Consider the following 57,671-nt stretch of genomic DNA (forward strand, 5'->3'; position numbering starts at 1 on the left):
TGGGAGGAAATATAATCTATCAACCTCAACTGATATTGCGGATGAAGGTGTGCCTCCAGTTCTTCTACTATCGCCAGCTTCAATCCTTTCTTCTGGTTGTTGAACAGAAGCATCTCAGCTGCTATACACAATAAGTTAAGCGTTCCGAGTCCCGACTTGTTACCCTCCATGATAAGATCAAGCAACCTCAATATATCTGTTAGTTCTCCACCAGTCAGCTTAATCTGGGCATTTCGCGGGTCTCCGTTAAGCAGGAAATGCTTTTTTAAGAACTTATTAATGTCTCCTGTGATAATAGAGCCATTACCCCCATCTTTGAAATAGTTCTCTATTTCTCTCTTTAAATTCTCATAGTCGGTCTCCAGTTTGTGCTTAGTGCTGTTTCCTTCAGCATCTTTTTGAGTCTTGAATAGTTCGTGTGCACCGAGGATTTGTGCCAACCTTGACTTATAACCATGAGTCATATCTGTAAGGGCATCCCTGAGAGGTTTGAAATATACCACCTTTAACAATTCTCGCGCTTCAGAGTCTATTCTGTCTGCTTGTCCTTCAATACCAGCTGTGAACGATGGCATAATGACGTTATCTTTCCTCTTAGCATAAAGCCATACCTTCAACAAATATCTTGTTTTATCATCGTTCCATGACAACCACTCCCAGAATAAGCCTGAGTCCTGTTCATTCAATCCGTCAAACACGCACTCTATTTTAAACTCTTCCTTTCTATTTCCGTTGACATCTTGATAAAAATCTTTATCATCAAACTGGATAAACTCTCCGCTTTGTGTCTTCAGAGCATATCGAATAGCATCAACGATGGCCGTCTTACCTGAGTCATTTTCTCCAATAAGCACGTTCACGCCTTCATGGAAATTCACCATTAGCCCTGGCTCACCATTAGGACCTTCGCAGTATTTCCTAAAATTCCATAGTTTGAGAGCAGACAGATACATTTTGACTTATATTTATATTACTCTAATACTACCCATACCCCATCATTATCCTTGCCTTCATGCTTCAGAATTCCATTCTTTTGCAAAGCGGAAAGGTCTCGTTCTATTGTGCGTTGGCTCACCGACAGCTTCTCCGACATTTGGCGACCACTAATTGTCGGAGACTCTTTGATGAGATTCAGTATTTTCTGTTGACGCTCAGTAATTTTCGTCTCCGACACGTCTCCGTCATTATCTCCGACATTTGTCATGTCGGTGGAGGCAAATATGATAGTCTGAAATTGAGTTGGAGTGGATTTGAAAATAGGTTTCAGTTCATCCCTATACCCATCCAATACTTTGGTCTCGTTGCAGATGCGTGTGAGTCCACTACCTCTTTTCTCCATATAGTCCAGTTGGGCCATGACATTTGCAAGTATTGGGTTACGTCTTTCAGAAGAAACGTCAGCGATGTCTAAGTCCTGAATCAGCATACCATTGTACATTCCACCAGGGGACGTGATTGTGAGACGGTCATCGTAGATATCAAGATGCACCTCGCCACCCATAACAGTATAGTCACGATGGATGAAGTGGTTAACCATAGCTTCGAGAATAGCACGTTCTGCATACTCAGGTTTGTTCTTTCGCCCATCAGGTAACTTCTCCCAGCCTTTTTTTGTGTTGGATTTCACAAAGTTCATGGATTCACGAAGTAACATGAGTACGTTTCCAGTAAACTCTGCATCATTGATAGTATCACCCTTTTCCTTTCCATCCCAACGTGTGCAGTATAGGCGAGATTGCCACAATGGGCAGTCATCGGCAAACAAGGCACCAGCATTTGTAAGGTTCTTTGCACCAGTTACCAATCCAAACGACAAAAGATATTTCTTGTCCCATTCTTGTTTGGTGCGGTCTTTGAAAGCATTTGCCAATATCGTAAAGGAGTAGTCCTCCGCATTATAATCTGTATGTAGAGAATCGAAAGTTTTGTTCGAGCCTTTAAGCATCAATCGTACCATTTGTTCTGCTGTTGCTGGTAAGCTCTCATCACCAATGCGAACAAAGGCGATACGCTGACCATCGCCAACATAGTAATATGGGGTATAATGTCCTGTATTGACTTTGAGCTGCAAGATATGTAAACCATCTGCAACATGAGGAATCAAATCCACCTCTGGTAAAGGATCCATATAGTCACGAATCTTACTACTGATAGCTTCACACACATGCTGTACATCATCAAGACCTCTGACAATACCATCATTATCAATGCCAAAGAAAAGGGAACCGCCCAAACCATTGGCAAAAGCACTTATGCTTTTCAACCAACTCCTAGGTTTCTTTTCTTCCAGCATCAACTTAAAATCGTATGCGGTACATTCTGCTATCAGAGTATTCAAATCCATTGTTATGATGACTACTGTATTATCAATCAGTAAAAACATTTCTATTCATAAGTACAAAATTACAACTAATTATCCGAAAACCAGCATAAAAGTCTTTGTTTCGTATAGTTCTAAGCATCATTGGTACACTTTTAATAGAAAATAGAACAAAAGAACTCAATTCCATCGCTATATATTCGTCATTTTCAAATATTATAGGTAATATTGCATTTGGATTTGGGCGACCATTTCCAGACATTTGAAATAAAAGGAGCGTTATGCTACTCTTGTAAGTGCGAAGCCTGAGAAACTGAAACACGAAATCAACAAGAATTGGCATGGCAGTTCCCACGTTATAGCGTGGGCTGCTTAACCATATCTGTTGATTAAGGTTTTCTCAGGGCCTGCACTTTAAGACATGGTTATTGGCAGTGCCACGCTTCTCGTTTTACCGAGTGAAGTATTCTGTATAAAACAATGTAGAGTGATTTATGAACAAAAAGCAAGAGGATAGAACAATCATTTTGGACAACGGAGAGATTACCAAAGTGACTTTCCCTGTTGTCGTTTCTGCAAGTCGGAGCACAGACATACATCTTCAAAAGTTCTGCAGCTGGATAGACCAACATCGTAGAGCCTACTACAATAAAAACATTTGCTTGCTTTGTTGCCTCTACAGACGCTTTCCACAGCCGTAGTTCGATATCTTCGTTGAAGAATATTACATAAGGTTGCAACTGTGAACCATCGGGTGCCTTATCACCGATATGAATATCAGGATTGTTATGGTCAATCTCATACGATTCATATGGATGTAATGTAGAAGCATTCTTCAACGCTTCACCGTGGAGGTGAATTACATTCGTTGAGCCTGCCCGTTCGTGAAAGTCATCGCCATTCTGGGTAATCACTGTCACCTCGTACTCGTCTTCCAACTCTGCAATAATGTAATGTCCTTCGTTAGGCCCTTTCTTCATAATCAAGCTGCGAATGAGATTGAAAAAATCGAGCATCCGCTGCCTCCGTTCGTTGCAGTCACTTCGTCTTCCACAATACCACGAACTGCGTGCGGCTACAGCCTCGATGTTGAGCGTATCCCACAAACCGCCTTTGCCACGAAAAGTGGGTAATCCACTCTCGCGGCTCATACCGGCTCCGGTATAGAAGACAAGTTTACACATACTATTTCTGTGGTTTATGCAACGACATTGTGTAGCCACATCTGATACATTTTGTGCCGGACAGAGGTCTTGCCCCAGGGTAAGTTTCCTCATACATAAAATGGTGGTTGTCTCTCACGTAATCGTGGTTGGGACATTTCAGTCCACGTACTTCTTTTACCTTCTTCATATGGATATTATTTATTGTTACTATACAGAAACTTTTCGCTCGAATTACTAACCCTTTTCTTTTATAGAGTAGTAATCCGAGCGAAATATATCTCTGTAAGAAAATAAATCTTACGATTTATGGAATAAGTGTAAACCATTGATTCAATATATCTTCCACTTGTGTTCTAATTTCAGGTGTCACACGATGCTTAACGCGGTTGTAGGCAATTGCTAAAGTCGCAACATTATCTGCCAAACCTAATATTCCGAACTTGTTTCGGCTCAACAAATCCTTTGGCAAAAGCTGATATGCCAACGCCCCAATGATAATTACTTTGTCTACAACCGGTGTCGTGGGAGCTTTAACCACATAATATAATTCCAAAACAGTACGCGTGGTCTCTCTTCCAGCCTTGACAGCGTATTGTTTAATATATTGCCAGAGTTGTTCTGGACTTCCAAAGACGTTGCTTAATATATCCATATATTCAATGTTTAAATTTCAGTTTACTATATAGATAAAAGAACACTCGGATTTCTATCTTCAGAAATCAAATCCAAGTTTACGACCTTTTCTGCGCCACTCCTCATCATCCTTTTCAAACTGATCAAGCATTTTCTCTGTATTGGAGATAAAATCATCTGTTTGATTGAGTAAAGCAGCAGTACGCAGACGAAGTTCTATACGCTGCCTCACAAACGATGACTCTGATGCACTTGCCCCGATAGCATTCATCACTCTGCGAAAGCAGGCGTCAGAGTTATCCAACTTAACTCCACACTGCTCAATAGCACGGTCTAATGACTTTTGTCTATCTGTCAAAATATTCCAACTCATATCATTTTATCTTTTTATTGTTAATCTAACAATCTTATATAGGCAGTACATCAAATATACCGGGGTTATAAAGAACCCTAAAAATATTGATATTGCAAGTTTAATCAAGAAATGCCCAAATATGGCTTCAAATGTAAACCATACGAATGTCATCGGTGCAAATTATGACAATCTACACATTGGGCTACAGCGGGTCGTGTTGGATGGTAATAACAATTCATTTAATCTATATTTCTTGAAACAACCGGATACCTGGCCAATCTATTAAATTCATTTTGAATCTTATCCATAACCAGTTTATCCAATTTGTTTTGTTGTATCATTCCCCAAAGCTGTGGTATCGCAAAAGGCCACCATACACATACTGTCAATGCCGTAGGGATAGCTTGCTGACCAAATATACCGACACTCGCTTTCACATATACATGTGGGACAGCTGGTGATATTCTGATTTTCAAAGCCGTCTGCAAGCCTAAAACCGCCTTAAACAGATTTCCTTTCTTAATTGAAATATCCCAATCTCCTGAAGGTAATTTAATCCCATCAACTTCATATCCATCATAACGCAAAGAAGACATTAAACTATTTGCAACCGTATCCGAATAAGGTGCTACATCACAGAATAACTTTGTCGATCTAAAAAGTCCCATACTTCGTTTTTTTTCTATTGATGATGTAAAGGAGTGAAATCTATCATTGGCCGGATTGTATCATTCTTTTTAAGAATACTTTATTTTTATCTGAACCGATAATTTCAAAATTCGCTGATTGCAAAAGCTTAATAGATATAACGTTGTCTTTGTAGACTTCACTCTGTATAAAATCACAACTCAAATTTTTCAAAATAAAGCTTACTGTTTCTAAGATGCACTCTTTCATTATGCCTTGTGAACGGTAAGCCGGATGCATAGCATAAAATAACGTCGGTTTGTCAGGTATATCCATTATGGCTATAAACCCCACAAGTTTAGCATTTAAATAAATCCCCCAAAGAAAGCCTTCATTACGAGTCACATAACAACTAAAAGAATATAAGAACTGTTTTATGCCATCTTCTGAAGAAACAAGATCATTCAATTCTCTGAGATAACGTTTGGTCGCATCGTCATCAAATATCTGCCGCAATATTGGAATGTCAGTATTATTGATACAACTCAATACGCATCTATGCGTTTGTATTTTAGGATATGCATTCATTTTATCAGGCCTCTTTCTGCCATCTCGCAATATAAAAACATGAAAATCTGTGCATATACCCGTTCATTATGACACAAGATATCCCATTGTTCATCCGAATATTCAACTGCTGTCAAACACATGTCGCACATTCGAATGGCTGGACAATATTTACAACGTTCAACACGCTTATGATAATATTCCTCTACAATCTCATTTGCACGTTTCCAATCTATACCATTCTTGACATTCCCAATTCGATATTTATCGGCTACTTTTTCACATATCCCAATCTGCATTTGAGAGTCAATATATATCTTTGAATTGATGGGCATACAAGTTGCCATTGGTACTGATTGTCCTGCGTCTATAATTGGACGATCTTTCCAATAAGCGAGGCATTCATCCAAAAAGATTTTAAGAACAACCCAATCTTGATGTTTCTCATATGCGTCTAATATATGTAGATAAAGTTGTTTTGTCTCTTCGTAGTCAACAGTTTTTACCCCATTGATAAAATTAGGGGATAATCCATGAATATTTGAAAGAACGAAACTTTTCAGCAATCCATCGCTATTCCATTCTCGTGCAATTTGGATAATGTCACTAAATGCCACCAATGTCATTTGCAATAACACACATGGAATATATTCAGGATAAGTCTCTTTTATATGGCTCAATGCACTATAAACTCTTTCATATGATCCATTCCCCATGATGTCAACGCGATGTTTATTATGAAAAACTTTAGTCCCATCGATTGAGATTGCCAACTCTACACTATTTATTGAAAGCCATTCAATTTTTTCATTATTTAGCAACACACCATTTGTTGAGATAGAAAAATCCACATTGTTTCCCCAACGCTCGCGCCCTCTTATTATTGCATATTGAATAAGTTGGTATTGCAACAGCGGCTCACCTCCATAAAACGCAATACGTAAACGTCTATTCCCAGCTATCTGTTGGATAAAATCATATATAACATCAATGTCTCTACCTGTTAATGTATGACTACCGTGAATACGATTGTTTACATAGTCTCCGGAATAGCAACAATATGTACATCTGAGATTACATTGTTCTGTTATACCGATAATAAACATTTCTATTTCAGACATAGTATTGAACTGATTCAGAGGATTGAAACGCCAGGTATAATCACTTTCATCCGCAACTCCTCCTACTATTTCATTCGTTCTACGCAAATAGGAATAGATGTTTCCTCGAATGGTCTGAATATGCATATGAATTAATCTTAACTCCTTCTTCCACATTTATTTGCCGAGCAATGTCCGCATCTTAAACACTTTGCCTGACAGGCAGCCATGCCCATAGCCTGGATAGCTGCTTTTTTCTTATCCTCCTTTATTACATTATTATTAAGAATAGGAAGAATGCCACCATAACTTACTTGATTATTTACTTGTGTGTACATAACTTAATATTTAGTGGTTATACTCGTTTGATGATTCTATCATATTCTCCTGAACTATACCAATTCCATAATTCTCCTGCTCGGACAACTAACCACGGCATAGCTGCCGCATTAATGGATAGATATTTAATTATACTATCCATCATTCCCGAATGATTGTTGTTGAAATCCATTGCCTGCTGAATAAAAGACTTTATATGAATCCGGCCATAGCATTTCTTCGGCAGACCTGCCATTTTTATCATTGTAGTAAGAGCTACATTTATGTCTTGGCAACATAATAGACCTATACGATCCGCCGAAAAATCAGAGATACGATACCAATTTAATAATGGCATTTTTACTAAACTCATCCATATATTCAGATCAGAGTTCGCTATAGGCATATACATTGCTTCTGTAAACATATGGTATGATTTATGACCGCATTTTATATGTCCGAGTTCGTGTCCAATCATAAAATACAGTTCTTCAGGAGAAAGCAAATCCACAGTTCCTGATTGTAATATTATTCTCGGCTTTTGCTCTCCTACGGAAAATGAGCAAATATCATAATCCCAGTCAGTTGAACAGGCCGGTACATTTTTTATCTCAAGTAACCGACAAGCCTCCACAACATGTCTATGTATATTCGGTAAACTTTTATCTGTTACATTTATACCTTCCGCAGAATATTCAATTGCAGCATACTTTTCCATTATGCTACCGACCGTCTTATCAACTATTGATTTAAATCCTGGAATTTTTCTCAATTTATCCAATGTTGATTTGTCCTTAGGATGTAGAATGGCCGAAATATCTAATCCTTTTATTGTAGTTCTAAGTTTCATATCCTGGTGCTTCTATGATTATCAACCTCCACCCATAGAATAGTCTCCTTCAGCATACAATATACGCTTACGACATCGTGAACAACTGATTAAAGTGCGTGTTTCATTGGGCATTTCTGAAAGAGGATTGAGGGTACCACATTCCGGACACACAATGTAGTAAGACTTACAATGCTCACAATAGTGCAAATCTAATGTCCTAAAATCTGCTTTTTGTTTATTAGAGCGCGATTCACCAGACCAAAAATGGTCAACACCATTTATAATCGAACCGCAAATAGCAAGACCAAGTCCCTCTTTTGATTTCAAATCCTTGAACTTTGACCAAGGACGAAGTTCCCGCAAACACTTTTTACATTTGTGTGGCATATTATCTATTTATTTTTTGAATATCATATATAGTATTGTTCTGCCAATTTTGCGTTCCATACCATTCTTGGTTATAGGTACGCTTGTTTGACGGCTAATTTTCTGTTTAAGTTTGGTTATCCCCAATGCTCGTTTCCACGAGAATGAGGCTCTTGGTATTTTTATTTTGTTCATACTTCTTCAGTTTCAGGTGTAATCGGTTTCACCTTTGACATCTCACTATCTTTCCATTTGACAATGGTAGCATCAGCAACCTCAATTTGAGCGTTCTTAACTTTTTCAAGAATATCACTCTTCAATTCGAGTTCTATCTGATGCTGTTTTTGAAGTTGTTCTTCACGTGTTTTCAACTCAATATCATGCATGTTACGAATGCGTTCCATATACTCATCAGATTCAAGGTATGCCATCACCTGTTTTTCTTCTGCTTGAATCATTCTATCATAAGAGCCGACAGGTGTAACAATCTTTACTACGGTAGGAAGAATTTCAATAATAAAAAACAGCAGGCGAATCATCCACAAAAAGAATAACTCAGTAGGCAAATTTCCATTCGCATCTCTTTTCCAAACTGCATATTCGAGAATACGATAGTTCTGTATGAAGTGATTTCCTTTATTTGATGTCTGCCGAAAATCCTGAATAATCTTTCCTCTCTCAGTAGCCAAAGAATCACGTGTATCCCGATTATGAGCCAAACGTTCAGATTCCCTTACATAGTCCGTGGTATTTTGAGCAATCTGTCCCTCTGCAATAGAGCGTTCCCCTTCAAGTTCTTTAATCCTTTTATTGATTTTATCATTCCATGCTTTCTTCTCATTTTCCATTGTGCGCCAATGTGGGCGTCTTAAATCTTTTAGACGAGTTATTTCACTAGTATATATAGCAGAGTCTATAGCGTTCTTTGCATTCGCCAGATTCCTTTGTGTGGCATTGATCTGATTATTATAATTGTTGTACTGGTTCTGGGCAGTTGTAAACGTATTTGTTGTTGGTTTATTCAATTTGTTTCGCTCTGCCTGAATCTGTGCATTCAATGAACTGACATTGCCCCTTAAACCTATATTTAGGCTATCCAGTCTGCTCATCGTCGAAGTAGACAAATCAATCTCGCCACTCAAAACTCCTTCTTCTCTATGAGCACGTGTACTTTCTGATAGTTCCTTAGCCGAACTTTCATCAAAAAAGAATTTTTGTTCTGCGATGAAGTCCTCGAAAATAACCAACTCTAATGGAATCGATACCATAAAAGCAATGATGCATGCCAATGCAGAACGAGAGAGCAGGGGTACCCAGAACTTCTGTTTCTTGGCTGATGGATCTTTCTTTAATGTAATGACAAGACTCCGGTCGATACAGAAAATCAACAAAGACCATATTAAACCAAACAGCATTGCCCAGCCTAAACTTCCGGAAGATTCGTCGCCGCTCTGTGTAAAATACCACGCTGCAGATGTTCCCGCACAAAAAGCAATAAACGCAGTCATCAGAATTGTCGCACCAATGGCAGAAAACTTTTTATGGTCTGTTCTGCATTTTTCAAAAATATCCAATTCTGCTCCGGCAACAGTCCACAGAAATCTTTGAAATTTATTTCCCATATATCTCTTCCTTTTTATTTATACACAAGTATGTAGTATAACTTTTCTTATATAATTGTATCGTTAATGTCCAATATATCAGACTTACCAATATGCCAAAAGCCAAAGGCAAAATCATATTTTCAATTGACCAATAAATGTCAATTGCCTTCTTACCGTAGTTGGATAAGAGTGTCCAATCTAAATTTAGATAGATATATAGCATTGCAGGCAATAGCCCAATTAAAAGACATAGAAATGCTCCAATCCATTTTATGATTACGAGACGGTCTCTATAATCAATAAAATGTTTAATTGCCGTATAAAGCAGCCATACAGATCCTACGCTCATTATCAAACCAATCGAAACAAATAATCTTATTGTCCAACTAGGTGCTATTATCGCAAGAATGGCATTTATACCTATGATAGCAAATAGAACGATGCTCAAAATCACCGTTGCATTGTGCAACAAGGCTTTGTACTCATTCGTAATATACTTATCAGCACTATTCATTATAGTTTTATCTTTAGGGATAAAATATTCTTCAATCTATTCCAAAGCCCCTTTTCAAACATCTTTTTTGTAATACCCTGTTCCGTTGGGGAGAGCATCCATCTATCCAAATCAGTTTCTTTAATAGATGTTATGAGTGGGGTTAAATCTATTTCGCAGTTTGGAATTTGCAATCTTGATAAACTGTCTGATACTTTGACATCAAGTTTCGGAAGTGAACGTACTCCAACGCTTAACATTTGCTCCTTAATTGATATCGCATTGCTTGCTACCAAACGATATGTTATGGCCCTATTGGGGAATACTTTGATGGAAGTTTGTTGGGTAACATCAATATCATTAGGATAGAGCATTATATTATCTGCGTTTGCAACGTTCCATCTTAACTCCACGGGCTGGGACTCTAAGGTGTGTGGCATATCTGACGAGAAATCATTGATAGCAACCTCTCTTAATACTCTAATTGTTATCTCCTTAGAAATTGATATTTGTTCATCAACTGCAAATACAATAAGAGTATATGTTGTATCTTTTGTAGGAGTTACTTCTAATTCGGTAAATATTGATACATCTATCTCATCGACATCAGACTTAAGCAAAATCTTTTTAGCATAATCCACACTCCAAGATAGTCTTGTCGTTTTGCCCGCCTTTATATTAGAGTGAGAAGAAGAAAAACGACGGATGCTTGGAGATGAGTATGGTACAACCTTCACTGATTGTTTTACCAAATCATAATCGTTATATACAATTAGGTAAAGTTCTAATGCCTTCTCAACAACCAGCTCTACATCTTTATACAATGTTACATCTTTGCCAGCCAGTTCAATCTTGGTATAATTTTCGGCATCCCACTCAATGTAGATTTTACTACCTATAACATATTGTAGTTCCTTAATCCGAAAATATTTGATCTCAGGCTTAAGAGATAAACCATTCTTAGTCGCCTCTGAAAACTCGTATCGACATTTGCGACAAAAGTTTGCAGCTATCGGATTTTCGGCATTACATTCGGGACATTTTTTCATTTCGCTCATAATGCCTTTAGTTATTGGTTAGAGTAAAGGAATAATATTGAGATTCTGCGACAGAAATTGCCGATGATGTAGAATATTCCCATATTTTACAATAGAATTTCAAATTGTGCTTACCAGTCCCAACTTCCAACTCATTATATGGCATGAATATTTCGACATCTGTATACGAACTGCTATCATAGTTAGGTTTTATTGTTTTGTGAGTTGCCGCTTGATTATCTGATGTAGCATAACTTCCATTAGTATCTTTGACCCTATTGCCATTCTCATAGTAGAAATATACGGCACAAGAACCATCTATACCCTTCATGTTTTGCACCGAGAAGTCTACAAGAATTTTCATTCCCTTCACACCATTTTTAAATACATTATGCTCAACTGTTACATCCTTAATTTGGCCTGTGATTTTTTGAGCAACCTGAATAAGATTGATTTTGACTTCCATTCCTTCAGATTTGACCTTAAACCAATCTGTACGCTCTGTTCGTTTAGGGTTCTCTTCATATGAAATAGTAAATGACTCCGTGCCTTGAGTAATAACCCTGAACCAAGATGACAAAGAGTTAATTTCGTAACTATCCGCATCTGTATTTACTTGATAAGTGATTTGTCCTGATGAAGCACTGAGGTTGCTATCAACAACTTTCTTATCATTAACCAATAATCGTTGAGGTTTATATACTGCTTGATCCAAGCACATTGTCACCTCGTCATTCCTGGTTTTGATACGAATGTTTGCAGTTCTATTGCTCTGTCTATTTTTAGTTGCCTTAATTATAAAATACGAGTCATTCTTTTCTAATGTGCACCATTTAGGCAAATCCAAGACTTCATATTCTGATGCATTTGTCTTGACATCATACATAAGAGAGGCTCCATGAGTTGGAATATTAACTGTTCGTCCCTCGTTGGAACCATTTATCAATAGATATGACTTATACCCGAAGATATTAGACAAGAATCTTTCTCCACTATAGTTGCGGTCCTCCAATCGATATGCATAATGGAGAGAAAAGGCTGAAATTATTATGAATACTATAAGGAGAATAATAGTAACTACATTTGTTGCTGATGTTACCGTTCTTTCTACGACCTTATCCTTGTAGATGGTTTGAGAATCATATACAACATTGACTTCTTTAACATCGAATGATGTAGTATTATCTACACGCAATAATATCATTTGGCTATCTTTTACAGTCGCGATAAACCTATTTTGTCCTGTTACATCTCGCCCATTAATAGTTACCTTATCCGCGTTTATTGCATTCCATTCAACAAGGAACTTTCCATTAGATTGTTTCTTTATAGCAAAGTTTTCAATATGACACATATGACTTTTCCCGGGCTTGGTATGCTCGGGAAACCGTGTACCACATTTTCTGCAATAACTTGCAGATTCTGGATTGGACGTTTTACATGAAGGACATTCCTTTGATGTCATGTTACTTTAAACTTGATGCAATAGTTTCACAATCCCAGAAGCCATAATTACACTTACGGCAAAAATTGGCATCTATTGGATTTTCCGCACTGCAATTAGGGCATTCTTTAGTGCCATTCTTATCGTTAATCTTGACCTTTTTATGAACTCGCCTCCATTGAGTTAACTCATAACGGAGCTGCTGATTCTTTTTAACAATCTCATCCAATGTTTTAAGTACCTCGGTCAATTTTTCACTATTCTGTTCTGAAGCAGACACACTGTCTTCAGAATGTTTAATGTGCTCTTGCAAAACAGGGATAAGCTTATTCAACTGCTCAACCATTGCTTCATAGTCACCGATAGACTTATTGACTGCCGATACAAGGTTATTTATATCAGCACTCAACGTTGCTGATACCCTTTCCATTGAATTGGATTGTGACTTAAGGCTGCTTTCAAGTAAAGTAATAATTCTTTGTATTTCAGATTGTGTCGTATTAAGAGTGTCTGAGCAATTCTGGCTTGTAGCAGCAGCCAACCTACTTTCAAAAGTACAAACTCTTTCAAGAAGTTGGTTAGTAAATGCATCATTACCCTCCAGTAATTGGTTATACTTCTCAATAATTGCTTTCCGCAATACTTCTATCATTTCAATTTTCATCTCATCTACGCTCTCTGGAACGTTATTCAGAAATGATTTTATATCATTAGCAACTTCATCAAGTTTCTCTTTCTCTGTTTTTAAATATGCTTGCACTGATTCAGAGTGAGAGAGCAATAACGTATTTATACGTCTGTTTATCTCCTCGTTCGTTTCTGCTAACACCTGTGTGACATTATGTACATACTCATCGGATAATATTTTTACCTGCTCTTTGTTTGATTCATATATCCTACTATAAAATGCGTCTAATTGGTGTATATAGTTGTTCAAAAACGATTTTATATTCGCTTCTTGATTTTGGGAAACCTTTATCAACTGTAACAATGATACTTTTATATCGTTCAAAACCAGTTCGGGAGATTTCTCATTGCCTACTGTTCTTCGATAAAACTCATCCTCTTCCTTTTCCTCATATGCGTAGATAATCTTTATAGCGACAGAACAAACTACCGCACCAATAATACCTATTATAGATGTGGTAAATGCTGGTATTATATTTTTCACTAAAGTATCAACATCACTCAGTGAGTTTGTGCCGCTACTATCCAAGCTGACCACAATCGCAATAAAGGTTCCTAATATACCCAACGATGTCCACACGTTAGGCACATAGTTAAGCAGTTGTTTTGACCTTAACTTTGTAAAATACAATGCAAAGAAAACTGCTGTGATTGATAGTCCTGTTAATGTAACTATAAGATTCAACTCATCATTGATGGTAGAGATGTTTTCTGTTACTGAGTTTGACACTTCTTGTATGTTAATGGTTTCATCCATAGGTCATTACTTTGAGATTATTCTAAATTCAATTCTTCGTGACATTGGGTCTAAAGAGACATCATATATATTATTCTTCTGTACTCGATCTGAGAATGAGTAACCAACACTAATCACTTGCTTCTGGACAAACTCTTTTTGTTCGGAGCTTAAGTTGCAGTTATTAAATATATAACTATATACAAGGTTTGCACGTCCCGATGATAATTCGAGGTTTCGTATGTATCCGTAATCCGTTCCTCTCTCTCCATCCCATAAGGGGTCAGTATGTCCCTCAATGCGTAGCTCTATGTTTTTCCTGTTCTGTTCTTTCCATATTGTCATTGTCCTGGAAATTAAAGATGAACCAATATGTCGCAGATAATTCTTCAATTCTTTTTGCATTATTGGTTCGTTTCTTTGAACGAACAAATCTTTTCTGATATCCCTATTGGTCAATATGATACTACCCCTAATTGTATCAAAAGTGACTTTGACATACTCATCATATACAAATACATCGTGGTATCGTCGGATTAGATTCTTCAAGTTGTTTTGTTTCAGGGAATCTATAATATCCGCCTGTTGTTCCAAATCTAAACTTGCACGTTCGAGCGAAGCCAAGGCTTCTTCATACAATTTTTGTTTTACAACAGCTTCCTGCTGTGCTTTTTCTGCCTCAGCAACCTTGTCGTTATAATGATTGTAAAGAATAGCACTCAATATAATGAATACAACAAGGAAACCAGACATTAGGTCTGTATAACTCATCCAAAAGTTATGCTCTTCTCCAAAATCTTTCTTAAAAAGTTTTTTCATCGCAATTTATTTCCTTTTACATCATAGTGATGCTCCGTTCCTTGTGTAGTTGCCGATGTTACTGAATTTGAAAATTGAACAATTGAATCGTACAATACTGGAATAATAATCTTACGATAGGTAAGACTATATAGACCTTTCTTGTTGCCTTTGCTAATTTGCAGGTGCTCGTTATCAAACTTCTCTATATTTGAATAACTTGAAGATAAAAGAACCTTATTCTTATTTTTATCAAACAGCCCTATCTTGGATTTACATGCAATGCGTACAATCTCTTTATTTACAAAGTTGCTTTCAATGTAGTCTGCATTGAGTTTATATCGCAACTTCTGTATCCACCACTTTACAATAAAGAGTGTACATAAACCTGCTATTGCTAAGCATCCTAACTCAACTATATATTGATGATATATAAAGACTTCTTCGTAAAACCAGTGGTCTATCTTATAAAAGACTGTTCCTGTCAGTCCTGTTATTGTAGCAAACCACAATACCACAAACGACAGACAAAGAAATAAAACAAATCTGTTCACAAAGCGAATCTTTACAACCGAAACAGGTTGGAACGATATATTCCTAAAAGTGTCAAGTGTGAACGTTTCAGTACTTGTATAAGTAGATTTTGTAAATACTTTAAATACTCTACTGATAACAGAATTTATCATTGGCTTATATCTATTTGCAGGTGCAAACGCAGTACCACATTTCCTACAAAACTTAGCGCTAGCAGGATTCTCTGCACGACACTCTGGATTAGGGCATTGTATATTCATTTTATTTTAATATATTTCCTTTTAAATCTATATATGTTACTTCTGAACCTTTATGACAAACAAAATACCCCTCTGCTTTCTCTATGCGATCATATTTGCATGGAATAATTCTATTATAAATATCCTCCTTTCCATACCAGTGCTTTTCAATAGTCCAGTATAAAATACCCAATTTACCATCCCTTGCTATAAAGAGGTATTCAGAATCTTCTGCCTCTGACGGGTCTTCTACATATTCTGGCTTATTAAACCAAAAGAACAACTTCTCAAACTCTGATATTGGTTTTAAATGTAACTCTGGATGTTTAAGATGGAAAGGACAGTTATCTATTTCTTCTATGGGTACATTACTTGCGTTTTTTTTTACATCTTTCAAAAACGGTAATCCACATTTACGACAGAACTTTGCGTTATCTGGATTTTCCGTTAGACAGTTTGAGTTTGAACATTGTATTGACATATTTTAATCAGAAAAGTTATTACGTTAATATTGTTGAAATTCACATATTAGTATTTATATTACACATAGATATCCACAAATCGATGTGTCGATGACAGTATCTCTAATGAGACATCAAAAAATTTTCTATCATATCCTTGTAATCTCTTATGGAATACTCCATTCACAATCTGATTACCGCAATCCCAAGTATTGTCCATTAGTATCCATCGATTGTTGACTAATGATGCGGCAAATATATGATCTGCTATAATTTGATTTTGCACATTATTCCAGCAATTTCGTTTCTCTTCAGTCTTACATGTGATGCAAATAGTAGGAATATTTAACGACCTTGCTAATGCAACAGTCAAATATGTGAAATCACTGCAAACACATTTTTTCCCACATTTTATACTATCAATAGCTTTATGAGTATTTATAGCATAGTCGCCATTGTTATAACTATCCATATCATAATATAAATTGTGTGCAATCCAATCATGAATACACAATAAACAATTGTAATCGTTGTGCGAGAACTTACATATTTCTCTGGCTAACGTATTAATTTCAGGCTTATGACATTCTATGCTCTTTGTTGATATGGTGTATTTTAATAAATCATTTTCAGAAATAGGAATATTATTGATAAAATCCATATTCGGCTCATAACATAGTGGGAAAATAAAACTTTTGTCATCTTTACACGCATCTATCATAATGTTCTCGTGCATTAGTGCTACTTTTTGTGCCTTGCTCTTATTTGCTATGTATAGATTAATGAAATATCTTCCTTCTTTTAATGATGATATATCTAAATTGCTATTTGACCTTTTCATAGTCTTATTCAGATGTATATTTCCTAAACTCCCCTGAATTTCTACAATAAATTCATCAAAAGACGGATACCATGGTATTGAACAAAACTTAAGATACCTATCAGAAATTACTAATTCTAAGTGTTCTGAATAATATGAAGTAATAATATTCTTTGTCTTTATATTTCTATTATACATATATTGAGGAACCACATTTAGTACAATATTTATCTATTATCTCAATTACTTTTTGCCCACAATTTATGCAATATAATGATTGAACGTCCTTGTTGGATTCATAAAAAGGCCACAATTCATCAATATTGCGTTTCTGCAAATACTGTTCTAATACATTCAAGAGGTAAGGAACTTCTTCTTTAAGATTCTTAATGTCAGAATATATATTACTACTCTTCAATTTTAGAAAGTCTTCTCTCTTGAATAAAAGAGATACAGTATCATCATCATCAAGATAACGAGACCACAATGATGAATTTTGTATGATACATTCTAAAGTAAGTATAACTATCAATTGGGAAAAGTAATCTGTTTTACTCGATAGATATTTATTATTTTCACGGGCATTGGGCAATTGAAAGCCACTATAGCCTAAACAGTTGTCCTCATGACCTTTAAGAGATGGAACAAACATTGAATCATAATCAATAAGAATCGGAGTGCCTTCCTCTGATATACATATGTTATTATGATGTATGTCTCCGTGGGATATACCCCTTTGATTCATATCCTTGAACATCTCAATTAATGATTCCTTCAATAATATTAACTGCTTTATATCATTGATGTGGATGTTTATATACTCTTTCAAACTACGCCCATCACACCAATCCATTAATAAAGCAGAGAAATATTCTCCATTGAAATAGATGGCATTAGATAGATACGACATATTTAACAAATATGGAGCAGGATGTTGCTCAATATATTTTGAAATATGTTCGCATATTCCTTTAGAATTAGTAGATTCGGATTGCCACATTCGTAAAGCTTTAATATTTCCTGATGAATAACGTATTTTTGTTACTCCACACAGGTTGCCTTTACGAAAAATAGGCCTACCTTTTTTATTTAAGACGGGCTCTGAATTTTTAAGACTTTCACCTACAAAGGAAGTCCTAAAATCCGAAAAAATTGTGCCAATTGCAACTAAACTTAAATCACTCATTTGAATAGATTATCAGGAATATCCGCACCTGAAACTTTTTGTGCAACAGGTGGAATCCTCTTATTCATCTTAGGATAAATATTAGCAGCATCAACATATGAACTTAGAGGACTTAATGCCTTTATATCAGTTGCTAAAAGAGCCATTTGCAGACCTCCAAATAAGGCTGGTACTCCTTTTATATCCCAATCACAATATTTGTTTTGAGAGTCCTTAACTTCTGTAATCTTAAATAACAATTGATCCTCCTTATCGTCATCATTAACTTTGTCTGAATCCCATAAATCAGGTTTGTGTCCTACCAAATATAAAGTTAGAAAAATCATTAATTCAGAGAAATAATCTGTATAGGGCTGTAAATATTTATTTTTATCTCTAGCAGTAGGATGCTGATAGCCTGCTTTCCCTTTAATTGTTTCAATTGAGCCTTCAAGAGCTGGAACAAACATTGAATCATAATCAACAAGTTTCAGCGAACCATCCTCAGTAATCATAATATTGTCATGTTGAAGGTCCCCGTGCGAAATTCCCAAAGAATGCAATTCGTCTGTCATTTCAAGGAATTGACGAGCCAATGTTAATATAGATTCAGTGTCGCTTTCTTCTACACAATCGGAAATATATTGTTTCATTGTTCTGCCTTGGCACCAATCCATCAATATAATTGGATATTTTTCACCATTGAACATATATCCTTCAGGAATATATTCAAAGTTAATTAGATACTTAGATTGATGTGTGGTAATGAATTCACTAATTGCTTTAGATCGTTCCGCCATTTCTTTTTCATTCATTTCATTAAGCCATAAGCGTAGCGCTTTAGGTTTTCCATCAATCTCACATTTATAGATTTTGCACCAACCTCCTTTTCTCGCAATAGGACGATTTTTCTTATTCAACAACACTTTCCCTGCTTTCAAATTAGCTGGAATCATGGTCCAGTCATTAATGACTGTATCGCATATTGTTTCTGAATATTGCTTCATATTTAATCTTCGATATTATCCTTATGTTGAGTCTCTATTTCATTTGTAGATGATTCCTTATGTTCTATTGTTTCAGTTTCGGTACTATCTAAAGTGAAGTCGTCATTATTATGAATAGTCTCTTTTGGATGAACTACTTCTTTTAGAGCCTTCTCCTCTTCATATTTTTCGCGTGGATCAATGATTGCAGTAACACCGAATTCAAGTTTTTGGGGATCTCCTATTTCTATTATTAATGCAGTTGAGTCATCATCCCCCATATTCTGTCGACCTGTTTCTGGGTTTTCTCTTCGTTCATTATCAATCAATTTTTGGAATTCTTCCTGTGTCTGTATTGACAACAATTGATTGATTCTACTAATAGAATTAGAAGCATCGTCAAGAATCCAAGCAGATACATGATCTGTTGTTAAAAGAAAAATATCACCGCTCTCACAACTAATATCTTCTATGTATGCCTCGTTTTCTAACCATGTACCTTTTTCATCTAATTGATCTGGGGCTTGGCTAAAGTCATAATACCCAGTTGTATCAGAATATTTAAATTTGTCTACTCTAACATTTTCATTAGACATTACGACATGTTTAATTATCAATACACCATCTGACTTATGAATGTGAAGCAGTGCACTATCTCCTAGTACAGCACATTTCCACCTAATGTTGTCATTTTCGGTCTCACCTAGGGAAAATTTCATTCGTATGTATGTTGCATGAGCATACTTACCCTCTTGATATAAGCGATGGGCATTTCTAGGCATACGCCCTTCTGCAATTAACGTCTCTTGATACTCTTTCCATGCACCGTGTATATTTTCTGCATCATATACAGAAAGTCGAATATTGTCTGAACCAGACTTATACCTTGATAAAAGTTTTACATAATATGACTGTCCCATACCTTCACTTACACCATCTACGACACTAAAGAAGCCTTTTGCAGGATCCGCATATAATGTATCTTGACAACTACCGAAAGAACAACCAGGATAAGGACAGACAAAGCCTCTTACGAGGTTCTGTTTTGATTGCATAATTTCTTTATCTTGATTATCAATCATATAATTTTGATTTTGTTTATTAGAACTTAATTTCTTTATTTTTCCAATAATTACAGTTACTATACTTAGTAAGAATATATTTATTTTCTTTAGAAGATATTTCATTTTACCCCAAATAACGAGGAACAATATCGGTCTATTCAACTGAGAATGATAATGCAATTTTATTACACCGATATTGTTTCCCTAATTAATGATGTTTTTACTTCATCTTTACTCTAGTTCCGATGCTTACAAATTGACCGGCATATGCAGGATCCTTAATGTTTGAGCAGAAAAGTCTTCCGCCTTTGGATATACCTAATCTTTGTATAGGTTCACTATTATTGACTATATCATCAGTAACCTCTGTTGAAATTTCGAACATAAGTTTTGAGTAATCATCATAGCAGTCCTCAATATTAGATGGAGCTTTTAATTCCTTTGCATTCGGTTTTGCAGAAATATGTAAATTAATTATTAACGGACTTCCGTCAGCAGTCTGCAAACTTTTAATATCTTCTATGGCTTTACGTAAATCTGCCGTATTATCAGTAGGCTCACCGTCTGAAATATTTATAATAACTGGCACAGGATCTCTTTCTCCATCGTGAGATTGATTCCACTGTTTTAAGACATTATATGCTGTCATATAAGCAGATGCCATAGGAGTTCCTCCACCATGAGCAGGAGTAAGGATAGGTAAAATCTCAAGATTGGAGATAACAGACTTTTGGTAGTTATATTCTTTACTAATAACATCACTATATTTAGGAGCCATTAATAGTTCTGCTTTCCAGTTACCCTCGTCTTTTTCGTCGTCTGGATTTCCCTTTCCACCATATCCTATGATAACAAAACAAATCTCATGCTTAACTTCCTCGTCATCATCGGATGTTTGTATTGTGGCCTGTTTAATAGCTTCAGTGATACAAGCATTCACTAAATCTGCAATATGATCTGCAATGGCATGGCCATCAATAGGCATAACATCTTCCGTTGAGCCAGATTGGTCTACAAGGAAAACAATCAAGCCTGGGTTCTCTCTGGTAAATCTGTTTGAATACATAGTCTATAATTGTTTATTATTTGAATGTTGAGTTTATCGCATCTTTTTGACCTTTGTACCTACTCGAAGAATATTTACAAGTGCACTAGGATCATTTATATTCATCATAAGGATCTTAGAATTAGCATTTGCATTTCCAAGACCTTTTTCTGATATACCAGAGATTAAATCCTCTGTCATGTTTGATGAGATAGTAAAAAGAAACTGAGCGAATGGGTCTTCACCAAGAGCATTAGCATTATCAGGGAAACGCACTTCATTCCCATCCAATTGACTAATCATAATATTAAAAATACGGGGGAAACCATCCGCAAATGAAATCTTCATGATTTCATGAGCTTCTATAGCAGTATTTGTTAATGCTGCCTCTGTACAATAGCCTGTTTCATCGGAAGGTGCTCCATCTGTTATATTAATTACAATAGGACTAGGATCTTCTTCTCCATCTCTACCTTCACTCTTCCACTTGTTAATATGCTGCTTTGCCATCTCAAAAGCAGCAGCCATTGGCGTTACGTAACCTGCGACTGGTCTTACGACATTTAATATAGATAATGGACCTGCAATAGTGTCCATTTTTTCTTCCTTATGTCTATTTGCAATATCAGAAAGGTAACCTTCATAAAGCAATTGTGCAGAAGTGTTTGGTTCACCACCGTAGCCAATAATTACTACCTTTTGATAGTCCCGAACCTCTTCATCGTCATCTCCAACTGGTCTTGTAGCTATTTTTACCATTTCAGTTAATACGATGTTGATACTATCTGCGGCAATAATAGCCAAAGGCTTACCATTAGCTACGCTAGCACCTTCCATAGAACCTGATTGGTCTATCATAAGTATAACCAATCCCGGATGTTTTCTTGTTGCATTATTAGTGTACATAATTTGTATATTTAATGATTTTAATTTGTTTTCCATATTATTTGCTTATTCGCTTCTATAGCAAATAAAAAGCGTAGGTTTCTCTAAAAAGGTCCAGCTCTTGTAAATTGATTTATGTGCATATTATTTAATTACTGGATCATAATACAATACCTAATCTTTCTTATTTTTAATAATTCCTAATTACCACAATTTAGCAATAGAGTCTATTACGGATTGGTCTATCAAAACAGGTCTATCCTTATCTTCTTTAATTAGTGAACCATAGAAACTATTGGAAGCACTAATCCAATTTAACAACTCAGCAGCCCTCATTACTGTCCATGGGTGCGATGCATCAGCAATGGATATGAACTTAATGACCTTACTCATTGCATTGTAATCCAATTGTTTAAATTCTATTGCCTGCTGAATGAATGTCTGGTAATTCATATTATTGAACTCTTTAATTGGCATTCCCGCCATCTTCATGAATGCACAAATTGCAGCATCTTTATTTTGGCAACAAAGTAATCCTGTGCGGTCTGCTGTAAATTCAGACATTCTATCCCAGTAATATAATGCATATTGCAGTGGAGCTGCAGCGATACTACCAAATGGAATGGCGTCTATAACCATATTTATTACCTGAGCCATCATATGGTACAGCATGTGATTGCTCTTTACGTGCCCACATTCGTGACCTATGATAAACATGATTTCATCATCATCGCAAAGATCTATCAATCCAGAATTAAGAACTATTATCGGATTTTCAGAACCAACAGTGAATGCATTGATTCCATATCCCCATTGAATATATAAATCCGGGATATTAGGAATGTCTAAAATCTGACAAGCATACTGTACATACTCATAAATGTTCGGATAGTTATCTTTTGTAACTTTTAAATTACTACCGGTATACTGTACAGTATAAATCTTTTCAATTGTATGCTTAGTAATAAAGTCACCTACAACCTTTAAGCCAGGAGTTTTCTTCAAAGCTGTCAATGCTTTTTGGTCAAATGGATGTTCATATTGTGAGTGATCCAAGCCTTTTAGTATTTGCTTATTCTTAATCATATATCATATAATTACTATTGTTGAAGTGAAATAAATTGTTCCAATTGATTGAGTCTACTATTATACATGGGATGTATATTGCTCAACTCAAAATATCTTGCGATTTGATTTGTCTCTTTAATATTTGTGTTACATAACCTTGTGAATAAAGATTTAATGTGCAATATACTTTTTACACATATCAACCCAGCTCTGTCCGCAGTATATTCTGCACATCTATACCATTGATTGAGTGGAACATCTATCAAATCAGATACGATAGGCCCCAAAATCTCAGATTTGTTATTTAGATTATCTAATAATCCTTTAATAGTATGACACATTAGGTTCTTCTGAAGAATGTGCCCCAGTTCGTGACCTATCATAAATTTCAATTCCCCATCAGGCAAACTAATCACCGCCTTACAACTGATAAGAATGATTGGAGCATTGTCTGTTCCTACGCTTAATGCATTTATACCTTTGAGTTGATTAGTAATATATACTTCCGGAATGTCCTCAACATTCAAAGATTTATAGCAACTTTGAAGGACATCATATAAGTGTGGATAATTACTTCTGCTGACTAATTGCCCTGTTGATTTTATTTTTTTGATTTGCTTTTTACAGTATTTATCGGCAAATAATTGAAGTGTTTTACGAACCAATCCATTTGAAAGGATTGCATCCATATAATTATCGCAGGGATATGCATATGGAAGAGACATTTCTTTCTTTTGTGAAAGAAATTTTGAGGATTTCACAGATTCTACAATCTGTTCGGCCTTACTCTTTAACTTTGTATATCCTTCGGTTAAGGGCATATCTTACAATAAATCATCTAATTCAGTACTCATTCTACTTAACCTATCATATAATTCGCTTGCCTTGGCTTTCTGTGACTTATTTTTAGGTATGAATAATTTGTTTTGCTCAGGGGCAAATGCCGCTGCTGAATACGCAATTTCTGAGAATGATGATTCATTCATCGGAATGCAATTATCTGAAATTTCTAATTGTTCACCTAAATAATCAACTGTGTCATTGTCCATCAAGCATAGAATATGCTCATACGCTTCCGGGTGTTCGCACAAATATCTTCGAACGAAATTACGCTCTTCAGCGGTTACAGTTCCTTCTACATAACAAGCAATCAGTTCATCACTTATTTTCATACCAGTCTTTTTTAATCTGTTCTACAATAGCTTTGACTTCCTTGAGTGCCCTTGCCTTATTCATATCTACATAGTGAGCATCAGGAACGACTATCTTGCCGTCATAGAAGGTTACTTTATTCTCTTTCTTTCTTTTTGCAACCATCATTTCAGCAATCTCTTTGTGATTATATCCTTCAAGTTCTTTGATAAGTATGAAGCGATAGTCATCATTCTCTAATCGGTTGATGGCCTCCATGAGCATTACCAATTTCTGATTACCAACTTCCGGTTCAGGTTCTGGCAACGGTTTATCTCCGCCATTTACCACAATAGAGCCATCTTTTCCCCCTAAACCTATCAATTCATCTTTCTTTTCCAGGAATAAATGCGATGCAACAGAGCAGAACCAAGTTCTGAACTTGCATTTCCACTGGAAGGATTTCAATGGTTGCCAGTCACCTCTTTTGCCTTTGAATTGTATGTATAGACAATTAATCAAATCTTCAAGATATGCCAACGAATCGTAATATCTCCACGCATAAAACTTCAAGTCACTCTCGTATCTGTCGTATAGCAGATAGAGCATAGCTTCTTCGTTTCCTGCAATAATGAGGTCAACAATTTCCTTGTCAGTCATGTCTTTGTATGATTTATATAAAATCATTTCAAATATTCTTTATTTAGCAGTTAAACAGTGCTTAGCAATTTTCACACAAGCATATCCTAATCCATCAATTAAAACTCCAACGATAGAATGTTTGTCGTCTGCCTCACTTACCACTCCTTCAAGACCTTTCAAAGAACCAGATGCTACATAAACTTTATCGCCAGCATGCAAGTCACTGATAATTGTGACTTCTGTTTCTGCATTTTCAAGCATAAATTTTAATCTGTCTATTTGATAGTCTGGGATAGAAGTAGCAAATTTTCGTTTGTCTTCATCACTGCCAGGTAAAGCTAAGAGTCTGAAGATATACGATTGATTGCGTAACCATTCTTCTTCGTTTACAGTTGCACGAACAAACACGACCATTGGCATAATAAGACGATTGACTTTTTTCTTTCGATCGCTCCATTGATGTATTTCTTGTTGTGTAGGGATATACGTTTCATAACCAGCCTTGCCCAATTGAGTAGCTGTTTTCTTCTCACAATTCATCTGAACAAGAACAGCAATCCAACGTTTTGGGTGCGCTTCGCGGTCGTTTGTCCCATTGGCAAACGATTTTTCTGTCTCGTGGTATACATCTTGGACACCCATATTATTGTCATCTATTCTTCGTTGAAGTGTTTAATAAATTCTTAAAAAAGTCAATAACAAAACACTTGTCATCATTTTGAATCCGACTTTACTGATCCAATCAAAACACAAAAAAGCGCAGACCCAATTGTCATCCGCCTCCAGGTATCGCCAAACACCCACTGCACAAATGAACAATTTTGTCTACGCTTCGTTATATTATAAGAAGAGTCACAGTTACCTCTCATTCTCAGAAAATGAAAGGTAAGAATAGATACAAGTTATAATAATACGAGCTAAACAACCGTTGACTTATTTCTTGTGCAGTCTCATTAAATTTGGCGATTTTAGAGACAAGAATTAGCTTACGCTCGTTAACTAATATTTTTACTTCAAACAAATTCCTTCGAACTTGTCTATGTTCGCAAAATTAGATAAAAAAAAGAATTATACAAACAAAATTCTCATTATATCTAAAAAATAAAAAAGCAGCATGAAAATTATCTTTCATTATTCATGCAGATGAAAATTCATGCTGCCTAAAAATTGTCCATGTGCAGTACTCTTCAATTTGGCGATTTTAGAGACAAGAACAATTAATTTATTACCATTCGAAAATCAGACACAAGTATTAAAACGTTGTAAAAGTATAATAAAAATAAAACATAACAAAACACGATAAAACTAAAATAGACTTAAACAGTCAAAAAGTGTGCTCAAACACATCATATTAGTGTATATTCTGCAATAATTATAAAAAGAATATTCTTCAAACAAATGAATAAAATAAGAACAAGATCGCATTAGTATCAGGTTTCGATAATTGATAAAATATCAACTAACTCTATATTCAATCAACGAGAAAAAACGGTAGAAAGAATATACATGGTATATGATTTAAGTCATATAATACTATAAATCAACCATTTCATAGGATCTATACCCTACATACAAAACATTAACTTTAACTGTACGTTAAAATTAATGTTTTGTCTTCAAGAAATGCATCTTTTAACTCCTTAAAATATAATTCTTGCCACAAAGAATAGAATAATAGAAAACGGGAATTAACAATGTTAAATGGGAAACACACAAATTCTCTGTAATGACTCTCCGTTTTATTCTTTTTCATCCTGAGTTTATTCTTATTTTTGCATTCAAATTGAAAAAACATGAGTTCGATCAAACCACGTATCCACAAACTTCTCGACGCTCTTAATGAGGGGGTATTTGAGAAAGAACACACCATAGCCCTTTCTTTATTGGCGGCCATTGCCGGAGAAAGTATTTTCCTGTTAGGTCCTCCGGGAGTAGCCAAGAGTTTAGTAGCACGAAGACTGAAATATGCATTCAAAGAAAACAATGCGTTCGAATACCTGATGTCACGTTTCAGTACTCCGGATGAGATTTTCGGGCCGGTATCGATCTCGAAACTTAAAGATGAAGATACCTATGAACGGATTACCGAAGGATATCTTCCTACAGCATCAGTGGCTTTCCTGGATGAAATATGGAAAGCAGGACCGGCCATACAGAACTCCCTGCTGACAGTAATCAATGAAAAGATATACCGGAACGGACAGTTTACAGTGAAAGTCCCGTTGAAAGTACTGATAGCGGCTTCTAACGAACTATCGGCAAAGGGAGAAGGGTTGGAAGCACTTTATGACCGCTTCCTTATCCGGCAATTTGTGGGCTGTATCGAACAGGAATTCGCTTTTGACCGGATGATTGCTTCGACAAAGGATACAGAACCGAATATACCGGAGAAACTGCCGATCGAACAGGAAGAATACTGCAAAATACAGGCGGAGGCAGAGACAGTGACCCTGCATTATACTTTCTTCGAACTGGTGCATACCATCAAGCGGACAGTAGAGCAATATAATACGCAACGGGATGCCAACCTCCCTCCTATTTACATCTCAGACAGACGTTGGAAAAAGATCGTAGGGCTGTTGCGTACTTCGGCTTACCTAAACGAATCACCGGCAGTAAACTTTGTCGATTGCCTGCTGATACCTTATTGTATATGGGATGAAGTGAGCCAACTCCCTATTGTGGAGAATATCGTGCAACAGGCCATTACCGAAAGTATAAATACATATCTGTTGGGAGAGAAACAATTGGAGCAGAAACTCGATGCTTTGAAAGAAGATATGAAAGCCGAACATAGCCTGCGGGAAATCAGTGACCCTGCCATTCAGGTGGTCGATACTTTTTATCACCGCATCGAAGGATAGCGGATAGCCGGTAACCTGCTAATGTTTGCTTCCGACTATCAGAATCAAAAGCGTTTTAAAATGACTGCCGGCATTCGAAGAGAAGAGATCGTGACACAATTCCACCCGAAGTGACATTACCGGCATTTGCGAAGGCAACGATCTCAACAGCCTGCTCCCTATCGAATATTGTTATCTGGCAGAGAAATCCCTGCAACCGATATTCTTCGAACGGTATACCGAAAAGAAGCTACGGATATATCTGTAATCGATATTGAAAACTGTGTGCTCCGTGCAGCTAAAGATACATTCCAATCTATCCGGATAACATATCAGTAATAATTGAAGGTTACTTATACCAAACAGATGTCAAGGAGCTAACAAAGAAGCGCTAAATCACTGATAATCAATCAAAATAAAACTATAGACTCCTACATAATAAAAGTACATATTCTTGATACATAAAAATATACACTTTTATTATGCAGGAGTCTATAGTTATCAATCAAGTTCTGATAATTGAATATTTCTTCCTTACCTGATTCGTTATTACGAATTGATTATCATATAAAAGTCAATAAAACAACCCAATCAACAGGCGGCATATGAAATCTCCTCCAATGATTCCGACAAGAGCAATAATCCAAAGCCGGGACTGTTTCAAATTACAGGATACTTTGAGAGCCTGAAACATCCAGATAAGAGAAAATATTATAAACGGAAGACCGAGTAATGACAAGAAGATAGCCCAATGCAGATTAGGAATAGCCAGTATCTCAGTAGGTGCCATTGTAGAATCTACTTGTGCGATCGCTTGCATAGGGGGTAATAAATAGATCAGATTCATTCCGATCATCGGTAATTGAGCGAACAGGACAGTTCCGTAAACATCTACCATACGGATTTTGGAATGGGAAAATATCTTTCCACCTATATAAAACAGGGTTGCCGGAACTAACCACACCATCAGATGCTCTGCCCAATAACACCACCAAGCGGGATTGGGAGCAGGCCCGAAGTGTAATAATCCATGATAATGATAACCGGATAACCAACTCAGCAAGGTGGAAACAACCAAACCTAATGCTCCCCATAGTAATGCCTGTGTCCCTGCAATCCGAATAAACGGATTTACTACTCTTTCAATCTTCTGATTTTTCATTTTTCTTCCATTTTAATAAGTTTCTCAATCAAATCATCCAAAACATTCCGAACGGTAGGATAGCTTATTCCCATACTTTTCGCCATGTCTTTTAAGCTACCGCTCGACTTTACAAAAGCAAGAATAAACTGCTGTTCTTTCTCTGATAAACGGGCCAACAAAGGCAATTCAAAATCACCGCAAACTTCGGTACCGCATTCTCCGCAAAACATACGTCCTACTTTCAATGGAGACTCACATGCAGGACATTGCAATGGCAAACGTTTTTTCAATTCATTCATATCGATTATTTATGCTTGTTTATAAAAGTGCTCAACGAAGAGATCAAGGTAGTATTCACCGGTAGAGAGGAATCGGAATAAGCGACTGACTGCTTCTGCGGATCCATCGTATCACAATCTTTCAGAACATGATTCATGGAGTCGATGAAGAGCAATCCGGCAGCAGGTTTAGCTTTCTTCAACAATTCGGCATCTTGTGTGCTAATTTGAATATCACGTTTACCTTGAACTATTAATACCGGTATTTTCAGAGTCGCAATGACCTCTTGAGGATCATACTTATACCATGAGATCAGATAGGGTTGAACCGAAGAACGGTATAAGGACTGCAAGTACATAGGAACCTGTTCTACCTGTTCCCCTTTTTTAAGAGATTCGTTAATGGCAGACACCTCTCTCCGGATCATTTCCGGCTGTGCGGATACTTGTTCTTCTATAATTTCATATGCCGGACGGCCTGCTCCGGCCAATGAGACAAATGCTTTCACCTTTGGCTGATTCCGGCAAGCCAACATACCGATCAATGCCCCCTCACTATGCCCTATCACCGTGATACCGGTAAACCGTTTGTCGTTAGCTAAAAAATTCAACCAACCTTTCACGTCATTTACATAATCTTCAAAACGCAGTAGGGATTCCTCTTTTCCGGCTGCTGCACTGGTTGCTATGCCCCGCTTATCAAAACGAAGTGAAGCAATGCCATTTTCAGCCAATCCTTCCGCTAAATACTTCAATGAATTATTCTTTCCGTGAAGAAGAGGAGAATTACCATCCATATCCGTCGGCCCGGATCCTGCAATAAGCAACACTATCGGACAGCTTTTTTCTGTACTGGGAAGAATCAATTTACCTTTGATCACCCCGTCTTCGGTATTCAAGGTCACCGATTCTACATTCAATGGCATCAATTGTGCCTGACAAAAAAGACAGCAAACAGAAAACAAAATACCGAAAGCCAAGCTTACATGTTTCATATGATTGAAATTTTATATTGATTTACATCTGCAAATATAGATATATTATTTAAATAATTAAATCTATTATTGAATAATATTAAATACTACTTTAATTTTATTCAAGAAACATACAATATAACACAGGAATGAGAGAAATAAAAAAGGGCCGCCTTATTTAATTAAGGAGACCCTTTCATTGATTTTATACCAACAATAATAATACTCTATTTCTTAATTACCTTAGCAGTACTTGTACCATCTTCTGTAGTAAGCTTGATAATATATTGCCCACTTATCAAATCAGAAACAGGCAAACTCGAAACATTTTCAGCCTGCTTAACTGTTACTCCCATTAAGTTGATGATAACAACATCACAAGGAGTTGTGAAATTCAATACATCCACTACCGGATTAGGATAAACAGACACGCCAGCTCCCTGCTCAGTAGAAGAAATACCTGTAGCATTGCTAACTTCATTTAATGAGAAGATATTCTCAAGCTTTTGATCAGCAACCTGAGTTTGAGCAATAGCCAGTTTTGTACCAGAAGCTGCTACACCTGTAGCAAGATTTGCAGGGTTAGCTTGAGTCATTGTTCCGTTAGTAGTATCGATCCAGAAAGTAAGAGGAGTTTCAACTGCATGAGAAGCAATAACAGCAGTATGTCCTATCATATAAACATAATCACCACAAACTGTCATTCCACCAAATTCTTCTTTCTTTGAATTCGCATCACCTTCATTGACTTTTGAAGCTACGGCATTGTTCACATCCAAAGTATTTTTGTTTAAAACAGCAACATATAAATCATTAGTAGAAACAGCATCTATATTTTGGTCAAAAGCCAATTTAGCATTAAACGTACCACCAAGCAACAAAACATCACCTTTTACAAGCATTGATTTAATAAAACAATAGTTACCAGAGGCATCATGAGTCGTGGAGTATTTTTTAGTCAATGAAGAACTACCATCAGCTAAATCAATAATAGACAAAATATGTCCATATTCAGTTACACCATTTTCTTGAGATAGATCGAATGCTTGTTCCTTAGAACCAATAGTCAATGTTTGCTTACCTGAAGCTACAAAACCGGAATATAATTTTCCCTCAGCAACTGCGAACGAAACAGATTGTACAGAAGATAGATCTGTACTTTTTCCACCTGTTACACCCATATTAGCTAAAATTCCGTCAACCTCTAACTGATCATTCAAAGAAAAGACAGCACCGGAAACTAAATCACCATACCAAAATCCCCCTCCGTCAAGATCAAAATAACCACCTTTAAAAGAGAAACCATTATTCTCTGTCAGTCCTTTATAAGAAGCCGAAGCATACAATTTTCCATTACTATACGCAATATTATTTATATCAAAACGATAATCGCCTGCCTCTGGGAAATACCCACCAGTAGCCTCCAATTCCGGCAAAGGTTTAGACACAAAACTCTGTACAGCCTTTAATACACCATTAACATCATACTTGGCTACAAAACCGGCAGCTTGATCAGCAATAGGAGTACCATCCATTTTAATGCCCTCTTTCACTTGGGTATTACCATCCGTACTGCCGAATGTCAATTCATCTGCAAAGTTTCCGGCAATATATACATTCCCGGCACCGTCAGTGGTTATCGTCTTTATTGTTGCAGCACCTGTAAGAGCAACTCCCCATTTTTCAGCACCATCAGTACCATATTTTAATAAATATGAACTGGTAGCAACTGCTTCTATCTCTTTACCGCCAAAAGTAAAACTCTCGGTAAAAAGACCGGTTGCATACATATCTCCCTGTGCAGAAACAGCCACAGGATTACTATTATTTACATTTGCAACAGAGAGAATATCTGTCTGAGATTTCGTCCAACTGTTAGTTACAGTCGGCTGAGCTTGTACTGTCAGCATAGCCGCAGCACAAAAAGCAAGCAGTAATACTTTTTTCATAAAACAATCTTTTAATAATTAAACATATAGATAAATACATAGAGCCATCTTTGTTATGATTGAGAACCAAGTCGTCTCAATCACAACAAAAATGTTTTCTTTTAGTTTGCCAGCCCCGGATTCGCTTCTATTGCTTCACTGGGAATACGAATTGTGTAGCGGGAATCGTTTTCTTCCAGAACATAGGTTGTCCCACTGTACGTTTTTTCCAGACGAGGACGGGTTGTCCGTCGTAAATCAAACCAACGATGTCCTTCAAAAGCTAATTCACGAGTACGCTCGTCGTATATTTCCTGCAATAATTCATCACGCCCCATTGCATTAATTGCCGTCTCCTTCTCTGTATAAGCAGCAGCTTTATAACGTTGTTTGATTAACGTCAACAGATAAGTCCGTGCCGCAGGTATAGCAGACTCTCCCGTCATTAATGCAGCTTCGGCAGCATTCAGATAAATTTCTCCAACTCTGAAAGAACAGGAATACTGATTGCTTCCGCCTTTAGCAACCAAAATATTGGAAACGGTTACTTGATTAAAATATTTCGATCTGCGCAAATCGCTCGAAGTATACATTTTCCATAAAGTAGTATTCACTTTCGCAGCACGTACGTATTGAGCAGTCATCACCTGTTCCAATGCCAGAATATTCTCCGGAGAATTATATTCATTCGGCAATACGGTAGAAGAAGACATATCCACCAATTGGTCATTCACCTGCAAAACTGCCTGTGATGCTTCGAGAGACTTTGCCCATTCACCCATATACAAGTACACACGAGAGCGAAATGCATTGACACTTAAGGTATTGAAACGATAGTTATATCCCAAATCCCATTGATCTACATTCAGATATTTTTCTGCCTCTGCAAGATCTGATAAAATAGAATTATACACCTCGGCAACCGTATTACGGGACAAGGTAACCTCCGTATCACTATTCAATTTCAACGGAATAGCTTTTGTAGTAGCAGGATCACAATTCGTGTAAGCTTCACCAAACAAATTGACTAACAAAAAGTGCATATAGGCGCGAAGCATATAAGACTCGCCAACCATCTGGTTCACCTCGTCAACAGTCCCTTCCTCAATCATCTCTTTTGATTCAATGACATAATTGGCGATAAACGATGTATGATAGAACGAACGCCAACTGAATGCCGTCGTATTTTCCGACGGACTCACATCATTCCATATCCATATATCCTTGTAAGAATTCAAATCTTCGGCAGCAAGAGTTCCATCCATTGTCATCTCGTCCGAACGAAAGGTAGCTAATCCTCTGTCACTTGGTACATAACTATATGCCTGAGTCAATAATGCCCTGAATTCTGCAGCGGTACGGGGAATCACCTTTCCTACCGGTTGTATATCCAGATATTTGTCACAACTGTATAAAGCCGCTATACAAAGCAAGGCACACAGTAGTTTTATATTCTTTAGTATCTTCATAATCTGTTAAAAATTCATGTTAAGACTGAAAGTAAACGACTTAGGTATAGGTTGTGCAAACTGATTACTCATGGTTTCGGGATCCAAGAAATTCTTATAATTAGCACCGAAAACAAACAGGTTGCGACCTTCGAGAGCAACGGTAGCCGAACGGATACCCAATGTATGCATAAGTGTTTCGGGAAGCTTATAACCAACCCGGATATTTTGTAACCTCACATGATCCGAACGCTTCACCCACGTATCCATCATCTGATAAGTGGAGAATATATCATAATGTGAATATTCCGCCGTACGCTTTGTATCAGACAATAATGCCGGAAAATCCGTATTGGTATTTGTAGGTGTCCATCTGTTCAATATATCCCGATTTGTATTCATTCCCCGGTCAAAGCTCGTCAGCGTATAGGACGGAGCTACTCTTGAATACATTTTCAAGTTAAATATAAAGTTGACAACCACTTCAAACCTTTTGATATTGAACGTATTCACAAAACCTCCCGAGAACAGAGGATCACTCGAACCGATATATGAATACAAATTACGTTGTTCTTCGGCAGACAAGGTGCTGGCTCCTGCACTATTCAACTTCAACAGTTCTACCGCAGTTACTTTTTCACCCTCCTTATTATAAAACAAAGGATATCCTTCATCGTCCAATCCTGCCGATTTATAAGCAAAGAGCGCCCCTACCGGATAACCTTCACGTCCGGGTGTCGTCTGATTGGATGGTACTGTTTCACGCAAAACTTTATTCTGATTATATCCCAAATTGAAATTCGTAAACCAGGTAAAACCGTTGCGATTTATATTACGGGTGGTTAATGCCACTTCAAAACCGTCATTACGCATACTTGCCCAGTTGACATAAGTCGACATAAAGCCGGTTTCAAGCGGCAACATTTGCAAAGCAATCAAATCTGTACCTTTACGACGATAATAATCTACCGTAATATTCAGTGCATTGTTGAATAGAGCGATGTCCGTCCCGAAGTTCATTGTTTTTGTCTTTTCCCAACGTAAACGTTTGTTGGGCGGAGTTCCCAATACGATCATCTCTTCTGTCACATCCGGTAATATGCTGACATTATTATAATTTCCCATTACATATGACGAAGTACTCTTATCAATATTTCCCTGCACACCATAAGAAGCTCTAATAACCAGATTATCGATCTTCTTAAAGTCTTTCATAAACGGTTCATTGTTGATTCTCCAAAGTCCACTGAACGAATACAACGGCAGAAAGCGATATTTCTTAGAAACCCCGAATATGTCAGAACCATCAAAACGAACACTTCCTCCTACTGTATAGCGTTGAAGTAAGGAGTAAGAAGCCGTTGAAAAGAAAGAAGCATACGCATTTTCCTGATAGGTCTTAGTGTGCAACGGATACGAACGTGCCCAAGATTCATTCGGAAATATCACAGGTTTAGTGGTCAAAGTCTTACGGTCATAGCCATAACCTGTACTCGTCAAAGAACTATACCAGGTTTTCCTGATTTCCGTTCCGACCATCATTTCAAATTCATGAATGTCATTATAAGAATCACGATATTCGGCCTGACTCTTCCAGTTCACCTGAGAATTGCTGCTTGCCGTTTCCGTGTGCTTCCCCCCGTCCGGCAAGAAAGACTGGTTGTTGAGAGAAGACATCGTTGTACGTTCTTTATCCTTACGCATTGCATAAGTATCGTGATCGGCAATCGATTCCTTAGATACGGCATCCAATTGCAGACCAACTTGTGATGTAGCTTTAAACTTATCATTAAACCGAAGTTCTACATCGAAAATAGCCGATAAGGCATTAGTGGTCTGTTCATACGAAGTATTATTCCGTTCTTCGAATACATTGAACTTCAAATCCGAATCCCCTTTTCCTTGAATATCGATGTCATAAACGTAATTGCCATCTTCATCAAAAGGCGTTTGATAAGGATTTGCCCTACGTGAATAATACACCGGATTGGAGAAACCATCCGAGTCTGTAAGATTGGATTTGTTAGTTCTGCGATTAGCAAATAAGGACGCACCGACTTTCAACATCTTATTGACTTTATAAGAAGTCTTTAAAACCATATTCAGACGATCGGCTTCCACACCTTTCACATTACCTTTCTCATCATAATATCCCAAAGAAGTATAATAAGTAGCCTTTTCAGAACCACCGGAAAGACTGACATTATATTCCTGATTGAAAGTACCACGGAATAGAATATCATTCCAATCCGTATTTATCGAACGCAAATTGGTAATCTCATTCTGGGCTTGCGTTGACAGTGCACTCCATCCCCCGTTCTTATAGGCATTTGTCAATCCATAACGGGAAATGATACGGGCTACTTCTCCTTTATTTTCACGATACGTATAGTCACTTTGCAACAAATCAAGTTCCAAGTTCACCTTTTCATCCGAAGTCAGCAAATTCAAACGATCGATATCAAACTTAGGAGAATAAGACAACTTGGTAGAGAAAGTAATCTGTGGTTTCCCTGCCCTACCGTTTTTAGTGGTAATCACGATGACACCATTTGCCGCACGTGCTCCATAAATAGCCGTAGCAGCAGCATCTTTCAAAACAGTGATACTTTCGATATCGGCAGGATTCAAACCGGCAATAGCCGACTGATAGATGTTGTCGATATCTTTCAAGTCTTCCATAGTCGGAATCTCCGTTCCTGTCATCGGCACCCCATCGAGCACCCAAAGAGGATCTTGTGTACCGTTCAAAGAAGCAGTACCACGAATACGAATCTTAGGAGCGGCACCGGGAGCACCCGAAGAAGCGATAGAGGACAACCCCGCTACCTGTCCGGAAAGTGCCTGGTCGATACTCATGACCGAACCGATCTTGTCATCGGTAATATCAAGCTTGGTAACTGCCGCCGTCAGTTTACGACGTTCGATAGTCTGGTATCCCGTTACAACAACCGCATCAAGCATATGTGCCGACGGTTGCAGTACAACCTCATAACTGTTTTTTCCGGCTGCCAGATGTATTGTTTGCGATTCATATCCCACATAACTGCACTGAAGGCTGGTCACACCTTCCGGCACATTAATAGTAAACTTTCCATCCATGTCCGTTATCACCCCCAAGGAAGTCTGGCTGCTGCCCGCTTTCTTTAAGTTTTCGGATGACACAAACACAGAGGCACCGATTAAGGGCTCTTTGTAATCACCGGCGATAACTACACCTGTAATTTTTCTTTCTGCCGCACTTGTTCCAAAGGCGATGACACAGCAAAGAGAAAATAGTAAATAACTGATTGTTCTTTTCATTAATACAATATAAGTAGTTAGTAGTCAGTAGTTAGTAGTTAGAATCTATGCAGCATATCAGCATGGTTCTGCTCCCGCCCCGAATGGATTCTAACTTCCAACTCCTATATTCTAATTTCCAATTTAGATTCCCAACGCAGTATTGATGCGCAGGATCATGTCTTTATAATGATACTTCGTAGCTATATCCGATGTTCCCAAACGGCTTTGAAGCAAGTCTTTGATACGAAGCAACTCGCCACGCTTCACAGAAATCGCATCCGATACGCGGTTTATCTGCGAGCCATAGAAATTCACCTCACGACGTGCTCCCATGCGGTCGGCATCCAATGAACGATGGGCGTATTCATCGCAACTGCAAACAGCCTGCTGATGATCCAGCAGGAAATGGTCGTTCATCAACTTCTTACTGAATTTCACACTTTCATTCTCGGCGGCAGCCGTAATCAAAGCATCCAAGAAATTCTTCTGCAAGGCACGTGTCATTACATCGGGAATCGCCCCACGCTCGGTCGTAGCAAAAATAGTACGGTGTAAACCGTCCATCAGTTCTACGGCCGTGAAAGCTTTCTTTCCATTTACCGATTCGTTTTCGAGCATGCGCATCAGACGCGTATTCGACAGCAAATCCCAAAGGATATAAGATTGCGCATTTTTCAGAACTTGTGTAGGCGCATTTTCAACGACTCCCATCGGAGTATTGCGAAGCAGATAAGTATACTCTCCCACCTCAGCATCGAACAGCCATTTCGGATAAGTCAACACTTCATCCAGCAGGAATTTCAATGCGGCCTGTTGCTTCTCTTTTTCTACGAACGTATACGTTTTCTGTCCGTCACCAACAATCGTATTCTCAAGATAAATGCCACCGATATTGGCCATTACATGATAAAGATAGTTGTTCCACTGATTGATAACAGCGTAATACAGACGGGAAGCCTCTTTATACGTCTGCCCCTTCTCACCGGTCGTAGTCCACTTTATTATTTCAGGAACCACACGCTTCAGATTTGCAATACCCAATTGAGAGGAACGTATGGCATCATCTCCCAGATCCTCATTCTGTGCACGCGGGTCTACGGCATCGCGCACATCCTGTGCTTCACTATATTTATAAAGACGGTCCGTATGACGGCTCAGGAAATCATAAAGCAAATCCTTTTCCGCTTCCGGTGTCTCCTTACCATACCAACGGTATCCATATTCAATGGCAAACAGATCATAAGGACCGATATGCGGTGAAAGTGCGGTTACTCCGTCACCCGGCTGAGCCACATAGTTGAAACGGGCATAATCCATGATAGAGGAAGAAGTAGAATTCATACGGTCGGTGAATGTCTTGGAACGCAATGAATCCGTAGGGAATGCCCATGACCCCATCATGTTGTGGCGTAATCCCAAAGAGTGACCTACCTCATGGCATGCTACAAAACGCATGGCGTCTCCCATCAACTCATCAGAGATCTTTACTCCACGGGCTTCGGGACGGATAACGCCTGTCTGCACGGTAATCCATTCTTGCAACATACCGAGTACATTGTGCCACCACATGATATCGGCTTCAAGAATCTCGCCCGAACGGGGATCTAGAATAGAAGGCCCCATGGCGTTGGCTTTGGTAGAAGCAGCATAAGTAAGTACGGAATAATTCACATCATCCATATCTATTATCATGCTGTCCGTCACTTCCTTGGCAATAATAGCATTCTTAAAACCGGCACGTTCGAAAGCAACCTGCCAGTCTTCTATACCTTGCTTGATGTATTTACGCCAACGATATGGAGTAGAATTTTCGATATAGAACACGATCGGCTTGGCCGGTTCTACCAACTCTCCACGCAAATAACGTTCGCGGTCTTCCGGTTTCGGTTCCAGACGCCAACGGGTAATGAATTGCTTCTCTTCTACCTTCTGCTGGCCATCGCTATAACTTAACAGCGGATTAGTGAAATATCCGACACGGGCATTATCCAAACGGCCTGTCATCGGCTTTTCCGGAAGCAACATCAGCGAAGAGCTCACCTCTACCGTAACATATACGGAAGTAGTTCCTTCGGTCACTTTTGTCGTCAGTTCGGAAGTAGCCACCACGTTATTTTCAAACGATTTGATGGAAAGAATACGAGACAGGTTCTTTATGGCAGACGTGCCGAGATTGATATTGGTAAATACATTATTGATACTCGTCTCCGTCCCGTCGTAAATATCATTCACTTTAATCACCATCGCGGTAGAGTCGTTATTATACGCTTCTACTTTAAAACCGGCTATCAACGGAGAGATATAGTTGTTACGCACCGACTCACTGATAGCATCTTCGGCAGGCGAAAGCGGCAATACGCGACTTTGACGAATCAGCAATTTATTGGTTGCCTTATCGAGTTCAAAGCGCACCATCTGATTTTCATAATTCACTCCGCGATTGACTCCCGCTTCGTTCAGTTCTACGGGAACACGCTGCAATTTGTTCACAACCAACAGATCCCTTCCCAATAAATTCGATGGTACTTCAAAGTAATAATCGTTCTTCTTTTGGTATACATTAAACATACCACGCCGAACAATACTACCGTCTCCGGTCAGCTTTTCATACTCATTTTTAGATTTAATACTGTCGTTGGATTCTGTTTTTTTCTTCTTGCGGAACAATCCCATAGTGTCAGGGGTAGAAGTTCCGGCATACGATACAACGGAAGAAGCACACAAGAAAGTACCTGTGGCCACCGTAATTAGCAGGCTTGTTTTCAGTTTCATCAAGTTAATCTATCAATTATCACTGTTACTCTTTATTCTACTCAAAGAATAAAAGGGGGCTACAAAGATAATAAAACTATCAATATGAATAATTAAACGCGACAACTTTTGACGTTTTTTCTTAATTAAACCGAATTTTGCTTGCATTTTTATTCAAAGACGCACGTTTTCTGTTCACTGTTTAACATACTTTCCGGAAAACAAAGTATAAAAACAGACCCAAGCATACTTTGCGATACATATAATACTCCGCTACATATATTATAAAGTAATATCACGTATATTATAAAGCAGCATTACATATATTGGCACTATTTTTACATCCACATGGCAGCAAAGTATAAAGATTTAAGCTATCTTTGTCTCAAATAAACATCGTATGGAACTCTTAGTATATAAAGCTTCCGCCGGTTCCGGTAAGACTTTTACCTTAGCCGTGGAATACATCAAACTACTCATTCTCAACCCTCGTGCTTACCGGCAAATACTGGCCGTGACCTTTACCAATAAAGCGACAGCAGAGATGAAAGAGCGTATTCTCAGCCAGCTTTACGGTATCTGGAAAGGGGACAAGGACTCGGATGCCTATCTGAAACGGATTATCGCAGAAACAGGAAAACCGGTGGAGGAAGTACGGGAAGCAGCTAAAGTAGCACTGACCAATATGCTGCATGATTACAGTCGCTTCCGGGTAGAGACAATCGACTCTTTCTTTCAGTCGGTGATGCGAAACCTCGCCCGTGAACTCGAACTAAGCCCCAACCTGAATATCGAATTGAACAACCAGGAAGTATTGAGCGATGCCGTAGATAGCATGATCGAAAAGTTAGGCCCTACTTCCCCCGTATTGGCATGGTTGCTGGATTATATCAACGAACGCATTGCAGACGACAAACGTTGGAACGTATCGGACGAGGTGAAAAGTTTCGGGCGGAATATCTTCGATGAGGGATATATAGAGAAAGGAGAAGGACTCCAGCAAAAACTGATTGAGAATCCGGGACTCATCAAAAACTACCGTCGTGAACTGAAAGAGATGGAAACGGAAGCACTCGAACAGATGAAGGGATTCTACGATCAGTTTGAAGGAGAACTGGACGGGCATGCCCTCAATGCAGACGATTTGAAGAATGGTTCGCGCGGCATAGGAAGTTATTTCCGTAAACTCAATAATGGCATATTGGGCGATGACATACGCAATGCAACAGTAGAAAAGTGCCTGACGGATGAGAAAAACTGGGCGGCTAAAAGCTCGCCACGCTATCAGGACATTCTTCAATTAGCTTCCGGAAGCCTCATGCCTTTATTGAATGAAGCAGAGAAGTTCCGTTCGAAGAATAATAAGATAGTAAACAGTTGCCGGCTTTCCATGCAACACCTGAACAAGGTGCAACTGCTGGCAAACATAGACGAAGAGGTACGCCGGCTCAATCGGGAGAACAACCGCTTTTTATTATCGGACACCAATGCCTTGCTCCATCAACTGGTAAAGGATGGCGACTCTTCTTTCGTATTCGAGAAAATCGGGACAAACATCCGGAATGTAATGATAGATGAGTTTCAGGACACAAGCCGCATGCAATGGGGAAACTTCCGGTTACTGCTATTGGAAGGGCTTTCACAAGGAGCAGACAGCTTGATTGTGGGAGATGTAAAGCAATCCATCTATCGTTGGAGAAACGGCGATTGGGGAATACTCAACGGGCTGAACGACCGCATAGAACACTTCCCGATACGGGTAGAAACCCTGAAAACAAACCGTAGAAGCGAAACCGATGTTATCCGGTTTAACAACGAAATATTCACATCGGCGGTAAACTATCTGAATGCAGTCTATAAAGAGGAATTAAAGACGGATTGCGAAGCACTGCAAAAAGCCTATTCCGATGTGGCGCAGGAATCTCCCAAAGAGGAGAGAAAAGGGTATGTCAAAGTATCCTTTCTCGAACCGGATGAAGAGCATGATTACACCGAACAGACGCTTATCGGCTTGGGCGAAGAGGTGGAACGTTTACAGAACTCCGGAGTAAAGCTCAATGACATTGCCATTCTCGTGCGCAAAAACAAAAGCATTCCCCGCATTGCCGATTACTTTGACAAAACACTGCAATACAAAATCGTATCCGATGAAGCCTTCCGCCTGGATGCCTCATTGGCTATCTGTATGATGATAGATGCCCTGCGTTATCTCTCCGATCCGGAGAACCGGATTGCCCGGGCTTCGCTTATTACCAATTATCAGTTGCAGATAAAAGGATACGCAGGCAGCTTGGACAACCTGCTAACCGCTCCGGCAGAGACGCTGTTGCCCGAAGCATTCATTAAAAAGATAGGGATATTAAGGTTAATGCCGCTTTATGAGTTACTGGAAGAGCTTTTCAGCCTTTTCGAAATGAACCGTATCAGCGATCAGGATGCCTATCTTTTCGCATTCTTCGATGCAGTGACGGATTATCTGCAAAGCAACTCATCCGAACTGGACGGCTTTATCCGCTTTTGGGAAGAGACGCTATGCGGCAAAACCATCCCCAGTGGAGAGATGGAAGGTATCCGCATCTTCTCCATCCATAAATCAAAAGGATTGGAATTTCATACGGTACTCCTGCCTTTCTGCGACTGGAAGCTGGAGAATGAGACCAATAACCAGCTCGTGTGGTGTATTCCGGAAGAAGCCCCTTTCAATGAACTGGATATTGTGCCGGTGAACTACTCCGCACAAATGGGTGCTTCCGTCTATCGAAAAGACTATCAGCAGGAACGCTTGCAGTTATGGGTAGATAATCTGAATCTGCTCTACGTGGCTTTTACCCGTGCCGGAAAGAATCTGATTGTATGGAGCCGGAAAGGACAAAAGGGAACAATGTCCGAACTGCTGACGGCAGCATTGCCCGAAGTAGCCCGTAAGAACGGAATTGATTGGAACGAAGACGAGCCCTATGAACAAGGGGAACTCTGCCCCTCTTCGAAGAAAGAAGAAAAAGTTTCGACCAACAAGTTGACGCGGAAGCCGGACAAACTCCCGGTAAGCATGGAATCTATGCGGCACGAAATTGAATTCCGGCAGTCCAACCGCTCGGCAGACTTTATCAAAGGAATAGATGAAGAAGAGTCGGAAGACCGTTTTATCAACCGTGGACGCTTGCTACATACCCTGTTCTCGGCTATTGAAACGGAAAAAGACATTGATACGGCCATAGAAAGGTTGATCTTCGAAGGCGTTATCGGTAGCCGCAAAGTGGAAGAAGAGATACGGAAAGTGACTCATAAGGCTTTCTCCATGCCCGAAATACAGGATTGGTATTCGGGACGCTGGCAATTGTTCAATGAATGTGCCATTATATATAAGGAAGACGGGGTGTTGCAAACCCGCCGACCGGACAGGGTAATGATGCAGGACGGGCAAGTAGTGGTGGTGGACTTCAAATTCGGTAAACCGAACAAGAAGTACAACAAGCAGGTGCAGGGATACATGCAATTACTGACGAAGATGGGATACAGTAATATCAGGGGGTATTTGTGGTATGGGCCTCTCCCCCGGCCCCTCTCCGCAGGAGAGGGGGAAGAAGATACTGACTCCGGATGGGAAAAGGGGAAAGTGGTGGAGGTGAAGCTGGAGCCTACATACAAGACTGCATGCTTGAACTCTTATAATTGCTTGAAAGAGTTGCAGAAGAAAAACAAATTAAATCCGACAGATGCCGAACGGGTTCTATGGGAATATCTTCGACGAGAACAGTTAGGATATAAGTTCAGACGGCAGCAAGTCATTGATAATTATATAGCAGATTTCGCTTGTCTTGAATCTAAACTGATTATTGAATTGGATGGCGACTACCATTTGACTGCTGAACAAATTCTGAAAGACCGGGAACGTACGGAAAGACTGTCGCTTTTAGGATACAAGGTGATACGTTTTAAAAATGAAGAAGTGATCGATAATCCGGAAACAGTGATTAAACAGATCAAGAATATTCTTATTGCTTCCAATAACGAAGAGACATAGACTCTTAATATTTCTTTGAATGTATGACTCTTATAATTAAACATCATAATAAACCTCTTTATATATAACCCTAACATGCCCTACTCCAATAATCAGACACACTCCCCCCTCTCCCACGGAGAGGGGTCGGGGGAGAGGCCTACCTTTCTCGAACTGGTCGCTCAAGACCTCCACAGTAAAATCGGCAACGATCTCTCACGGGTAGCCATCGTTTTTCCGAATAAACGTGCCAGTCTGTTTTTCAATGAACACTTGGCTGCGCAATCCGATCGCCCTATCTGGTCGCCCGCATATATCAGTATCAGCGAATTGTTTCAACAATTATCCATACAGAAATTAGGTGATCCCATCCGGTTAGTTTGTGAGTTGTATAAGGTCTTTCGCGAAGAGACTAAAAGTGAAGAATCACTGGACGACTTTTATTTCTGGGGGGAATTGCTCATCAGCGACTTTGATGATGTAGACAAGAATCTGGTAGATGCCGACAAGCTTTTTACCAACCTGCAAGATTTAAAAAACATCATGGATGATTTCGACTTTCTCGATGAAGAACAAGAAAGCGCCATCCGACAGTTCTTTCAAAACTTCTCCATAGAGAAGCATACGGAGCTAAAGGAGAAATTTATTTCTCTTTGGGATAAATTAGGTGATATTTACCGCAATTACCGTTCACGGCTTACAACATTAGGCATAGCCTATGAAGGGATGCTTTACCGCAACGTTATCGAAGCACTCGACACAGACACGCTCCGCTATGACAAATATGTATTTGTCGGCTTCAATGTGCTCAACACGGTGGAAACCCGCTTCTTCTCCATTCTGAAAGATGCCGGCAAGGCGCTTTTCTACTGGGATTATGACATTTTCTATACCCGATTGCCCCAACAGAAACACGAAGCCGGTGAATTTATCCTCCGTAACATGAAGTTATTCCCCAATGAACTTCCGGAAGAAGTCTTCGATTGCCTGCGCCACCCCAAGAAAGTACGCTTCATCTCCTCCCCTACGGAAAATGCACAAGCCCGTTACCTACCCGAATGGGTGAGAGGACTGGCACGGGAACACTCTACCCCCGATTCGGAAAAAGAAAATGCAGTGGTGCTTTGCAATGAATCACTGCTACTTCCTGTCCTCCACTCTATCCCGGCAGAGGTGAAGAATGTCAACATTACCATGGGATTTCCTTTGGCGCAAACTCCGGTATATAGCTTTATCAATGCAGCCGTCGAGCTACAAACCACCGGTTACCGGATGGAAACCGGGCGTTACAGCTATGAAGAAGTGCAGGCCATATTAAAGCATCCCTATACCCGTCAGCTTTCCTCCAAAGCAGAACCTTTGGAGAGAGAACTGACCCGTACCAACCGTTTTTATCCCTTACCCACGGAACTGAAACAGGATGATTTCCTCTCCTTGCTTTTTACACCGCGTAGCGGCATTCGTGAACTGTGCCTGTACATCACAGAACTATTGAAGGAGGTCTCTATCCTATACCGGCAGGAATCGGGACAGGAAGACATCTTCAACCAGCTCTACCGGGAATCCCTGTTTAAGAGCTTCACGATGGTGAACCGGCTGCTCAATCTGATCGAAAATGATGAACTTCAAGTACGGATAGACACATTGAAACGTCTGCTCAACCGCATACTTGCCGCCGCCAACATTCCTTTTCACGGCGAGCCGGCCATCGGTATGCAGGTAATGGGGGTGCTCGAAACCCGTAACCTCGATTTCCGTAACCTTATCATGCTATCACTCAACGAAGGCCAACTGCCCAAAGGCGGAGGCGAGTCCTCTTTTATCCCCTACAATCTCCGCAAAGCCTTCGGGATGACCACCATCGAGCATAAGAATGCCGTATATGCCTACTATTTCTACCGTCTGATTCAACGGGCGGAAAATATCACGTTAATATACAATAGTGCTTCCGATGGCCTGAATCGGGGAGAATGGTCACGCTTTATGTTACAGTTCCTTGTAGAATGGCCACACGAAACCAGTTACGAATTCCTTGAAGCCGGTCAGTCTCCTCAAAAAAGCCGGGAGATAACGATCGAGAAAACGCCTGCAATACGAAGCCGCATGCTGAACAGGTATAATTTCAATCAGAATCCGAAGGCGCTCCCGCTCTCTCCATCGGCCCTGAATGCCTATCTGGATTGCAGCCTGCGATTCTATTACCGTCACGTGGCCGGATTGAAAGCACCGGATGAAGTAAGTGCAGAGATCGATTCCGCACTGTTCGGTACCATTTTCCATCGCTCGGCAGAATTGGCATACGGCGAATTAAGTGCTAACGGAAAAGAAATACGGAAAGAGGATTTAGAACGCCTGCTACGGGATGATGTCCGCATTCAAGGATATGTAGACCGTGCATTTAAAGAAGAATTCTTCCACGTCCCCCTTGACGAACGCCCCGAATACAACGGAGTACAGTTGATCAATTCAAAGGTAATCAGTTCCTACCTTCGCCAGTTATTGCGCAATGATCTGGCCTATGCACCTTTCTCCATGGCAGGAATGGAAGAACCCGTAGAAGAACCGTTGGAAGTAAACACACCGGAAGGAACCATCAAAATCAAAATAGGCGGAACGATAGACCGTATGGATTGTAAAGAAGACACTCTCCGGATTGTGGACTACAAAACCGGAGGAAGTCCCAAGACACCGGCCAATATCGAACAGTTATTCATCCCCGCCGAAGGGAGGCCTAATTATATTTTCCAGACATTCCTGTACGCTGCCATCATGAGCAGAAAGCAGTCACTGAAAGTAGCTCCTGCCCTACTCTACATTCATCGGGCAGCCAATGAAAGTTACTCTCCGGTCATTGAGATAGGCGAACCCCGTAAACCCAAAATACCCGTAAATAACTTCGCCTTCTTTGAAGATGAGTTCCGGGAGCGGTTACAGAGGTTACTGGAAGAAATATTCGGAGCGGAAACACCCTTTACACAAACAGAAAACACGAAAGCCTGCGAATACTGCGACTTCCGTGCTTTATGCAAAAGATGAAAAAGCGCTCTTATTTTCTAATCTCTCCTATTTTAAAAGAGATCACTGCATCCCCTTTCTGCAATTTACCAATCAATATCGTAGTAGAAAAAGCAGAAAGGGGAACTGTTTCTGTTGTTTCCGAAAGGATTTGGCTATATACTTCGACTCCGGATAAATTATAAAAGGAAAGACGATATCCGGAAGCATTATGCACCATCAATTTACCATCAGCAATTGAATAAGTCGGTACAGAAGCACCTATGCCTTCTATTCCATCGGGAAAATCGGTGCTATCATAAATGACCTCATCGCCAACATAGCAACGCAATAGCTTATATTCTGAAGCATCCCAGTGATAACTAGAACCTTCCAAATACAACAGTAAGTTCAATGAACCGACATCTTCCAACCATACATGCTTAATCTTTCCTTCCAAAACAATGCGTTTCAGCGATTTTCCCATGCACTGTATCCGATCTGTCCGGGTAACCGTATAAGGTTCATACGTCGGAGGAACATAGTATACCATATTGACATTATGGGATACACAAAGATATATGCGATCAACTTCGGAAAAATCAAATGAATAAAGTATTGATCACAATCCAGTAAATCATCATAATAGCCACCAAAAAGCCAGTAAATAGTCCCATTTACATCATATAAATAACCACCATCGTAATGATATGTACCTTTATACACCGGATAGCTCGGATAGCCGTTTATCATCCGAGGTTCTCCAATACTTATCTTATCGATACTATTCGACGGAGTTTGAATTTCCCAAGTCTTGCCCGGTCTAAGAAAAGTTGATTGATAATCGGGATTAATAACCTGCCCTTTATAATAAAGAACAGATTTATCCGAGGCAAATACCTGTGCAAGACTTGTGTTCCTATTAACACCATCGGTTGCAGCTACCTCATAAGCTCCCCAAAATCCTGACGGACTGCCAATACCCTCAATCCATGCATCTTCTCTACAATAATAATCAGCTAAAGCGCTAACTACCATTATTTTCCGTCCACATTCGTAATAAACATCCTCCACAGTCAATGTTATAGGTTCATCAAAAAAATCACAATACGACAAATTACCACCTATATTCCAAGGAATCCTATAAGATTCAATCTTATCCCCCTCCTCTTTAGAGAAATCATATAAAAGTACTCTATCCGGAATATTTACATATTCTTGAAATGGATAATACCACACTTTACGATCTTCTTCTAAAAAAGCTCCAACGAGTACCTTGTCCAAATACAGTTTCTTACAATTCTTATCTCCAAGCAATGTATCTGTCCCTAATTCATAAAAATAATCATCATTAATATATGTATCGTTCCATATACCATAGCAAAAACGATTTACTTTCCATTGTGTTCCTGTTTTTGAGAATTCAGTTTGTGCCTGTATATGGCCAGCAAAAACACAAGATAAAATCAATAATAGAATAGTAATATTTCTCATAATATTCACATTTGGTTGAACAATATTCAAAGGTAACAATAAATAACTATAAAGCTATGTTTTATATTAAAAAAAAGATACGATGCATTTCAGGTTTTAACAAATCGGTGCTTGGCGATGGTAAGCATGGTGCTTACCATCGCCAAGCACTATCCATACAATCCGTATGCACCGTGCTAAGTATAACTAAGCACCGTGTCCAAGAGAGCTTTGCACGATGCATAAAAACAGAGCATCCTGTTCCCCCGATTTATGCAATAACCAGTAACTGAGACATTCTTCTTTTACCAAAGGCAACCGAACAAATATACATCCCTTTCATAAGGTATAAATCATTTATTACTATTATATTATCAGTATTTATAAAGGCCTGATGATGAACACAAGCTCCTCCCATATCTATAATTGATAATTCTAATCTCTGGAAGTGATTACCCTCCTCCGTCAAGATTACCAGCCGGCCTTCTTGCAATGAGTTTGTAATAATACAAAAAAGAGAATTCTGATTACGTAAAAGCCCCAAAACAGATTCTGACGTCCCGACTCTGGCTTCTAACACACTATTCCACTTACTTTTACTATTCCCATTAAATTCTATCTTAACGTAACGAGCCTTTTTATCGTTAAAGTCATACCTCTCCAATTGGTCTGTCGTGCCACTTGATTCCCCTTGATATACATCTTCAAAGCATACATTATCAAGAGATAAACTTATCTTAAAATAATTTTTCCGTGTATTCCCTTCATAAAAAGCAAGACGAACGGAATGAAGCACTCTCTCTTCTCCCAAATCAAGCAAAAGCCACCTGCCTACCCCTTCCGAGGACCAGCGAGTGGACATATCACCATCCGTCACCTTATCCGGTGTATTTGTAGTCCCATTCTGATAATCACTGGCTGTAACAGAATGAATCCCCATATATTCGAAAAAAGCCCATGCACCGGCATCCAAAGACTCACCGGCTCTACTCTTCACATTATGCACTTTCAATCGGTAATCTGCAGGAAACAGATCGCTGGTAACCAATACAATCGATCTGGCATTTTCCTTTTCTATCCGTTTTACCTTAACGGCATTATTTATCTCATAATTGGAAATTGAAAGAGCAGACACATCCTCTATTTCCTGATTAAATCTTAATAGAATCCTATTTTTATCAGTCGCTCTTAGATCTACTATATCAAAATTTGAAACCGCAGGCACACTTCCGGAAGCAAGTTTTGCCGTCTCCGCACAAGCCATTAAAAAAACACCTACTCCAAAATCTGCCGTGGAAGCAGAAGTAGCAGGATTTGATGATGGCTTGAAACCAGCACCTTGTACATAAGTAAGTAACCCATCGGGCTGCACAGCCAAAGCCGTTAATCCATTCCATGCTTTCGCAATGACAGGCATATAAATGTCCTTATCCAATATCCCCTGATTGACTCCCCTGGATAATCCGAAAAGAAACAAAGACGTGCCGCTTGCCTCCGGCCCTCCGTAGTCCTCCGGATCAATCAGGCTTGGATTCCAAAAGCCATCCTCCCGCTGGCACTCTTTCAATGAGACAGCCATATCTCTGAATACCGTCAGATATTCAGTTCTGTACACACTGTTCACTGGCAACATATCCAACACGCGAGCCAAAGCGCCGAATGCCCATCCATTCCCTCTCGACCAATAAGAAGCTTTGCCATTCGGCGTCACATGGCTTACCGTTTTGTCACGATACCACAAATGATCCTCCGGGTTATATAAATTCCTTTTCGTAACAGAGTATAAATCATGCATCTTATCGAAGTACTTATCATCATTGTATAAAACGCCCAAATGAGTAAAAACAGGCATCGACATAAACAAAGCATCTACCCACCACCAGTCGTCAACATCGGGTCTTGTTACCATTTTATCAATGCCTTCTTTGATAGCGGCAATTCTATTAGTCCGGTTTTCTCCATCCAACTGATATAAATCCAAGTAAACCTGTCCGCAAACCTGGGCATCGGCATGATCTGGCCCAGAACTTCTCAATTTCCAATGATGACTTTCGGCCCATGCCGTAGAATATTCCAAGTAAATCGCTTTAGGGAAATATTTATAGAAACAGGTATTCCCTACATAATAAACAGACCTTGCCCAATCATTATTCCCTCCTTGCGAATGATTTTTGATCCAATAACCATTAACCAGTTTTCCCGTTTCTATAATCTCTGTCTTAGTCGGCAAAAATGGTGAAGCAACTATATAACACATGGACAACAGAGTTCCCACTATCATTGATATACCTCTTTTCAACATTCCCTTATCCGTTTTATATTGCTCATTCCTTTACCATACTACTTCCTTCCGAGTACCGTCATTCAACAAAACTGTAACACTTTTCTTATCGTGCGAAACAAGTACATCCTTTACCGGGAAAAGTCGTTTATTATCGACTTTCATTCCTGCTTTATTCCATAATAGAAGTGTAACAAATATCTTCTCACCGGTAAAAATTTCTTTTGCATTCAGCACCGTACATTCGTCACTTTCGGGATGCAATCCGGAAGTATGTTCGAAACCAACCTCTTTCCATCCATATAAAGGTACCATTGCCAATTGATGTTTTTCATTTTCTATCACATAGGCCGTATACCCATGCTTCTTAATCGTTTTTTCTTTTATCGTATTTGTCAGGTGAGGGAGAGCATAATGCCCCAGATGGGCTTCAACCGGATTCACGGACATAGCTTTATCAACGCGCAAAACACCATCAGGCAATAATATATCAGCCAATTGAAATTCGATGTCGGTATCGTTTCTCAACCAAGCCTCCCGATAATATACCTCTTGCTCGAAACGCTTAAATCGATACACGGACAATGCTTTCCATCCTTCATCCGCTTTCTTAAAAGTATAATTCATTGCCACTTCGCCATTCGCTCCATCTGCCATCCATGGAAATTCACTGCTATAAGACAACCGGTTATAATTTTCCGAATATCTCCAATCTTCACGCGCATTGGCCGGCATCTCCGTTGAGGTACGAATTTCGCTGATACCGCTTTCCAAATAGTCTGTGATGAGAATCTTTGCACCGTTCTGGAATGTGTTTTTAACCGGATTCTTCCGATCTTTCGTACCCCAAATGCCTTCATTTTCCTGAGCCGACCAAAAAGGATTGGATTCCGGCAATAATAAGCTTAAAAAAGCTTTTCCCATCCAGTACACACTGCCACGACAACTGTATCCTTGAATTGCCGGTTCAAAAGCACCATAAAACCCCAAGGTAGGCACTCCATCCGCCAACAGATTCGGATTCTGAAGGAATTGCAACAAAGTGCCGGAAGCAATACGACGTAAATGACCATAATTTACAGAATCATCATTCATATATCCCGCCAAAGAAAATGGAGAAACGGCTGCAAAACGATAAGTAATACTGCGTCCCCACATTATCATCTGCCCGTTACGTCCAAACATGAGCGGATACGTCCCGGTCATCTCTTTAAAGTTATCTATAAAGCGTTTCGCATATTCCGGATAGTTTTCTTTTCCGAAATATTCACTCCAAAGAAGACCATACATCTGATAAGCCCACATACTATAATAATCGTAAGAAGAATTGTCTATATACCATCCTTCACCCCGATAATCGGCCAAAGACAGATCCAGAAACTTCTTCATAAGCGGTTCATTTACCTCGTATCCCACACTTTTAAAGAAGCTAAATACAAACAAATTAAAGAAACGCCAATTAGACGGTACAGTAGGACCATCCGCATAGCTCAACATGGTATGAGCCAATGCATCTTTTTGTTGTTGCGACAAGGGATTCCATAAGATTTCGGGTATTGAAAACAAGGATATGGATAAAGCTCCAAATTCCACCAGATTCTGAGAGATGGCATTCTTTGTCCGGGGAGATATATAGCTCGGATGCCCCGGAGTGATAATATTCACTAATTGTTGTCTGTAATAATCTGCGACCTTTATATTATTTAGAACCAGGCCGGGATTTTCTTTTAATAAAGGAGCGGCAATATATAATGTGCGGCAAAGTCCTTCTAATTTCTCTGTGGGAATTTGTTCTTCCTTATTGGGATAACTCTTGCCTTTCTGTTTGGGAAATTTCATTGCATCATTTGTGTCATGAATATAGCCGAAAGCTCCCTCAAGCATGTATTTCGCCGCATCTATCCAATGTTTCCGCGTCATTCCGGTATATGGACTATGAGTATAATCGGGAGTATCCAGCGTAAAAATATGAACCGGTCGATTGGAATCCTGACACAATACTGTATGATGAACCATTAAAAGAAAAACCAGAAGCCAACCTATCTTTTTAGGAGAAAAGCTGATAGCACCATTTAAGAAGAAGAGCTGCATAAATTATCAATTTTATTCAATTTTTAAATAGGGCTTATTTCAATACCCGAATCTTTATTTAATTAAGAAGAAAGAGATCAATACTTGATTACACGTCTTGTCACCGTCTCATTATTCCGGGTCGAGACTCTCAAAAGATAAACCCCTCTGGGAATATCCAGATTCTCTAATCGGCAAATGGAAGTTCCGGTATAGGTTTGTATCAATTTATTTCCGGATACATTATATAATTCAACCGACATTCCATCCTCATCACCTTGGATCATAATATATTTATCAAAAAAAGTTGGATAAACTCTAATATCCTTCCCCCGCTCTCCGGCAATGCCTACAGGAGGAGTATCTACATAATCGCTTATGACATGATAATAATTCCCAAGAGGATTGAAAACTACCTTCATATTAAACGGTGCCAAATCATACCCCTCCCCTCTTCTTTTCGAAGACAATTTAAACTCATTTCCCGTATACTTAATTTCATCAATCGTTTCAAACCAATCATCGATATTGGTTGTTGGAAACAGTTCAAAATAACCGGATGAATTACTATCATCATTCGGAGCAGAAATACTACCTTTCATATATCCGTAAGTAGCCATAGAACCATCTTCCAGATAAAGTCGGATACGATATCTCGGATCTCCCCACGTAGAACCGTTATACTGGAGATTCTCCACTTCGAAAGTGGAGTTTCCAGTATAATTCAAATCGGTTATTATGTATTTCTTAGAAGGGGCAAATAATACGGCTCCGGTTATTTTCTCCATCGTAACCGATGGAATATCATCATCAAAATTTACCCGGATCCGATAAGGAACCGGAACGCCTTCTGTCTCATTTACTGTAATGTCTTCCGATTGAATTTTATCTTCACCATTTTCCGAAGCAGAGAACGAATAACTTCCGGTTTTCAACGATGTAATCAATTCAAAAGTATTGCTCGTTACTAAATTTCCATTATAACTTTCAGGAAAACCTTCCACTATCCGCTGCATTTTCAAGGGAGAAAGAGACTCGGCTAATGCATCCCCTCTCATATACAATTCATTGGGAGTACTTTTAAAGGCTTCATTATCTTCACCGGGATACCAAGTCATATCATCAATATAAAGATAATTATCATGTGTAGGATAGATACCTCCGCCCCCGGGGAACGACTCAAAACAAATACCGGTTATCAAACGATGCTCATCTTTGCGAACAAGAGAAAGCCCCGTCACATCTATTTTCTTTTCATCATTGCACCACACTTCAATACGGGCGTCTTTAGCTTCATAAGAAGTTTCCATAGTGACAGTCAGTTTTATCTTATTCCATACTCCCCGTTGCATATCATATTTCTGATCACCGGGATTACAACCGTATTCTGTGGTCATATCCGAATAATAAACATACAGCTGATTAGAAATACAATCGTCGTGTGCATCAAACTGCAGACGTACACTTCCTCCGTCACCATTCTTCGTAGCCGCATCAGAAGCCCCTCCCGAATACCCTACTCCTAAATTAAAACCAAATTGCTTGCCGTGCAAACCCGATTCAAAATTGTTATCATATTTAATAAGATATTCCATTGTATACTGCTTTAGCTTGGGGGTACTCACAATCACAGCCGCCCCCGTGCCGCCAACCTTGCATCCTTTTTTAAACTTTATCTGATAAGTACTGTCTACGATTGTCGCGTGGTCACGATCCGTGTAATATTTGCCATTTCCAAAATCTTCTAAAAGCAATTGATTGGTATAGGCTCCATTCGGCCTATTGAACGTAACCTTCTGTTGCTTGTAATACCGCTTTGAATAGGTACCGTTCTGAGCAAATACGAACTGGAATATTCCGATAAGGAGAAGAGAAAAAATCAGACTTTTTTTATAAAATCGTTCCATAATAAATAATGATTGTGCTTCTTCCTGAAATCTTGGAAGAAGAGTATTAGACATTGTTACAAATATAAAAACCAGTTTTACAATTCGTAAAACACAAAAGGGGAGAAAGCTGTATATCTCCACAACTTCTCCCCACTCACTTTTACAATTTAATCACACGTTTCACTGATAAAACGTTGTTATCCTGAACAATTTTTACCAGATACATTCCACTTGCCATATCCAATCCTTCCAAATTCAATACATTTCCGGAAGAATTGACTTTCAGCACCGACACACCGGTTATAGAAACAAATTCGACAGAAAATGCACCTTCGGCAACCGACACAGTGGTGCTGTTGTCAATTATAGTAGGATAAATATTCACATTCTGCATCTTGTTTTCACGAATAGAAGTAGGATCATAATCTCTCAGCTCGTGTGTATAATTTTTAGAAGTGCTAAAAATAACTTTCACGCTGAAAGGAAGCAACGGATTGGCTGTTCTGCGTTTTACAGATAATTTATATTCGCTGCCATAGAATTTTTCTCCGTCTATCGTTTCGTCCCAGCCCTCAATATTGGTAGTGGTATACAAATCAAAATAACCCGGTAATTTTTCATCTTCATTACTATCATTATCAGGAGCCGAAACAGCTCTCAACTTATATCCATAAGTCGTATATTCTCCGTCTTCCGTATAAACCCGGATGCGATATCTTTCGTCTCCCCAATCTGCTTTGATATATTCAACATAGTCGTTGTAGAACGTTGAATTACCTACATACTCCAAATTCGTTATAACATACTTTTTAGAAGGCGCCCACAAAATAACTTCATCCACTTTGAGTACGGATACCACCGGCGTTGCTTCGTCAAAATTAACGCGAATACGATATGGAACCAAACTCTCTCCACCGTCCACTGTGATTGTGGCAGCCTGAATTAAAGCACCACCGTCAGCCGAAGTGGCAAATTCATAACTACCTGTTTTCAATGCAGTAAACAATTCATAAGTGTTACTGATGCTTCCCTCGCCCATATAGAACTTTGGAAAATCTTCATTGATACGTTTCATCTCCATTGCTACGGAAGATTCGGCCAAAGCTGTACCACGCACAAATAATTTAGCAGGAACTTCTACTGCCAATGCACTCATGCAAACACTAATCGCTACAATTAAAAAAGATAATTTTGTTTTCATAACTTTAAATTTTTAATATTCATAATATGTAAGATTAACTCTACTAATACTTTAATACTTTTATTATATGGTCATAATCTGGAGATTTTACTGATATCAGATACATTCCTCGTGAAAAAGGAGTCATATCCAATGTATACTGCTCGCCCGGTAGATTTTCACAAAAAACAGAAACGCCACTCAGGTTCAGAACTTTAACAGATGTCTCTTTCCTAAGATTTTCCAAATAAATAAAATCGGAAGTTTGCAATGGATATATTTTCAATGATGCCTTTAGATTTTCTGATTGCATGCCGGTATCATCAATACGGGAAACAACAATGGACTTTACCACATTACGCCAACTTTGTAAATCGGATGACGATTTATACATAACCCGAGAATCACCAGTAAAATCACCCTCTTTATATATGGTTACTTTATAACCGTCTGCAATCTCAATGGACGACAGCGCTGCTTTAAAATTCATTTTGTTATCGGTCATTCCCAAGCGCCATAGATCCTCTTGTGTGTAGTTTCCTACCTCCAGTCCTATACTCCATTGATTATTGAGTTTTCCTTGGTTATAATCCACGTTCTGAAAAAGACCAACAGGAGTAGTAGTTAGGGCTGTTTCAAAAGAAACCGTAGCCAGTTTCAGAAAAGTAGATGCTGCCGAAGCCTGATATAACAATTGTCTTCTACTATCTTGTGAAGTAGTCAGATCGTTCCAGTATTCGGGATAAAAGCCAAGTTCGTCTTTACAATTGTCATGCAAATAAACCGCATAACCCGCTGCAAGATTGAGCCATTTCGGATTTTGATCTATCTTGTAGAGTTCAACATAGGCGTCTGTCATGTCATGACCACCCCATTGACCGGTTTCATTCAATCGGTGAGTTTTCCAATCGATGTAATGAGACTCCATGCCATAAGCCAGCCGGTAAGCATCATCTAAATATTCCTGTTCGCCTGTTATGGTGTATAAAAGCATAGAAGCCTGCATCACAACCGCATTTTCATATCCACGATAACCAGCTCCAATACCCCAACCGGCATCATTCTTCATAAATTTGTATAGACGGATGCCGTCATTCAAATACTTCTGCTGATTAGTAATCTGATATAGGCGCAAGCAACAGACAGCAGTTGGAGCAGTAGCACAAGTAACCCACTTTCCATGTTTCTCATGGTTAGGATTCTCATTAAGCTGAATGCCTCCTGTCGGCAGTTCACCACTCAGACAAAATTTCATGACCACTGTAGCTCTCGTTAAATAGTCACTGTTCTGTGTAACAGCATACAAGTCCAGCAAGTCCTTAACCATCCAAGCATTATCGTCATAATAACGGCTCCCACCCTTTCCACGATAACTGGCGTCATAAGCGTAATAACCATTATAAGAAACATAATAATACTGATTGACATTATCCACCAGTTTCTTGGCATCTTCTATACGCCCGGCATAAATCAAAGCTTTAATCTGGATACTTGTTGGCCATACGAAGGCCGGCGTTGAACTTGAAGCTTTTTCACAATATAGAAGTGTACCTTTATCCGATTTCAAATAGGTATCAATCACTTTCAAGGATTCCTCTCCCCATTGGCGGAATGTTTTTGTATTTCGAGTGTAAGAAGGAAGTCCTACTACAAAAAGTAGAACTATAATTAAAATTTTTCTCATATTTCCATTTGTTTAAGATTCAGCTATTCCCAAATAATCCTGAAATAAAACGCCATTTCTCGGGATTATCAATTATGAATTCAGATGAGTATCAAAACATTTTATGTTCCGTATTTTTTATAATATCTACTGAAAAAGTTTTTTTTAAAGGCTACCTGATAAATTTGTACCTATATTCAAGAGGTAACCTTTAATTATTAATACTTATTCGGCCATCTTATATAATTCTGTTCCAGCCATCAGAAAAGCACCAACACCGTATACTTCTGTCATATCTTTAGTTACTTTTTTCGGATCAGCACCAATAGGTTGTACATAACCCA

46 protein-coding genes and 3 pseudogenes (2 of these 49 only partly in view) are annotated in these 57,671 nt (G+C 38.8%); 4 read left to right on the forward strand and 45 right to left on the reverse strand.

Annotated features, from left to right (window positions below):
* From HMPREF1532_RS17485 to HMPREF1532_RS17630, 30 genes and pseudogenes are all read right to left on the reverse strand, one after another.
* Positions 1–953: the 5' end (the start) of an ATP-dependent nuclease gene (locus tag HMPREF1532_RS17485; RefSeq protein ID WP_005932449.1), read on the reverse strand. The gene continues 985 nt to the left of window position 1, outside the view; 953 of the gene's 1,938 nt are visible here — the first part of the coding sequence; the start codon lies at positions 951–953; the stop codon falls past the left edge of the window.
* A 17-nt stretch (positions 954–970) separates the two neighbouring features.
* Positions 971–2,344, reverse strand: coding sequence for an ATP-binding protein (locus HMPREF1532_RS17490; protein ID WP_148301664.1), 1,374 nt, complete (start codon positions 2,342–2,344; stop codon positions 971–973).
* A gap of 401 nt (positions 2,345–2,745) precedes the next feature.
* Positions 2,746–3,597: a Sir2 family NAD-dependent protein deacetylase gene (locus HMPREF1532_RS17500; protein ID WP_244266436.1), complete on the reverse strand. Its 852-nt coding sequence runs from the start codon at positions 3,595–3,597 to the stop codon at positions 2,746–2,748.
* A gap of 193 nt (positions 3,598–3,790) precedes the next feature.
* Positions 3,791–4,138, reverse strand: a complete 348-nt coding sequence (locus tag HMPREF1532_RS17505; RefSeq protein ID WP_005932460.1) for a YkvA family protein — start codon at positions 4,136–4,138, stop codon at positions 3,791–3,793.
* Between the two features lie 60 nt (positions 4,139–4,198).
* Positions 4,199–4,492, reverse strand: coding sequence for a hypothetical protein (locus HMPREF1532_RS17510; protein WP_005932463.1), 294 nt, complete (start codon positions 4,490–4,492; stop codon positions 4,199–4,201).
* Between the two features lie 221 nt (positions 4,493–4,713).
* Positions 4,714–5,142: a hypothetical protein gene (locus HMPREF1532_RS17515; RefSeq protein WP_005932465.1), complete on the reverse strand. Its 429-nt coding sequence runs from the start codon at positions 5,140–5,142 to the stop codon at positions 4,714–4,716.
* Positions 5,143–5,185: 43 nt separating this feature from the next.
* Positions 5,186–5,689 carry a GNAT family N-acetyltransferase gene (locus HMPREF1532_RS17520; protein ID WP_005932468.1) on the reverse strand — a complete coding sequence of 168 codons (504 nt, stop codon included), beginning with the start codon at positions 5,687–5,689 and terminating at the stop codon, positions 5,186–5,188.
* Complete coding sequence (locus tag HMPREF1532_RS17525; RefSeq protein ID WP_224203013.1) at positions 5,686–6,789, reverse strand: radical SAM protein; 1,104 nt, start codon at positions 6,787–6,789, stop codon at positions 5,686–5,688. The genes HMPREF1532_RS17520 and HMPREF1532_RS17525 overlap by 4 nt, the downstream gene beginning before the upstream one ends.
* Before the next feature lie 137 nt (positions 6,790–6,926).
* Positions 6,927–7,106, reverse strand: a complete 180-nt coding sequence (locus HMPREF1532_RS17530; protein ID WP_005932473.1) for a hypothetical protein — start codon at positions 7,104–7,106, stop codon at positions 6,927–6,929.
* Between the two features lie 17 nt (positions 7,107–7,123).
* Entirely contained in the window at positions 7,124–7,936 is an 813-nt protein-coding gene (locus tag HMPREF1532_RS17535) for a M48 family metallopeptidase (protein WP_005932475.1), read from the reverse strand.
* Between the two features lie 539 nt (positions 7,937–8,475).
* Positions 8,476–9,906 (reverse strand): DUF4407 domain-containing protein, encoded by a 1,431-nt coding sequence (locus tag HMPREF1532_RS17540; protein WP_005932479.1) that lies wholly within the window; start codon positions 9,904–9,906, stop codon positions 8,476–8,478.
* Complete coding sequence (locus HMPREF1532_RS17545) at positions 9,896–10,402, reverse strand: hypothetical protein (protein WP_005932482.1); 507 nt, start codon at positions 10,400–10,402, stop codon at positions 9,896–9,898. Before HMPREF1532_RS17545 ends, HMPREF1532_RS17540 begins: the two co-directional genes overlap by 11 nt.
* On the reverse strand, positions 10,402–11,439 hold the full coding sequence (locus tag HMPREF1532_RS17550) for a zinc ribbon domain-containing protein (RefSeq protein ID WP_005932485.1): 1,038 nt from the start codon (positions 11,437–11,439) through the stop codon (positions 10,402–10,404). The genes HMPREF1532_RS17545 and HMPREF1532_RS17550 overlap by 1 nt, the downstream gene beginning before the upstream one ends.
* 7 nt (positions 11,440–11,446) lie before the next feature.
* Complete coding sequence (locus HMPREF1532_RS17555; RefSeq protein WP_224203010.1) at positions 11,447–12,772, reverse strand: BACON domain-containing protein; 1,326 nt, start codon at positions 12,770–12,772, stop codon at positions 11,447–11,449.
* Between the two features lie 112 nt (positions 12,773–12,884).
* Positions 12,885–14,306, reverse strand: coding sequence for a zinc ribbon domain-containing protein (locus tag HMPREF1532_RS17560; protein WP_005932489.1), 1,422 nt, complete (start codon positions 14,304–14,306; stop codon positions 12,885–12,887).
* Between the two features lie 6 nt (positions 14,307–14,312).
* Positions 14,313–15,104, reverse strand: coding sequence for an OmpA family protein (locus HMPREF1532_RS17565; RefSeq protein WP_005932492.1), 792 nt, complete (start codon positions 15,102–15,104; stop codon positions 14,313–14,315).
* Complete coding sequence (locus HMPREF1532_RS17570) at positions 15,101–15,877, reverse strand: zinc ribbon domain-containing protein (RefSeq protein ID WP_005932495.1); 777 nt, start codon at positions 15,875–15,877, stop codon at positions 15,101–15,103. Before HMPREF1532_RS17570 ends, HMPREF1532_RS17565 begins: the two co-directional genes overlap by 4 nt.
* 1 nt (position 15,878) lies before the next feature.
* Entirely contained in the window at positions 15,879–16,253 is a 375-nt protein-coding gene (locus HMPREF1532_RS17575) for a hypothetical protein (protein WP_044097530.1), read from the reverse strand.
* 6 nt (positions 16,254–16,259) lie between these two features.
* Positions 16,260–16,337: pseudogene (locus tag HMPREF1532_RS22070) on the reverse strand (zinc-ribbon domain-containing protein); the annotation flags it as partial.
* Between the two features lie 59 nt (positions 16,338–16,396).
* The gene (locus HMPREF1532_RS17580; protein WP_167556087.1) at positions 16,397–17,158 is read right to left on the reverse strand and encodes a transglutaminase domain-containing protein; all 762 of its coding nucleotides are present in this window, start codon (positions 17,156–17,158) and stop codon (positions 16,397–16,399) included.
* A gap of 169 nt (positions 17,159–17,327) precedes the next feature.
* Positions 17,328–18,323, reverse strand: a complete 996-nt coding sequence (locus HMPREF1532_RS17585; RefSeq protein ID WP_005932503.1) for an AarF/UbiB family protein — start codon at positions 18,321–18,323, stop codon at positions 17,328–17,330.
* A complete protein-coding gene (locus HMPREF1532_RS20590; RefSeq protein WP_005932505.1) occupies positions 18,320–19,309 on the reverse strand; it encodes a protein kinase domain-containing protein in 990 nt (329 codons plus the stop codon). The genes HMPREF1532_RS17585 and HMPREF1532_RS20590 overlap by 4 nt, the downstream gene beginning before the upstream one ends.
* A gap of 2 nt (positions 19,310–19,311) precedes the next feature.
* The gene (locus HMPREF1532_RS17595; RefSeq protein ID WP_044097531.1) at positions 19,312–20,475 is read right to left on the reverse strand and encodes a hypothetical protein; all 1,164 of its coding nucleotides are present in this window, start codon (positions 20,473–20,475) and stop codon (positions 19,312–19,314) included.
* Positions 20,476–20,572: 97 nt separating this feature from the next.
* Complete coding sequence (locus tag HMPREF1532_RS17600; protein WP_005932512.1) at positions 20,573–21,418, reverse strand: vWA domain-containing protein; 846 nt, start codon at positions 21,416–21,418, stop codon at positions 20,573–20,575.
* Positions 21,419–21,451: 33 nt separating this feature from the next.
* On the reverse strand, positions 21,452–22,339 hold the full coding sequence (locus HMPREF1532_RS17605) for a vWA domain-containing protein (protein WP_025819067.1): 888 nt from the start codon (positions 22,337–22,339) through the stop codon (positions 21,452–21,454).
* A 147-nt stretch (positions 22,340–22,486) separates the two neighbouring features.
* Complete coding sequence (locus tag HMPREF1532_RS17610; RefSeq protein WP_005932517.1) at positions 22,487–23,368, reverse strand: M48 family metallopeptidase; 882 nt, start codon at positions 23,366–23,368, stop codon at positions 22,487–22,489.
* A gap of 14 nt (positions 23,369–23,382) precedes the next feature.
* Entirely contained in the window at positions 23,383–24,171 is a 789-nt protein-coding gene (locus tag HMPREF1532_RS17615) for a M48 family metallopeptidase (protein WP_005932519.1), read from the reverse strand.
* Between the two features lie 3 nt (positions 24,172–24,174).
* Entirely contained in the window at positions 24,175–24,522 is a 348-nt protein-coding gene (locus HMPREF1532_RS17620; protein ID WP_005932521.1) for a hypothetical protein, read from the reverse strand.
* Entirely contained in the window at positions 24,509–25,168 is a 660-nt protein-coding gene (locus HMPREF1532_RS17625) for an RNA polymerase sigma factor (RefSeq protein ID WP_224203005.1), read from the reverse strand. The genes HMPREF1532_RS17620 and HMPREF1532_RS17625 overlap by 14 nt, the downstream gene beginning before the upstream one ends.
* Before the next feature lie 12 nt (positions 25,169–25,180).
* Positions 25,181–25,765, reverse strand: coding sequence for a UpxY family transcription antiterminator (locus tag HMPREF1532_RS17630; protein ID WP_005932524.1), 585 nt, complete (start codon positions 25,763–25,765; stop codon positions 25,181–25,183).
* A 1,151-nt stretch (positions 25,766–26,916) separates the two neighbouring features.
* On the opposite strand from HMPREF1532_RS17630, the pseudogene HMPREF1532_RS17635 reads away from it, so the two are divergent.
* Both HMPREF1532_RS17635 and HMPREF1532_RS21850 read left to right on the forward strand, forming a co-directional pair.
* Positions 26,917–27,984, forward strand: a pseudogene (locus HMPREF1532_RS17635) (AAA family ATPase); the annotation flags it as partial.
* Positions 27,985–28,029: 45 nt separating this feature from the next.
* A pseudogene (locus HMPREF1532_RS21850) lies at positions 28,030–28,225 on the forward strand (hypothetical protein); the annotation flags it as partial.
* Positions 28,226–28,540: 315 nt separating this feature from the next.
* On the opposite strand, the gene HMPREF1532_RS17640 reads toward HMPREF1532_RS21850, so the two are convergent.
* The 7 genes from HMPREF1532_RS17640 to HMPREF1532_RS17670 form a co-directional block, all read right to left on the reverse strand.
* Entirely contained in the window at positions 28,541–29,128 is a 588-nt protein-coding gene (locus HMPREF1532_RS17640; RefSeq protein WP_005932527.1) for a YIP1 family protein, read from the reverse strand.
* A complete protein-coding gene (locus HMPREF1532_RS17645) occupies positions 29,125–29,409 on the reverse strand; it encodes a DUF2089 family protein (protein WP_005932529.1) in 285 nt (94 codons plus the stop codon). The genes HMPREF1532_RS17640 and HMPREF1532_RS17645 overlap by 4 nt, the downstream gene beginning before the upstream one ends.
* Positions 29,410–29,414: 5 nt before the next feature.
* Positions 29,415–30,383: an alpha/beta hydrolase gene (locus tag HMPREF1532_RS17650; protein WP_005932531.1), complete on the reverse strand. Its 969-nt coding sequence runs from the start codon at positions 30,381–30,383 to the stop codon at positions 29,415–29,417.
* Positions 30,384–30,589: 206 nt separating this feature from the next.
* Positions 30,590–32,311 (reverse strand): T9SS type A sorting domain-containing protein, encoded by a 1,722-nt coding sequence (locus HMPREF1532_RS17655; RefSeq protein ID WP_005932533.1) that lies wholly within the window; start codon positions 32,309–32,311, stop codon positions 30,590–30,592.
* A gap of 101 nt (positions 32,312–32,412) precedes the next feature.
* The gene (locus tag HMPREF1532_RS17660) at positions 32,413–33,759 is read right to left on the reverse strand and encodes a RagB/SusD family nutrient uptake outer membrane protein (RefSeq protein WP_005932535.1); all 1,347 of its coding nucleotides are present in this window, start codon (positions 33,757–33,759) and stop codon (positions 32,413–32,415) included.
* A 6-nt stretch (positions 33,760–33,765) separates the two neighbouring features.
* Positions 33,766–37,041: a SusC/RagA family TonB-linked outer membrane protein gene (locus tag HMPREF1532_RS17665; protein ID WP_005932538.1), complete on the reverse strand. Its 3,276-nt coding sequence runs from the start codon at positions 37,039–37,041 to the stop codon at positions 33,766–33,768.
* 123 nt (positions 37,042–37,164) lie between these two features.
* Complete coding sequence (locus HMPREF1532_RS17670; protein WP_005932541.1) at positions 37,165–39,795, reverse strand: zinc-dependent metalloprotease; 2,631 nt, start codon at positions 39,793–39,795, stop codon at positions 37,165–37,167.
* Positions 39,796–40,174: 379 nt separating this feature from the next.
* On the opposite strand from HMPREF1532_RS17670, the gene HMPREF1532_RS17675 reads away from it, so the two are divergent.
* Positions 40,175–43,798: a UvrD-helicase domain-containing protein gene (locus HMPREF1532_RS17675; protein WP_005932544.1), complete on the forward strand. Its 3,624-nt coding sequence runs from the start codon at positions 40,175–40,177 to the stop codon at positions 43,796–43,798.
* A gap of 75 nt (positions 43,799–43,873) precedes the next feature.
* Positions 43,874–46,813 carry a PD-(D/E)XK nuclease family protein gene (locus tag HMPREF1532_RS17680; protein WP_005932548.1) on the forward strand — a complete coding sequence of 980 codons (2,940 nt, stop codon included), beginning with the start codon at positions 43,874–43,876 and terminating at the stop codon, positions 46,811–46,813.
* Positions 46,814–46,823: 10 nt separating this feature from the next.
* Here HMPREF1532_RS17680 and HMPREF1532_RS21855 read toward each other — a convergent pair whose 3' ends face one another.
* From HMPREF1532_RS21855 to HMPREF1532_RS17720, 8 genes are all read right to left on the reverse strand, one after another.
* Entirely contained in the window at positions 46,824–47,258 is a 435-nt protein-coding gene (locus HMPREF1532_RS21855) for a hypothetical protein (RefSeq protein WP_005932551.1), read from the reverse strand.
* A complete protein-coding gene (locus HMPREF1532_RS17690; RefSeq protein WP_005932554.1) occupies positions 47,243–48,265 on the reverse strand; it encodes a hypothetical protein in 1,023 nt (340 codons plus the stop codon). The genes HMPREF1532_RS21855 and HMPREF1532_RS17690 overlap by 16 nt, the downstream gene beginning before the upstream one ends.
* A gap of 250 nt (positions 48,266–48,515) precedes the next feature.
* Complete coding sequence (locus tag HMPREF1532_RS17695; RefSeq protein WP_244266437.1) at positions 48,516–50,525, reverse strand: glycoside hydrolase family 88 protein; 2,010 nt, start codon at positions 50,523–50,525, stop codon at positions 48,516–48,518.
* A gap of 51 nt (positions 50,526–50,576) precedes the next feature.
* Positions 50,577–52,616 (reverse strand): DUF2264 domain-containing protein, encoded by a 2,040-nt coding sequence (locus HMPREF1532_RS17700; RefSeq protein ID WP_005932561.1) that lies wholly within the window; start codon positions 52,614–52,616, stop codon positions 50,577–50,579.
* Between the two features lie 77 nt (positions 52,617–52,693).
* Positions 52,694–54,502, reverse strand: coding sequence for a T9SS type A sorting domain-containing protein (locus tag HMPREF1532_RS17705; RefSeq protein WP_227096892.1), 1,809 nt, complete (start codon positions 54,500–54,502; stop codon positions 52,694–52,696).
* Positions 54,503–54,644: 142 nt separating this feature from the next.
* Positions 54,645–55,685: a T9SS type A sorting domain-containing protein gene (locus HMPREF1532_RS17710; protein ID WP_005932567.1), complete on the reverse strand. Its 1,041-nt coding sequence runs from the start codon at positions 55,683–55,685 to the stop codon at positions 54,645–54,647.
* 43 nt (positions 55,686–55,728) lie between these two features.
* A complete protein-coding gene (locus tag HMPREF1532_RS17715) occupies positions 55,729–57,348 on the reverse strand; it encodes a glycoside hydrolase family 76 protein (protein WP_005932569.1) in 1,620 nt (539 codons plus the stop codon).
* A 204-nt stretch (positions 57,349–57,552) separates the two neighbouring features.
* Positions 57,553–57,671, reverse strand: partial view of a glycoside hydrolase family 88/105 protein gene (locus tag HMPREF1532_RS17720; RefSeq protein WP_005932572.1) — the final stretch only. Its footprint extends 1,006 nt past the window's final position; 119 of the gene's 1,125 nt are visible here — the last part of the coding sequence; its start codon lies beyond the right edge, outside the window — the gene reads right to left on this strand; the stop codon is at positions 57,553–57,555.

It is taken from the genome of Bacteroides salyersiae WAL 10018 = DSM 18765 = JCM 12988 (assembly GCF_000381365.1).
Taxonomy (GTDB): Bacteria; Bacteroidota; Bacteroidia; order Bacteroidales; family Bacteroidaceae; genus Bacteroides; species Bacteroides salyersiae.

Coding starts and splice junctions, on each gene's coding strand:
- HMPREF1532_RS17490 (WP_148301664.1), bottom strand. CDS start 2,344: ATGGATTTGAATACTCTGATAGCAGAATGTACCGCATACGATTTTAAG.
- HMPREF1532_RS17500 (WP_244266436.1), bottom strand. CDS start 3,597: ATGAGGAAACTTACCCTGGGGCAAGACCTCTGTCCGGCACAAAATGTA.
- HMPREF1532_RS17505 (WP_005932460.1), bottom strand. CDS start 4,138: ATGGATATATTAAGCAACGTCTTTGGAAGTCCAGAACAACTCTGGCAA.
- HMPREF1532_RS17510 (WP_005932463.1), bottom strand. CDS start 4,492: ATGAGTTGGAATATTTTGACAGATAGACAAAAGTCATTAGACCGTGCT.
- HMPREF1532_RS17515 (WP_005932465.1), bottom strand. CDS start 5,142: ATGGGACTTTTTAGATCGACAAAGTTATTCTGTGATGTAGCACCTTAT.
- HMPREF1532_RS17520 (WP_005932468.1), bottom strand. CDS start 5,689: ATGAATGCATATCCTAAAATACAAACGCATAGATGCGTATTGAGTTGT.
- HMPREF1532_RS17525 (WP_224203013.1), bottom strand. CDS start 6,789: ATGTCTGAAATAGAAATGTTTATTATCGGTATAACAGAACAATGTAAT.
- HMPREF1532_RS17530 (WP_005932473.1), bottom strand. CDS start 7,106: ATGTACACACAAGTAAATAATCAAGTAAGTTATGGTGGCATTCTTCCT.
- HMPREF1532_RS17535 (WP_005932475.1), bottom strand. CDS start 7,936: ATGAAACTTAGAACTACAATAAAAGGATTAGATATTTCGGCCATTCTA.
- HMPREF1532_RS17540 (WP_005932479.1), bottom strand. CDS start 9,906: ATGGGAAATAAATTTCAAAGATTTCTGTGGACTGTTGCCGGAGCAGAA.
- HMPREF1532_RS17545 (WP_005932482.1), bottom strand. CDS start 10,402: ATGAATAGTGCTGATAAGTATATTACGAATGAGTACAAAGCCTTGTTG.
- HMPREF1532_RS17550 (WP_005932485.1), bottom strand. CDS start 11,439: ATGAGCGAAATGAAAAAATGTCCCGAATGTAATGCCGAAAATCCGATA.
- HMPREF1532_RS17555 (WP_224203010.1), bottom strand. CDS start 12,772: ATGTGTCATATTGAAAACTTTGCTATAAAGAAACAATCTAATGGAAAG.
- HMPREF1532_RS17560 (WP_005932489.1), bottom strand. CDS start 14,306: ATGGATGAAACCATTAACATACAAGAAGTGTCAAACTCAGTAACAGAA.
- HMPREF1532_RS17565 (WP_005932492.1), bottom strand. CDS start 15,104: ATGAAAAAACTTTTTAAGAAAGATTTTGGAGAAGAGCATAACTTTTGG.
- HMPREF1532_RS17570 (WP_005932495.1), bottom strand. CDS start 15,877: ATGAATATACAATGCCCTAATCCAGAGTGTCGTGCAGAGAATCCTGCT.
- HMPREF1532_RS17580 (WP_167556087.1), bottom strand. CDS start 17,158: ATGAAAAGGTCAAATAGCAATTTAGATATATCATCATTAAAAGAAGGA.
- HMPREF1532_RS17585 (WP_005932503.1), bottom strand. CDS start 18,323: ATGAGTGATTTAAGTTTAGTTGCAATTGGCACAATTTTTTCGGATTTT.
- HMPREF1532_RS20590 (WP_005932505.1), bottom strand. CDS start 19,309: ATGAAGCAATATTCAGAAACAATATGCGATACAGTCATTAATGACTGG.
- HMPREF1532_RS17595 (WP_044097531.1), bottom strand. CDS start 20,475: ATGAAATATCTTCTAAAGAAAATAAATATATTCTTACTAAGTATAGTA.
- HMPREF1532_RS17600 (WP_005932512.1), bottom strand. CDS start 21,418: ATGTATTCAAACAGATTTACCAGAGAGAACCCAGGCTTGATTGTTTTC.
- HMPREF1532_RS17605 (WP_025819067.1), bottom strand. CDS start 22,339: ATGGAAAACAAATTAAAATCATTAAATATACAAATTATGTACACTAAT.
- HMPREF1532_RS17610 (WP_005932517.1), bottom strand. CDS start 23,368: ATGATTAAGAATAAGCAAATACTAAAAGGCTTGGATCACTCACAATAT.
- HMPREF1532_RS17615 (WP_005932519.1), bottom strand. CDS start 24,171: ATGCCCTTAACCGAAGGATATACAAAGTTAAAGAGTAAGGCCGAACAG.
- HMPREF1532_RS17620 (WP_005932521.1), bottom strand. CDS start 24,522: ATGAAAATAAGTGATGAACTGATTGCTTGTTATGTAGAAGGAACTGTA.
- HMPREF1532_RS17625 (WP_224203005.1), bottom strand. CDS start 25,168: ATGATTTTATATAAATCATACAAAGACATGACTGACAAGGAAATTGTT.
- HMPREF1532_RS17630 (WP_005932524.1), bottom strand. CDS start 25,765: ATGGGTGTCCAAGATGTATACCACGAGACAGAAAAATCGTTTGCCAAT.
- HMPREF1532_RS17640 (WP_005932527.1), bottom strand. CDS start 29,128: ATGAAAAATCAGAAGATTGAAAGAGTAGTAAATCCGTTTATTCGGATT.
- HMPREF1532_RS17645 (WP_005932529.1), bottom strand. CDS start 29,409: ATGAATGAATTGAAAAAACGTTTGCCATTGCAATGTCCTGCATGTGAG.
- HMPREF1532_RS17650 (WP_005932531.1), bottom strand. CDS start 30,383: ATGAAACATGTAAGCTTGGCTTTCGGTATTTTGTTTTCTGTTTGCTGT.
- HMPREF1532_RS17655 (WP_005932533.1), bottom strand. CDS start 32,311: ATGAAAAAAGTATTACTGCTTGCTTTTTGTGCTGCGGCTATGCTGACA.
- HMPREF1532_RS17660 (WP_005932535.1), bottom strand. CDS start 33,759: ATGAAGATACTAAAGAATATAAAACTACTGTGTGCCTTGCTTTGTATA.
- HMPREF1532_RS17665 (WP_005932538.1), bottom strand. CDS start 37,041: ATGAAAAGAACAATCAGTTATTTACTATTTTCTCTTTGCTGTGTCATC.
- HMPREF1532_RS17670 (WP_005932541.1), bottom strand. CDS start 39,795: ATGAAACTGAAAACAAGCCTGCTAATTACGGTGGCCACAGGTACTTTC.
- HMPREF1532_RS17675 (WP_005932544.1), top strand. CDS start 40,175: ATGGAACTCTTAGTATATAAAGCTTCCGCCGGTTCCGGTAAGACTTTT.
- HMPREF1532_RS17680 (WP_005932548.1), top strand. CDS start 43,874: ATGCCCTACTCCAATAATCAGACACACTCCCCCCTCTCCCACGGAGAG.
- HMPREF1532_RS21855 (WP_005932551.1), bottom strand. CDS start 47,258: ATGGGAAAATCGCTGAAACGCATTGTTTTGGAAGGAAAGATTAAGCAT.
- HMPREF1532_RS17690 (WP_005932554.1), bottom strand. CDS start 48,265: ATGAGAAATATTACTATTCTATTATTGATTTTATCTTGTGTTTTTGCT.
- HMPREF1532_RS17695 (WP_244266437.1), bottom strand. CDS start 50,525: ATGATAGTGGGAACTCTGTTGTCCATGTGTTATATAGTTGCTTCACCA.
- HMPREF1532_RS17700 (WP_005932561.1), bottom strand. CDS start 52,616: ATGCAGCTCTTCTTCTTAAATGGTGCTATCAGCTTTTCTCCTAAAAAG.
- HMPREF1532_RS17705 (WP_227096892.1), bottom strand. CDS start 54,502: ATGGAACGATTTTATAAAAAAAGTCTGATTTTTTCTCTTCTCCTTATC.
- HMPREF1532_RS17710 (WP_005932567.1), bottom strand. CDS start 55,685: ATGAAAACAAAATTATCTTTTTTAATTGTAGCGATTAGTGTTTGCATG.
- HMPREF1532_RS17715 (WP_005932569.1), bottom strand. CDS start 57,348: ATGAGAAAAATTTTAATTATAGTTCTACTTTTTGTAGTAGGACTTCCT.